Origin of the sequence: Reinekea marina (genome assembly GCF_030409715.1) — a bacterium.
Classification (GTDB): Bacteria; Pseudomonadota; Gammaproteobacteria; order Pseudomonadales; family Natronospirillaceae; genus Reinekea; species Reinekea marina.
In genome coordinates, this window is the sequence record NZ_JAUFQI010000001.1 from 1822586 (window position 1) to 1878754 (window position 56169).

Consider the following 56169-nt stretch of genomic DNA (forward strand, 5'->3'; position numbering starts at 1 on the left):
CAAGATATATTTTGATCAAACCGTCAAAGAATTATTGGTTATAAATGCAGTCTTCCAAAGATTTGAAGTGAGTATTTCTGATATATATAGCATTAGGGAGTTGGATGCCAAAGACAAACTGAATAAATTAGGTTCTAGAGAATGGGTTATTGAGGCTAGAGGTAATTTGAGATTTTCAATATTACCTGCTTCAAAAGGATTCGAAGAACTATCTAATTTATTGCAAAATACTAACTAGTTTGTTGGCAAATATCCTAACGGACATATCCTAACGGACAGGCACTTTAAAATTCCAAAACCAGCACCAACCGCACCCGCGATGTAAAACTGTACAATGAGCGCGGTGAAGTCATCGCCATCGCCTTCCAACGCCCGCAAACCAGCAAAGGGCTGAAGAAAGGCTACCAATACGGGTTCGACACAGATTACAAACGCGAACAACTAATATGGACACGCACTCTAGCAAGATTTGAATGCCAATTTAGATGTTATAAACTTAATAGGACAGACACTTTAATATTAATAGTCAGCAAGTTAACTGTAATCACTAGTACTATGAAGTGATCCTGTATCTTTTGTTATTCTTGATTGACGCAGGCGTTAAAAGCGAAATAATTTAACAGGACAGGCACTTTAAATTTATCATCAGCATGCCAACAGCAATCATCGTGACTAGTATGGACACGCAATCTAACAGGGTTGGAGTACTAAATTAAAAGAAATAATATGGACATATATAGACGCCCTATTGATGTCAACCAATATCACCTCCGACAGCTAAGACTTCTGAGCTGTAAATTATCTTTTCTCTACTCACTAGCCTCTCTCAATTATGAGCAGTCGTACTGACATATATTCAGCTTCACTTTGGAAGTATTATAAGTTTACTTCCGAGCCTGATGAAAGCCGCACCTGACACTCTAAAACACGCACTCGGTAAATTATTAGGACGGGCACTTTAAAACTCAAAAATTTAAAGTAACCGACAGGCCACAAGGCAAAAAACAGCAAGTATGTGTTAACCAGCCTGTTTGTTGGCCGCCAAGAGCTCGCACAATACGCAACCAGCGCCATCAACCAAACCGATTACCAAGCGTACCGTCAGCTAACAAGTAGCCGGTTTGTATGGTCAACTATTGGCTCAAAACCTCTATCAAGCAGGCAATAAAGAAACCAAAGTCAGCAGTCACCTAAAAGGCTTACAAGCCAAACTGTATTTCCACAGTGATTATCAAAACAGCACACTGCGCGTGAGCGGTGTTGATAGCCAAAACAACTACGGGTTCAGTTACAACGCCTTTGGGGTAGTCTCAAGCCAATACCAGAACGATGATGATGATGATAAAAACGAAGGTTACAGCGCCAGCAGTATTCACACCCGCACCAACAACCTAGTTCCATACCAATACACGGTAAATACCGTGAAAGCATCAGCGGGCTTAACCACATGGACGCGCGTTGGTACAACCCAACAGTAGGGCGGTTCATCCAACCCGATCAATACAACCTCGTTAATTTAATGCTGCCAAACGGCGCACAAAGTGAATTGATGCGGTATATTGGGCGCACGCAAAGTGATTTGTTGAAAGACCCAGCTCAGCAGATGCGTTATGGCTATGTGAGTGGGAATGCGTTGCGTTGGGTGGATCCGTTGGGGTTGTGCGAGCCAGTAGATGCTGGTTATGTAGCAGCAGCAGACCCTAATAAAAAAGAAGATAGATATAAAGCATTACAGGGAAAAATTAAGAATGGAGACTCACTTGATGCGGTTGAGGTAGCGATAGTCCAACAAGACTTACTTAAAGATGGTCACGACCTTGGTAAGTGGGGGGTAAATAAAGATGGAGTCGATGGTAGTGCAGGAAGTCAAACAAAATTGGCAATAGAGAAAGAATTAGCTCCATACCAAGGCCGACTTGTTCCAGTTAAATTACCTGGAGTAGGCGATACCTATCTTGATCGAGACTTTAAGGAAAATGTCGAGGATTTCATTTCCTCTGCTGGAGGAAAGGGTGTTAATGTAAGTGTTAATTCAGCCTATCGAACTCCTGAATATCAAAAAAATGTAATTGGTACCGATCCAAACTCTATTACACCAGCAACTAATAGTTTACATTCAGCAAGGTTGGCGATTGACGTAAATTATTCTTCACTGTCAGACATCGAAGGAGGTTTGACGGGTGATAAACAACGTGAAGCCATCAAACAAGCAGCCAATGATGCAGGAATTAGCTGGGGTGGATATTTCAACAAACCAGATAAACCACATTTTTATGTTGATCCTGGTATAGATAGAAAAGAGTTGATTATGAATGCTTAGGAGAGTTTAAATGATTAAACGAATGATTTGGTTATTCTGCTTTTTGTGCTCTTCTTGTGGATTCACGGAACAAAACATTACGAACTGCGAATTCCCAATCGCTGGCACCTTTAGTTCAATGGAATACAATTCTGAGTCAGGTGATTGGCTTGGTATCGCGTTTCTAATAATCAAAGCTTCGGATGGGAGTTTTAATATAGATTTTCAATCTGCTGAAGGCGAACCTCGAGATATATCTAAAGCAGAATTGATCACTAATGGTTGCATGTTTCAAATGAAAATATCTGAAGTGAACGGATACGTGGGGAGCCTCTTTGGTGAGTTTTCAGCAGAGGGAGTGATAAATGCTCAATTCAGTGATGGCATGTTATCACCACGTGGAAATAAGACTTTTTTTGTTAAAAGAGTCAAGTAATTTGAGTGTCTAAGTCGAAGAGAATCTATCTATAGATTTGTAAACAGAATCATAGTTATACGGGCAGGTACTCTATAAAATAAAGCTGACCAAAACGCCAAGAGCTTGCGCAATACGCAATCAGCGCCATCAACCAAGCCGATTACCAAGCGTATCGTCAGCTAACGTACTTGCCAAACCAAGTAGCGGGTTTGTATGGCCAATTGTTGTCGCAAAACCTCTACCAAGCCGGCAATAAAGAGACCAAAGTCAGCGGGCACCTAAAAGGCTTACAAGCAAAACTCTATTTCCACAGTGATTACCAAAACAGCACACTGCGAGTGAGCGGCATAACTTAATAGGACAGACACTTTAATATTAATAGTCAGCAAGTTAACTGTAATCACTAGTACTATGAAGTGATCCTGTATCCTTTGTTATTCTTGATTGACGCAGGCGTTAAAAGCGCGAAATTCAGGATGCACAAAGCCTTCAGCTCCCTGAATTATTGGGATCTGAATATGAAGTTGGAATTAGGTAAGAATAGGGCTAGTAGCAGGCACTCTCTGATAACCCAAATGGGTACATTTAAACTTCACGGAACTTAATGAGCCTGCCATGACTTTAAAACTGGTTTCAAAATACTTCACATTCTGAAGCCAGTTTTTAGGGTCTATTTTTAACCGCTCAAGAATAGGCGGAAGTGATTGGTCAATAGCGCCGCGCTTGTCGTTTCTTAAAATGCGACCCGTCCAATCTAATAACTCTAAATAGTCGGTGAGTTTAAAAGGAAGGCCGGTAGGCATGGGTTCACGCGGGTTCCCGATGAACATCAATAAAACGTTAGGCTGGGTTAGATTTAAGGCGTCTGGTTTGGTACGTTTCGCTGCGTCGATCCGTTTTTTAGCTGAGGTGTGTTCAGAGGTTTCTGGGCTTTCAGCCATTTTCGCTCGAATAGGGTTAAGATCAACATAAGCCAAGCAGGCCGCTAGGGCTTTGTCGTCCAATAGCGCTTGCGATTTGAATCGTCCTTCCCAGAATTTGCCAGTACAAACATCTTCGCGGTTGGCTTCACGGGCAATGTGTTCATTCAGCACTTTCATGAACCAGCTGATGTTCCCCAATCGTTCACGCCATAGCTCAGCCACTTGGTTCACCACGTAAAGCTCCGCCTCACAAAGATCGTCACCGCGAACATAGCGATTAACTATGAGATTGCCCCTAAACAACTGAGACCAACGCTCAAGCACCTTAAAATCAGTTAGTTGCGCCTGCTCAGAACTGTTGATGAACAAAACCACATGATAATGATTAGACATAACCGCATAAGCACACACATCAATGCAAATCACTTGGCCGAGCGCTAAGATCTTCTGCTCAACCCAGCTTCGACGGTGCTCATAGCTTACTTGCGTGTAGGGGTCGAACCCACACAGAAAGGCTCGACGAACACAGCGAGACGCGCAGTGATAATAGGGTGTAGCGTCAACGGCGATCTGACACTTCCTTGGTTTTGGCATAATCGAATCCTTGAATATGCAATGTAAGCTGTATATGTAACCAGTTGTCGGTGTGGGCGTCAAGGGTTAGAGTGTGTGTCCTGTTAAGTTCCTCGTTAATTCTATTGCTGCTCTAACCAACTTGCTAATGGCTCCCAGTACATTTTATGCCAGCCTCCGTTTAGGTGTTCAGCTGAACCTTCTGGGCACCCTGTATGATTCAATGTAATGGTGCATTCTCCGTTAGCTTCAGAAAACTCTAGCTTAACAATTGAATATGTATTTTCAGGCCAATTTGCTGGGCGCCATGCTTGTACGATGAGTGCGTTAGGCTGTATGTCGATAAATCGTCCTTCAATTTTGCCGCCATGCACACTGAAGGGTTCTCCGGCTTTAGGCGTTATCTTTGCGCCGTCATTGGTAAAGGCTGCATGTTTTTCTGGGTTTATGTAGGCATCAAATACGTCGCTTAGCGATGCTTTAAAAGTGACTTCTTGAGTGAATGCTGTTGTCATGTGGGGCTCCTAGTGATTAATACAGTTAACCAAATGGTTAAGTATTGTCAGGATAGTCGATGCAATCAGTATTTGCAATACTAAACTAAATGGTTAATCATTGAGGAATGCAAAAAAATACCGTATTACCCAAAAATGATGACCTCGATCTAGTGTTCAAAGCGCTGGCAGACCCAACACGTAGGCACTTTATTGAAGTGCTGAAGCAAGCAGACGCAACCGTTGGCGAGCTAGCCGAGCCTTTGGCTATGTCACTTCCGGCAGCCTCAAAGCACATTAGTGTATTAACGTCAGCAGGGCTGGTCTCTAAAACTAAGGTTGGCCGAGTATATCGTTGCCACTTCCAGCCAGAAGCGATGCTGACGGCAAATGAATGGCTTGAGCAGAATAGAGAGGCTTGGAATGATCGCTTAGACGCGCTTTCGGATTTTCTTGAATCAAACACTAATGAGGCCACATGACAAACACCAGTTTAGCATTAGTCGTTAAGAAAACCTTGGCGGCATCACCAGAACGGGTTTTTAATGCCTGGACTCATAAAGAAGCGCTGAAAAAGTGGTGGGGCCCTAAAGGGGTGACATGCCATGAAGCCGATATAGACTTACGCGTAGGTGGCAAATACCAAATAGGTAATACACTGCCAGATGGGAATGTTGTATGGATACGTGGGCAGTTCGTGGCGATTGAAACCAACAAAAAGCTCGTTTATACCTGGGGAACTGACGCTGAAAACTCAGACCTAGAGCGGGTAACCGTGAAGTTTAAGCCAATGGGCGAAACCACAGAAGTTACCGTTATTCATGAAAAAATCGCCACACAAGCTTTGTTGGAGCAGCACACCCAAGGTTGGGAGGGTTGTTTGGCTGGGTTGGCAGGTTATGAGTTTGAGAGTGCTTAGATTTGTGATGTAGAGACGAACCTTTTCGCCTACTTTTCTTGGCGAATTTTTGTTTTTTAAGTTGAAATGGCTTTTCCCTTAAAAGTGAATTTTGTAGGTAGATATTACTCGGCTTTCACTGCTCGTTGTATTCAATATAACCGAGATGGCTAAGGTTTCAGTAATGCATTGAATTGAACAAGTTCCTTTTTGGTGATATGGTCAAAAAATTGTTGAAAAAAATAATTAAACAGTAATAAGCGCTAAAACAAAACGATATTACCTCTCTATTAGGAGTAATGAAGTCCGTGAAAAGAATATTATTAGTTGTTGGTTTAATCGTACTTATAGGTTGTGCACCCGAAACAGACAAGTCAAATAAAAATACCTCGATTGATTGCACAAATCCTTCTGATACAAATGGCTATGTGTTAGGCGTAGATACCATTATTAATAGCCACTCAGCTGGTCTAAACGCCAGTCATCCACTTGATATGGGTTTATATGTTGGAGTTTCATTTCAGGGTTTTGAGGAAAGTGAAATTGAAACAGCAAAATTATACTATCCAAACAATTTAGAATCTTCTGCTCCTTATTTAGTTACTTCTCATTCTTATGGAACTCAAATTCATTTCTATAACGCATTCTTCGAATCATATTCTAAAACTAACGGTCTTCGTATAGCCCCAATGACTGGATATTGTGTTCAAATAGTGCTGACTAATGGTATTACTTTTGCTAAAAAGTTTGACCTTGAACGTCCAGATGGATCTACTCCAATTATCGGTGAAATGCTTGTGCATTTTGATGATTTCGATTCAATTACTTCTGGTGGCGATTATACTCGTGGATTGGCACTTCCAAGTCTAAGCTCAGCGAGTATAACGGAAACTGAGTTAACTTTTTCGATGAATATTAACGACAGTCGAACGACGGAATACGCAATTAATATCCGTGACTCTGATGGATATCTAATCGCTGAGTACTTCACAGATGATGCATTAAATATAAAAAATGATGGGCAAAAGAATTATGTCATTAATTTTGGAAATATAGATACCGATTTATCGCCGGCTGAATTGGTTCTTAGATCAAACTATATGTTTGTAATGACATACGATACAGGAAACATAGGCGACAGCTACAACCCATCTTGGTCTGAAATAAAGGCTACTTCAAAAGCAATATTTTTCAAATGAATAGAGAGGTTGTAAAAATCAACACCGAATAGACTTTCAAATTGAATGTAAAAAACGCCTAGCTTGGCATTTTTTGTAGCCCGAGAAAATTTACAGACCTATTTCCTCTTTGAATTAGAACATTCTCCAAAGTCGTTGAGTATTATGATGAACATGCGGTTAAACCGCCCTAGCTAAATTAAATTGGCCGCTAGGGCTTAATCGTCTAATAAAGCTTGGGATTTGAATCCCTGGTTAGCATCCAGTTTCCAGAACATACCAATATAAGCATTTTCACGATTCGCCTCACGAGCAATATGTTCATTCAGCACCTTCATGAACCAGCTGATGTTGCCTAGCCATGACGGTGTTCGTTGTTTATGTTCGAAAAGCCACTTTCTCTATATCGTATTCATTTCAGCCAATTAACGGGACAATTCTTATGTAGCTGCCCCATGTTGGCTTTACCGAATTTTTTGACCCCGATTTTATTTCAGGGTCTGAGCTAATGGGTTAGTTCAGCTGTCCTGATTATTTACCAACCACTCGCGTGATTTGCGTAAGTATTGCAGGCTCTAGTATCAATGACTTTGCGGTAGCTAATGTTTTCAATGAAACAGATCTTACATCAGCCGTAACGGGCGTTGAAGTCGCTCCACCTTGTTCCATAACCTTGAATATCAATTCATCGTCAGCCGTCCAAATGATATCCGTACTTACCCATTTTAAAGCGGAATTATCAAACCCAGGTTTAGCAGAGAAAACTCCTTCACTTATTGGAGCATCGTACGAATCATAAAGTTTACTTAAGTTGTGATTATCTGCTGTTTCAATGTTGTATGCCCACAAGTCTGTGTGATCACTATTTTCTATATCAAGCGCCCAGTACAACTGCCATTGCCCTGTTGGAGAACGCTCTATATTTGTTTCAAGGTTGGTTGGAATGTTCGTCCCGGTCGTGTCTCTATTTACGATGTTTTGGACTACAGACGCGGCGATTGCTTCTTCGTTCGTTTGGTTTGTATTTGCAGTATTTACATGAAGTAAATTATCTTTCGAATCGGCTGCGGAGTCAGAGCTTAACACCGATATGGAACTGTTGTTTGTATTCCAGTTCCAATTGTCGATGTCATAATTTACAGTGCCTTCTAACCATTCAATATTAGTGGTTACAACGTTATTGGGCGACCATGTTGCAAATCGCCAATAGCCTGATGAAGCGTTGTCAGGAACGTTCGAATGAGTAGAGCTTAGTCCCAGTAACCGACCATCAGGTGACCATTCATATTTAGACGTTGATGTACTAGCTGTATTAATCGGTAAATCCAATATAGATTGATCAACGCCATTAAAGTAATACATAACAGAAGAGTCTGTAAAAACTATCTGAGTGGCAACATAGGGTGAAAAGGAGGTTATGCCGGGGGCTGCAATCGGGCTGTTTATTTTTTGAGTAGTATCAGAACTCGGGCGCCAGTTAAATAGGTCATAAGTGTAGGGGGTTGAAGATGGGTCTGATGTGACTGTTGTTGAGCCGATAAAAAACAATTGGTTAGTGGCCCATTTCGCACTTCCTACTTTTATCGAAGTGAGCGCATTGTCTGCGGAGCTATTGTCCACTAATGTTGAAATAGCCGAGTCTGCAGTCGGGTCAAAAATAGAGGCAGATGTGGTTGTTAAAAGTGACGCAAATGGTTTCTCCTCTAAAAATGTATTGTTGTCACTCCAAGTCAATGTGTCAAAAAATACTGATGTTTCGTTTGGGGTAATATCAACGTTCGTTAAACTGTTTGTATCAACCCAATACAGCTTATCTAGCGAAGTATCGCTACTATGAGGCGCTTCAATGGCCAATACTGTACTATCGTTACTCCAGTAACTCGCCACGGCATTTTGATCTCTGTTTTCAAAGCCCATCTTAACCTTATGATTGATGCCCGTTTCAGAATCATATAAGTTTGCTTGCCAGACTGAGTTATTAAATTGTTGTGTATAGAATACAAAACGACCATTAGGCGAAATGTCGATTATGTGGTTAGAACTTGCACGAGAGTCCGCACTTTTTAGGTTAATCTGCTTTGCACTATAAGTTCCGGTTAAATAGAGGGGGCTCGTATTCGGCGTTTGTATTTCAGCGGTTCCACCATCAATAATTACAAAAGGCTCGGCTTTAATCTCGACGGTAATAGACTTTGTTGTAGTGTTGCCAACTTCATCAGTGACTGTAGAGGTTAGCTTCGTTGTTTGGTTGGGTGCAACGTCTAGGTTAAAGTTAAATAGGGCATGCTCATTGCTACTTTCAGATAGTGTTACGCCAGCCATATCACTCTTCCAAGTGACTTCTAAATCATCTAACTGGGTAATGTCATCATCAATAATAGAGTTTACTCGGAAAGTTGATCCTGGGAATGCCGTAATTGCAGGTGTTTGCAGTAGTAGGCTCGGTGCGTTTTTATCAGCACTCTGGTCTGGCAGCTTTACGCATGCCGATAACGTAAGTGCAGCAACCGCACTCCATAGCAGTTTATTCATCCTAATCTCCTTGGATGTAGTAGATTTATATCTTATAACTTGAATTAATATTGAATGGAAAGTTGGCCCGATATAGCCGAAAAAGAATCAGAAAGTGGCGCAAGTTGGCCGGCCACCACAAATGACATACGTTGGTTTATTGGAACTTCTATCTTTGCTAAGAATTCTGCTGAAAGGGCTAGTGTACTCGGAGTCGCTATCGCTTTGAGGACAGAGCCATTTTTTTGCCATTGAAACTGGTTCGATACAAAACTCATAGACCCTTGAATGCCTGCCCCAAGCCATATTTTTTTGTCACCCATGATTAAATCGTGCTCTAAAACACCAGAAACACCAGCAGACATGAAGTTGCCACCAAACATACCTTCTTCTGCGGTTGGTACCGTTGGAATATAATTAAGTTGCAAGGCAGTCGTTGCGCGTAAGTGTTGTTCGACCAGAAGTGGCACACTGAAACCGCCAGCAAGAGATAATAAAGGGCCTGTTTCAAATGAGTCTGTACTGATCGAAGCGTAACCAACTCCAGCAGTCACGAACGTCTGTTTTGCATCCCATTCTGCTGCATAGCAAACGTGAGTGAAAAGCAGTGCGCAAAGACAGATTAAATTAGAAGTTTTCATAATTTCCTTTAGGTGCATCAAAAGTCCATTTATATCGAAGAATCCTGCCTTTATTTCGGGCAACTAGCAATGTTGTGTGGCTGAAAATGAGAACGAGTGCAATAAATTATTGAATTGAGAGTAAGCTTAAAGTTGACTGAGAAATATTCTTTGCCATAGGAGTTTAGTTAAATCAAAGGTGTTTATGACCTACTTAGGCTTTGGTTTTATCGGCTCGGTGGTATTTGGCGTGTCATTTTCGTGGGTTGTCCAATACATTAGCCTTTGATAGCTCTACCTTCGCTCTCTGATTTCCTGTAAAATGCGCTCCCTTTGATTTTTTCGCTAAACCGATGTTTGTTGTGAGCGGTTTAGCCTGTAGCGGGAGCTAACGTGGAAGTAAACCCAATTCGAGAGCTGATTAAAGACCTAGACGCACGTACCGATGTGCTTCGGGGGTACCTTTGACTACGCCATTAAGAAAGAGCGCCTAGACGAAGTAGAACGCGAACTCGCCCAACCTGAAGTGTGGAACAAGCCTGAACGTGCGCAAGCACTGGGGCAAGAGCGATCTTCATTAGAGCATGTTGTGCAGACCATTGATAATCTAGATTCTGGCTTAGCCGATGCTTCCGATTTATTGGAAATGGCGGTTGAAGAAGAAGATGTCGATTCTGTTGCTGAGGTCGAAGCTGAATTAGCCGATTTAAAGCAGCAGCTTGAAGTGCTTGAGTTCCGCCGTATGTTCAGTGGCGAAATGGACGAAAACAACGCTTACCTAGATATTCAGGCAGGCTCGGGCGGAACAGAAGCGCAAGATTGGGCGGAAATGCTGCTGCGTATGTATTTGCGTTGGGGTGAAGAAAAGGGCTTTAAAACCGAGTTGATGGAAGCATCGGCCGGTGATGTAGCGGGTATTAAATCGGCTACGATTCGCTTTGAAGGCGAATACGCCTTTGGTTGGTTACGTACTGAAACCGGGGTTCACCGTTTGGTGCGCAAGTCTCCATTCGATTCAGGTAACCGTCGCCATACTTCATTCAGCTCAGTGTTCGTTTCTCCTGAGATAGACGATAACGTTGAAATTGAGATAAACCCGGCCGATTTACGCATCGATGTTTACCGTGCCTCAGGGGCAGGTGGTCAGCACGTTAACCGAACAGAGTCGGCGGTGCGTATTACCCATAACCCAACGGGTATTGTTACTCAGTGTCAAAATGATCGATCTCAGCACAAGAACAAAGACCAAGCGATGAAGCAGCTTAAAGCCAAGCTGTATGAGCATGAAATGAGCATTCGTAACGAAGCCGCTCAACTAGTAGAAGACAATAAGTCTGATATTGGTTGGGGGAGCCAAATTCGTTCTTACGTGCTAGATGATTCGCGCATTAAAGATTTAAGAACCGGCGTAGAGAACCGCAATACCCAGAGTGTATTAGACGGTAACTTAGACGCTTTTATCGAAGCCTCATTAAAAAAAGGGCTATAAAGCTAAATTCATTTTTAGCGCGGTGGATGAGTTTAACGAACTGGCTACTTGAGTAAGAAGGACGCTGTAAACCCGTCCGTGGGCGCTCAAAGACGACGTCCATGTCGTCAAATGCCTTCTAACTCAAGCATCCAATCCGTTTTTAATACGGTGGCAATTGGCTACTTGAGTAAGAAGGACGCTGTGAACCCGTCCGTGGGCGCTCAAAGACGACATCCATGTCGTCTCATGCCTTCTAACTCAAGCACCCAATCCGTTTCAGAATGTGGCACAATTGACTGTGTTATAGAAAAATTAAAGCAGTTAAGTAAGTTTTAAAAGTAATACTGAATTAAGAAGGGTGGTGGGTTGTTTTAAAAAGACGTGAGATCACATGGATGTGATCTTCGAGCGCCCATGGATGGGTTTACAGCGTTCTTTTTAAAACAACCCACCACCTTTCGAACAGAACAACCGAATAACCGAACAACCAAAGAAACAAACCAACCAATAACGTGGAAATGAACTATGAGCGATAACCCAGTAGACAACAATTTGCCAAATGCTTCAGAAGATAATCATATTATTACTGAACGAAAACAGAAGTTGGCAGAATTGCAGGAAAAACGGGGTATTGCGTTTCCTAATGACTTCCGAGTTGAGCACAAAGCGGGTGACTTACAAGCCGCTTATGGCGAGTTGGAAAAAGAAGAAATTGAGAGCAAAGAGCTTAATATTGCAATTGCGGGCCGTGTTATGCGCCGCGGTGGGCCATTTGTAGGCATTCGTGATGTTACTGGCAGCATTCAGTTTTATTTAGGCAAGCCACTGCAAAAAGAAAGTGACGACTGGAAGTTGTTAGACATAGGCGATGTTGTTGGTGTTAAAGGTAAGTTGTGTAAATCGGGTAAAGGCGAGTTGTACGTTAACGTTGAAAGCCTTGACGATGTGCGCATTCTGACTAAATCATTGCGCCCATTGCCTGATAAATTCCATGGCTTGGCCGATCAAGAAGCTAAGTACCGTCAGCGCTATGTTGATCTAATCGTCAGCCAAGAAACGCGTAACGTGTTTGAAGTGCGTTCTAAAGTGATTAGTGGTATTCGTAACTACCTAACAGAACGTTCGTTCATGGAAGTTGAAACGCCCATGTTGCAGGTGATTCCGGGCGGGGCAACGGCACGTCCATTCATTACTCACCACAATGCTATGGATCGTGACTTATATTTGCGTATTGCACCTGAGCTTTACTTAAAGCGTTTGGTTGTGGGTGGCTTTGAGCGCGTATTCGAAATTAACCGTTCTTACCGTAATGAAGGTGTTTCTACGCGTCATAACCCAGAGTTCACTATGCTTGAGTGGTACCAAGCTTACGCTAACTACCACGACTTAATGGACACCACCGAAGAAATGTTACGTGAAGTAGCCACTAATGTACTGGGCACTACTGAAATACATTACCAAGGCCGCGATTACGATTTTGCTAAGCCGTTTGAGCGTTTATCGATGTTTGATTCAATATTGAAGTACAACAGCGATTTAACCGCAGACAACATTAATACCCTAGAAGCTGCAACAGCGACCGCTCAAAAGCTAGGCATTCATGTTAAAGATTCTTGGGGCTTAGGTAAGGTTCAAACTGAAATCTTTGAAGAAACAGTAGAAGAGAAGTTGTTTGACCCTGTGTTCATTACTGATTACCCAGCCGAAATCTCTCCATTGGCGCGTCGTAACGATGAAAACCCTGAAATCACCGATCGATTCGAGTTTTTCTTAGGTGGCCGTGAAATCGCTAATGGTTTCTCAGAGCTTAACGACCCAATCGACCAAGCTGAGCGTTTCCAAGCGCAAGTGGCCGAAAAAGAGTCGGGCGATGACGAAGCCATGTTCTATGATGCCGACTACATCAATGCATTAGAGTACGGTATGCCGCCTACGGCCGGTGAAGGTATCGGTATTGACCGTTTAGTTATGTTCTTAACCGACTCACCTTCGATTAAAGATGTCATTTTGTTCCCGCACATGAAGCCAAAAGCCGATTAATTGGGCGAAAGGTTTTATATTAGCCAAGCGATTGCTTGGCTTTTTTATGGATGTTCAAAAATGCCGCGAAGGTATGGCGTAGCAGATGTTTTTGTTTTTGCACAATTTTGAACGTTCAGAAGCTGAAAAGCACTCAGACTGTGCAGTAATTTTCCAAATTTGGTCAAGAAATTACAATCTGTAACAATATTGTTATTAGAAAATATTGCCTAGAAAAATTAAACACTGTAGGCGAAATATCCCCAGCGATAATTCTAAGTCAAATAGTAGGTCGATTTGATAGGATTTTCTGAAGGCATGTTAAAAAGCACTATAAAAATCCTTTAAGTTATTGAATTCATAGGGTTTTTATTTGCTGGTTAAAAATTGATCAGTTTGTAACGTTGCGTCTATTATGCACCCTAGATGACAATTCTAATTGATTACTAACAGACTTATCCACAGAAATTGTGGACACTGTTTGCAAAGTCAAGCGCCGTGCGGTTTGCAAACCTATTGACCTAAAGTGACAATTTATCGGCGTAAAAATAATTATAAAAATTGTCGCTTCTGCGTAGGATTTGGCACGGAAAAAAACCTCTAAGCCCCCTTGAGTTGATCAAAATACAGTCACTTTCGACCTTAGTCTTAAAGACTAAATGCGTATAGCTTAAGCCGATGTTTCGCTTTTAAATCATTGTTTAAAACGCCCGAAACAATAAAAGCAACAATTAGGAGCGAACGCATGAGTTATAAAAATGTGCATTTGGCCGCGACATCAAACCCTGATCAGTTTTGGTTAGAACAAGCCAAGCAAATTGCTTGGTTTAAGAAGCCCAGTCTTGGTTATCAACAAAACAGCGATGGAAGTGACAGTTGGTTTGCCGATGGTGAGCTGAATACGGCCTATTTAGCTTTAGATGCTCACGTTGAAGCCGGACGCGGTCAACAAACGGCATTGATTTATGATTCACCTTTAACGAAAACAAAGAAACAATACAGTTACCAGCAGCTATTAGATGAAGTGGCACAGTGTGCCGGTATGCTAACAAACTACGGTGTGCAAAAAGGCGATCGGGTGTTGGTGTACCTGCCTATGATTCCACAAGCGGTGATTGCCATGTTGGCTTGTGCTCGCATAGGGGCTATACACTCAGTCGTATTTGGTGGTTTTGCGGCTAAAGAGTTGGCGGTGCGGTTAGATGACGCAACGCCGAAGTTATTGTTAACCGCCACCGGAGGCCTTGAGCCGAATAAAACAATCGATTATCAGCCACTCATTCAAGAAGCACTTGATCTTGCTCAGCATCAGCCAAGCGCGGTACTTATTTGGTCGCGACCAGAAATCCCACTCACCGCTGCATTTGATCTTTGGCAAGATGCCTTGCAGCAAGCCTCACCGGCAAGTTTTGTCAGGCTAAAATCTACGGATCCACTTTATATACTTTATACATCGGGTACGACCGGTACTCCTAAAGGCGTAGTGAGAGATAACGGCGGGCATGCCGTTGCAATGGCATATTCAATGAGCGCTTTGTATAACTGCCATGTAGGTGATGTTTATTGGGCCGCTTCAGATGTTGGTTGGGTGGTAGGTCATTCGTATATTGTGTACGCGCCGTTAATTAAAGGGTGTACTACGGTTTTGTATGAAGGCAAACCTGTTGGCACGCCCGATGCTGGCGCGTTCTGGCGTGTGTGTGAAGAGTATAACGTTAAGCTGCTGTTTGCCGCACCCACCGCCTTTAGAGCTATTAAAAAAGCCGATCCAGAGGGCCAGTTGGTATCGAAATTTAACTTAGCATCTCTAAATACCATTTTTATGGCGGGCGAACGGTTAGACCCGGCCACCTTAGCCTGGACTCAACAACATACGAACAAGCTTGTGGTTGATCATTGGTGGCAAACAGAAACCGGTTGGGCTATTGCTGGCAATCCATTAGGGATAGAGCCGTTTCCGGTAAAGCCTGGCAGTTCAAGCTTGCCTTTGCCTGGCTATAAAGTAGAGATACTCAATCATGTCGGGCAGCCATGCCAGGCCATGGAGCAAGGTTTTATTGCCTTAAAGCGCCCATTACCCCCAGGTTGCTTGCAAACAATCTGGAAAAACTCCGCACGTTTTGAATCTTCTTATTTAACCCAATTTCCAGGCTACTATGCCTCGGGCGATGGGGGTTATTTAGATGAAGAAGGCTATTTGTTTGTAATGGGTCGCATAGATGATGTGATAAATGTGGCTGGGCATCGATTGTCGACTGGTGAAATGGAAGCCGTTTTAAGTGAGCATCCTTCAGTGGCTGAGTGCGCTGTGATAGGGGTTCAAGATGAACTCAAAGGGCAAGTGCCATTAGCGCTGGTGGTGTTAAAAGACGGAGTCTATACCTGCGCTCAAACGCTAGAGCATGAGCTCATTGCACAAATTCGGGCCGAAATTGGCGCCATTGCTTGTTTAAAACAAGCCCATATTGTTGACCGGCTTCCCAAAACGCGTTCCGGGAAAATACTGCGCGCAACGTTGAGAAAAGTGGCCAATAAGGAAGCTTATTCAGTGCCCTCTACCATTGATGATCCTGCCATTCTTGAGGAAATCAAACATCAGCTAACTGACGCAAGCGCGTAAACCTTATAAACACCGTTTGGCACTCAATTGGTGACATTTGATTCAGCTAGAGTTCATGCTACTAGGGTTAATCTTTCTGCAATGTTACGAAGGAGACCAGCCATGAGTGTCAAACATACCCTTGCAGCGATTGCGATGAGCGCAATAGCAGCTGCAACTTTTGCCGATTCTGATCGCTATGACGATGATTATAAAAAGGCTAAAAAGCTACGCTATAACAACAGCCATACTATTTATGTAGAAGGGCGAGTGATCAGTGCAACCCCAATATATGATACCTACTGGTACTACCGCTCACGTGGTGACAGTCATCGCTCCGATCGTTACGATGAAGTGTGTCGTATTCGCGATGTAGAAGTGTATCGAGAATCACGAAGTACAGGTGGCAACCCAGCCGCGGGGGCCATTATTGGTGGCGCTATTGGCGCACACGTGGGTAATTCCGCTGGACATAGCCGAGACTCTGCCGTAATTGGTGCAATTGCCGGTGGGGTTATAGGCAGCGTCATTGGCAGTGAGGCCAGCCGAGGTCGAGAAACAACGGTTCACTACCGAGTAGAACGCGATTGCGATACTCGCTATCGACAAGAGTATCGTGAACTAATAGGCTATGACGTTCGCTACCGATATAATGGTCGTGAATTTACCATGCAAACGCAGCAGCATCCTGGCCGATACGTTCAATTGAAAGTGGAGGTGCAGCCTACTGCGCGTTAGTTTTCGTATTTAGGGGCTGCAATGAAAAAAATGATTCTAGGGGTGTTTTTATCGATGTGGGTGTCTTGGGTCGCGGCTAGCGACGACTGGCCCGATACACACCCCTGTACCCACGAACCCATTCCGCTCACCTCAGAAAACCAAGTGGTGGCTGCGGTTGAATGTATTTATCAGGGGCGTGTGGCTAAAGTGACTAAAAAAACAGGGTCTAACCCAAGCTGGTATTACCAGTTGCGGGTGTTAGATTCCGGTGGGCGTATCAAGGAAGTAGATATTCATCCCCAAACAGGGTTACCTATAAATAAAGCAGAAAGGGAGGCCGTGTATGAGGCTCTTAATCGTCGAGGATGAAACAGGCTTACGCGAGCATTTGCACGCAGGATTTAAAAAGGAAGGCTTTGCCGTAGATGCCAGCGGCGATGGCAAAGAAGGGTTGTTCTTTGGTTTAGAAACTGATTACGACGCAGCGATCATAGACATTGGTTTGCCCAGTTTAGATGGTTTAGAGCTGATTAAAAAACTTCGTGAAAATGATAAAAATTACCCAGTAATTGTGCTCACCGCGCGAGGGCACTGGAAAGATAAAGTAGAAGGCTTAGAGTCTGGAGCCGATGATTACCTGGCTAAGCCCTTTGTTTTTGATGAGTTATTGGCCCGAGTAAAAGCTCTAGTTCGCCGCAGCGTCGGTATGTCGAGCGCGACATTACAATTAGGTGATTATCAGTTAGATACTTCTGCAAAAGCCGTGTCGGTAGCTGGGCAGCAAGTAGAGTTAACGAGCTATGAATACAATACACTTGAGTACTTGATGACCCACAAAGACAAGGTGGTGTCTAAAACTGAGCTAACTGCACATTTATATGAACAAGATTATGATCGAGACAGCAATGTCATTGAAGTGTTTGTAAGAAGGTTGCGTAAAAAGCTCGATCCTAAAGGTGATCGTAATCCCATTGTTACTCAGCGTGGGCAAGGTTATCGTTTTAATCAAGGCGAAAACGCTTAGCGCCTATGTCTGCAAAACAACCGTTATCGTTAACAAAGCGCCTGATCGGCTCGGCGGCGTTTTTTATCCTCTTTTTTCTAGGTATAACCGGCTTTGCGCTCGATCGTGCTTTTGTGCAGAGCCAAACTGCAGCACAAGCCGAGCGTTTGTTTATTAGAACGTTTAGCCTGTTGTCTTTGGCTGAATTAGAAGATCAAACACTCAGATTACCAAGAATGCTCCGCGAAGAGCGTTTTAACAGCCCAGAATCAGGGTTAATCGGTTTGGTATTAAATGCTCAGCGCCAATCAGTATGGGAAAGCCTTTCTAGCGAATGGTTTACCGAGGGCGATTGGGTGCGTAGCCAACCCAACCTTAATCCTGGTGATGAGCAGTTTGGGCAACACCGTGGGTTTGTTTATCAGCGCAACGGCTTTGTTTGGGAAGATTCTAATAATCAAGATCGTTATTTTGAGTTTTGGGTATTAGAAGATGCCACGCCTTTAAACGAATCAATCGCAACATACCGCCAACAATTATGGGGTGGATTAGTGGCTGCTTCTGTTGCTTTACTTTTGGTGCTGTCACTAATAACAAAATGGGGCTTAGCGCCGCTGCATTTGTTGGCTGCGCAGCTAACCAAAATAAGACAAGGCGATGCGGATGAATTAACCGGGCGGTACCCAAGTGAATTGACCCCGCTAACCGATAGCTTGAATCAGTTGCTGAGCGCCGAGCAAGGCCAGCGTGAACGGTATCGCAAAGCCATGGGCGATTTAGCGCACAGTTTAAAAACACCCTTGGCCGTGATGAAAACAGTGCAATGCGATGATCAAACAACCTTGAACGAGCAAGTAGATCGAATGAGTCAAATAGTGCGTTACCAATTACAACGCTCTGTGACCGACGCGCGGCAAGGCCCAGTGTTGGGGCAAACGTGCGATTTAATGGCCGCATTAGAACGCTTAGGCCGTGCACTTGATAAAGCCTTTTTAGAAGAAGATAAAGTGCTCGATTTACCGCAAACGGATCGACCATTGCTCTTGTCAATGGACAATAATGATGTCTTAGAAATTTTGGGGAACTTGATTGAAAATGCCTTTAAATATGGCCGTTCGGTTATAAGTGTCGACATTGACGACGATGAAAAATCAGAGCAAGTATGGGTGCATATCGATGACGATGGTAAAGGCGTCGCGCCTGAAGCCACAGCCCATATCATGCAACGGGGAAAACGTTTAGATACCTTACAGCCTGGGCAAGGCATAGGTTTAGCCATGACTCTGGACATTCTGCAAAGCTACAACGCAGCCATTGAAATAACCACTAGCCCGTTTGGTGGCGCTCGGTTTTCAGTGCAGTTGCCAAAGGCGCATCATTAAACCGCTAAATTAGTGGCGATTTTTGCCCAGTAAAACCAAAAACCAAAGAGTGTGATAGCCAATAAAAATAACAAGTGAATGCGTTTAGGGTCGCTTTTACGACGAGATCGGAAAGGTGAGCAAAACAACGCCGCTAATGTAAATAACGTACAAACGCCCAAAGCCCAAGGTAACCTATTTACCCATTTTTCTAGCCAGTATTCACGCAATTCTAATTCATGATAGCGGGCAATAATGGTGCTTTGTTCCGGAGCGGCCAGCCAAATGATGACTTGCCATGCAATTAAGCTGAGCCACGCTAAAGAAGCCAATACTCGGATGGTTAAAACCAGTTTGTCTTGATGGTACCGCCGTTCTTTCAAAAAATATCTCGCTTACAGTATTAAAGTATGGCCATTATCCGAGAGCCATTGTTTATCTTTTTTATAAGTTGGGTGAATGGCTTCTACTTGCTGCCAAAATAAAGCCGAGTGGTTTAAATGCTTTAAATGACTCACCTCATGAGCAATAAGATAATCGATTACTGACTCAGGTGCCATGAGAATTAACCAGTTATATTGGATACGGCCTTGTGCTGTGCAATGCCCCCATTTGGTTTTGGTTCGCCGAAATCGAATGTCAGTGAGCTTATGTTGCCAACCTTGCTGGGTGACAAGATCGATGGTTTTATTGTGTAAAACAGACTTAGCCTTGGTGAGATAAAAATCGGCTAAAATGGCGTGGGTTGAAGCTTTATCTGAGTTCTGGTTGAAAATCTGAATCGCTTCGGGGGTGTCACGCCAGCCCGTTTTCGTACTTTGAATGATATGCAGGGGTTTTTGAACACCCATAAAGGGTAAATAGTTCAGTTGACTGAAATCTGGCTGCTCAAGCTTAAGTTGGGCCTGTTCGTTGAGAGTTTTTGTCAGCCAAGCCTGTTTGGAATGAACAAAATCCGTTAATTCGTTAATAGATACATGCTTGGGCGCTCTTAGCTCAATACTCTGCTCTTTAACGTACAAGCCAATGGTTTTGCGTTTAGAGCGAACCAGTTTAATTGGGTGCTGTTGCCAGTTTAAAGCGGTCATTGAATAAGCGAGCTGGGTGGCATAGTCTGTTTGGTGATCGGGTCGAGTAGGTGTTCAAGCCCTTCGCTTCTTAACAATAAAGCTAAGGCAAGCAGTTCGCCTAATCGACCATTAGGGAAACCCTTGGTTTGGAACCACAGCAAGTACTCTTCAGGCAGTTTGATTAACTTGCGCCCTTGATATTTGCCAAAGGGCATTGAGGTGTGGGCCAGTTCAATTAAATCGTTAGGTTCGAGGTTCATGAAATCGTAGTCTTATGTCTAAAGGTAATGAAATACCGCCGCTTCTAAAAAAGCAGGCAGAGCAATCACTCGCTAAATTTGTGGATCAAGCGCCAAAGGGTAAGGTATTCATTGCCACTTTTAAAGGTGCGCGTGTGCTTATTCAAGAACAGGTGCCACACCCTAAAAATGCCAAGCCATTAAACCTGCCTTATGCACTATTAGATTACACCGATCAGGGCTGGCAGTTATTGTTTCGAGGCACTAGCGGCCAGTGGCAGTTAATGCCAGGCGATCTACCCAGTGCTCATATTGAAGAAAAGCTTGAGCAGATACGGGTAGACGCGCTTGGGGTGTTTTAACGTTAAGCTTTTTGCTGCCAATACGAACTAATCATGGCTAAGCCGTGGTCTAGTGATTCCACATCGGTTCCAAAATTTAACCGCACATTTAATGGGTTGCCAAAAAACACGCCTTCGCTCGGCATTACACCGGCTTTAATAAAATGAGGCGCTAACGGTGTTTTTAGATCTGTACTTTCAATCCAAGCTAAAAAGGTTGCTGCTTGAGGCTTAAATGACAGCCCCTCAAGGTTATTGATAACGTCTGCGACTCGTTTCTGATTGTTTTTTAAATGCGTTAATAGGGCTTTATGCCAATCGTGGCACTCAGTAAAAGCCACTTCGGCCGCTAGCATGCCGGCAAAATTAGGATCAGGCATGATTCCGTTAGCTCGTGCTTGCCATGCGCGGCGCATACTGGCATTCGGAATAATAGCAAATGAGCAACCAAACCCAGCAACATTAAATGTTTTGCTGGCCGCCATCAGTGTAACGCTTTGGTCTTTTATGGCCTTTATAGAACTGACCGGTACATGAAGTGTGCCATCTAGAATTAGATCGCAATGAATCTCATCGCTACACAAAACTACCTCGTATTGCTGACACAATTGCGCCAATTTATGAATGTCTTCAGCGCTTAATACAGCGCCATGGGGGTTCATTGGGTTGCACAACAAAAACAAATGACAATCAGGGTGGCTGAGTTCTGTTTCGAGTGTTTGCCAATCCCATTGCCATTGAGCGTTTTGCCAAGTAACTGGGAGTTCTACCGATTCGCAGCCCTGTAGCTTAGCGGCTTGCAACATTGGTGGATAATTTGGTGTTTGTACAATGACGCGTCCTTTTTTGCCATATACCTCGCAGGCTAAATTAAAGCTTGGCACTACGCCAGGCATCCAAACGATCCACTCTGGGTCTATGCTCCAGTTGTATTGCTTTGCACACCAGTTCACTACCGATTCATTGAGCGAAGCCCAAGGATGAGCATAACCATAAACTGGGTGATTCATCCGTTCTACTAAGGCATTTTGTATCGGCTCTGGGGAAGCAAGGTCCATGTCGGCCACCCACATGGGGAATAAGCTTTGATGTTTGTACTTTTCCCATTTTATCGCGTGAGTATTTTCGCGATTTACCTTAGAAAACATGAATCACCTCTCTATTCAGCGGCTTAGGCTGTTATAATATGTCGTTTTTAAATTGTGCGGATTATAAAAATGGACAGTGTGACAGAACGTTTCGGTGGAACGCAACGTTTGTTTGGCATAGAGCCGACCTTATGGCTTACCCAAGGTAAATTTGTGGTAGTCGGTATTGGTGGTGTTGGCAGTTGGGCTGCAGAAGCGCTTGCTCGTACGGCTGTAGGGCATATTGTTTTGATCGATCTCGATGATATCTGTGTGAGCAATACGAATCGCCAAATTCACGCGCTTTCTGGTAATGTCGGCAAAATGAAAGTCGATGCTATGGCCGACCGTATTCGGTTAATTAACCCTGAGTGCCAAGTCGATGCTATACACAGCTTTATTACGCCAGAGAATATTTCCGATTTGATTACAAGTGATGTAAATGGCGTCATTGATGCCATCGACAGTTTAAAGCCAAAAGCGGCATTAATTGCGCATTGTCGGCGTCAAAAAATTAATTTAGTCATGACCGGCGGAGCCGGTGGGCAAACAGACCCGACCCGCATTCAGGTCGATGATTTAAGCCGCACCTATCAAGACCCATTAGCGGCCAAAACGCGTAACTATTTGAGAAGAAATTACGGCTTTCCAAAAGCAGACAAAGGTAAATTCGGGGTCGATTGTGTGTATTCTACCGAAGCACTCGTTTATCCTCAGGCTAATGGCACTGTGTGTGCTGCAAAGCCAGGTGCAGGTAACAGCACTCGGTTAGATTGCGCTACCGGATTTGGCGCATCTATGATGGTAACAGCCACATTCGGCATGACAGCCGCCGCACGTGTGATTGATAAATATATAGCAAAGCAACAACGTAACAAGGAGGCTTAATGTGATTGACCCCATTTTAAAGGTTTTTAAAGCACTGAATTCAGATGTTGGCCCTTGGCAGCTTTCATTTGCTGTCGCATTAGGTTTGGTTATTGGCTTAACGCCACTTTGGTCTGTTCATAATATTATTGTATTACTCTTGGCTTTTATTTTACGCGTTCATATATCTACCTTTTTTGTGTTTTGGGCCGTATTTTCTGGCTTAGCCTATTTACTCGACCCTTGGTTCCACCAATTAGGGAGCGCTTGGTTAACCGCACCCAATTTAACGCCAATGTGGACTCAACTGTATCAATCACAGTGGTGGCAAGTGGCTCACTTTAATCACACCATTACGCTCGGTAGCCTAGCGGTTTCTTTAGCTGCGTTTTTCCCGGTAGCGGTACTGTTTCGCCTAAGTGTGGTCAAATATCGAGCATCCATGATGCCTTGGGTGAACAAGTTGAAGGTAGTCCAGGTACTCAAAGGCAGTAAATTGTACGAACTTTATAGTCGCGCAGGGTAAGAGGGTAAAATGAAATTATTTCGAATAAGTGGCTTAATTGGTTTTGTCGTTTTTTCAGCGTTGCTATTGGTCGTTGGATTTTTGTTTATCGATGTCTGGGCTAAAAAGGGCATCGAATTGTCGGCAACCAACATCAACGGTGCCGAAGTGAATGTCGATGACGTTGACCTAACCTTATCACCCATCGGTTTTAGAATTGAGAAGATTCAAGTTACCGATAAAGCCAAGCCAAGCCATAATCGGTTGGTTATTGAGCAGGCAGTTTTAGACATTAATTTAGCCCAGCTATTTCTAGGGCGAGTACGCATAAATGATATGCATGTAGTCGGCCTAGCTACCAATGTAGAAAGAAGCCAACCTGGTAAGTTAGTAGAAAAACCGGCAGAGGAATCTTCGGCATTTAGTGAAGCAAGCGAAGCTTTAGTGGAAGATCGAAAAGAATCACTAGGGAGTGCATTTCCCTCGCCGAGCGAAGTTGTAGCGGATTCTACAGCTGAAACAAAGGCCGCCATTGCCAATGCCCAACTTGTTATAAACAATGCTAAATCTACTGTAGAAGCATCGGCCGCTAAGTTACCAGGCGAAGACGATTTAGCCGAATATCAGCGTAAAATTTCTGCGTTGAAAGCTCAAAAAATAGATTCTTTGGAGTCTGTTAAGCAAATGCAAACAGGCATACAAGGTTTAACAAAGCAGGTTGCAACCGATAAGTTGGCCATAGAAAAGTTAAAGTTATCGATCGATCTTTCGGTTAAACAAGCTAAAGAGGCTGTGAGTAACATTAAAGATGCACCCGCTAAAGATTGGCAAACCTTGTTATCTAAAAACCCTATAAATGCTGAAACGGCTATTGAAGTTTCTAAAATATTACTAGGGGAAGAGTTGGTTAATAAGTTTGAACAGTATCAGGGGTATTACGAAACAGCGCAGCCTTGGCTAAAGCGATTATCGAAACTGCGCGGAGAAAAAGAAGCAGAAGACCCTAGCAAAGCTCGGCTAGATGGGACCTATATTCGCTTCGAACATCCAGATCCAACGCCTAACTTTTTAATTGATCGTGGCGGCATCAGTTTCGACGCCGATGGTTGGCCTTGGCAAGTTGAAATGACTAGCGTGACGGGAGAGCAAACTATTACCGGTAAACCTGCTGAGTTTTCAATAAAGCGTGGAGAAGGTGATAACACAGCCATGCAAGTCGGTATTACGATTGACCGCCGCGAGCCTACCGCGGTTGATACCATCAACATGATAGGTCGCGGTATTGCATTTTCAAAACAAACCGCATCTGTATCGGGTGCCGATTTAACTTGGTCGCCTGCCCCTGCGAATTTAGATGGCAATATTGTGGTGACCGATGGTGAGTTAAATGGCCAAATCACATTAAGTTTTGATGAAAATACGTTTGACTATTCAGGGGCCAGCAAAGCCGACGAGTTTATAAAAAAGGCTTTAGCTCAAGTGACAGAATTTAAAGTATTTATCGATGTAACTGGCAAAGCCTTAAAACCCAGTATTGCCGTCAGTTCTACGCTCGATAACCAAGTCGGCGAGGCATTCAGTGCTATTGCAAAAGCTGAATATGAAAAATGGCTCGACAGTGTGCGAGCTCAATTAGAAGCCGAAGTGGCCAAGCTTCGCGCACCTGTAGATGAAAAGCTAGGTTCTGTGGTCGATTTACAACAGCAGGCTAAACAGAAGGCTGATGAGTTTGAACAAAAAGTTGTTGCTCAGTTAAAAGAGCTTGAAGATAAACTAACTGCTGAGATGAAGCGGTTAGAAGAGCAAGCCAGTGCCGCTGTCGCTGCCGAGTTAAAAGCCGCGCAAGAAAAAATTGCCGCCGAAAAAGCGCGTTTAGAAGCTGAGCGCAAAGCCGCCGAAGCCGCGGCAAAAAAAGCAGCAGAAGAAAAAGCCAAAGAAGAGTTAGAAAAGCTCAAAGGCAAATTAAAATTTTAAGGGTTTAACCAAAATGAAGATTGATGCCGTATTAGAAGTAGAAGCGGGTGATCCCCAGATTTTAATCGACTTCCTGTTAAGTAATGTCAATTTGTCAAAGTCGCGCTTAAAAGATGTCATGAGTAAAGGCGGTATTTGGCGTGTTGATAACAATGGCGAGCGTAACCGCGTGCGACGCGCCATGACTGACATCTTTGTGGGTGAACAAATTGAAATTTTTTACGATGAAGCGCTGATGTCTGCCAAACCTATTCGGCCAGAGTTGATCGAGGATTACGGCCAATACAGTGTATGGCAAAAACCATTCGGCATGCCATTTCAGGGCGACGATTGGGGCGATTACAACTCTTTTTTGCGTAACCTTTCATTTGCTTTCGACGAACCACGCGATACTGTGCTGCTTTCAAGCTTAGATTACAGCGCTTCAGGATTAGTGCTCGTGCCTCATACGCGAAAAGCCGCTGCAGCGATCAGTGAATCTATTGGTGTTGATTATATTGAAGACTCGGCCGTGCATTACCGAGTGGATGTGGAAGGTGATATCGGTCAGTTAGACAGTATTGAAGTTGACATCGAAGGCGAGAAGGCCATCACCAACATTGAAAAAGTGAAATACGACGAACGTCCAAATAGATCGGTTGTCGATGTATGGCCCCAAACAGGTCGACTAAACCAAGTTAGAACACATTTCAGAGCCATAGGGCACCCGATCATTGGTGATATTGATCCGAGCCGTGAAATAGACGATACCGTCCGACCCGATCCAGTCAGGCTAAAGTTAGTGGAGTTGACGTTTCTTTGCCCCGTGACCAAAGTTTTGAAATCTTATTCAACTATTGGCGCAAATGCATAAGTTAATTGCCAAATTTGCCACTGCCAAAGGCAAACTAGGCCATGTATACTTACTATTCTCATTCTAGACAGTCAGAAGGACTCCTCCATGTTCGAACGTGTTGTTGCCGCGCCCGCAGATCCAATTCTAGGGCTGAATGATTCATTTAATAAAGATGACCGCGCTACTAAAGTAAATTTAGGTGTGGGCGTATTTAAAGATGAAAATGGAAACACACCCATATTGGCTACCGTTAAAGAAGCGGAACGCAGATTGGTTGAGCAAGAAACGTCTAAAAGCTATTTAGCCATTGGCGGAGACCTCGAATATGGCAAGCAAGTACAGGCATTGCTTTTTGGAAACGATCACACCATTGTGACTAACCAATTAGCCCGTACAGCTCAAACACCTGGCGGAACGGGTGCATTGCGTATAGCGGCCGATTTTATGGCGAGCCAACTTAACGTAGATAAAATTTGGATCAGTAATCCAACCTGGGCTAACCACAACAGCGTGTTCAAAAGCGCGGGCTTACAAACAGCCGCATACAGTTACTATGATCCTCAGACACATGGTCTAGATTTCGATGGCATGAAAGCCGATTTAAACCGCGCCGAAGCAGGCGATGCTGTTTTATTGCACGGTTGTTGCCATAACCCAACGGGAATTGACCCAACACTTGAGCAATGGAAAGAATTAGCGACTATCGCCAAAGATCGTGGCCTAATTGTACTGTTCGATTTTGCCTATCAAGGTTTTGCCCAAGGTATTGAAGAAGATGCTGCAGGCTTGCGTGCATTTACAGAAGAGGTTCCTGAATTATTAGTGGCAAGTTCTTTCAGTAAAAACTTTGGTTTGTATAATGAACGTGTCGGTGCTTTTACATTGGTTGGCAGTAATAGTGAAGTTGCCGATAACGCATTCAGCCAAGTAAAAACCATTATTCGCTCTAATTACTCAAACCCGCCTGCCCATGGTGCAAAAGTTGTGGCGACCGTATTGGGAGACGCTTCACTTAAAGCACAGTGGATAGAAGAAGTGGCTTATATGCGTCAGCACATTCATCAGTTGCGTGGTAAGTTTGTAACCGCACTGGCCAAGCTGGGTGTCGCGCAAGATTTCAGTTTTATTGAGCAACAAAATGGCATGTTTTCGTTTTCAGGGCTAACACCTGAGCAAGTCGAAACGCTTAAAACTGACTATGGCATTTACATTGTCGGCAGCGGGCGCATTAACGTTGCTGGGTTGTCCGATAAAAATATTGAGTATGTGTGCGAATCAATCGCCAAGGTTTTATAAACCGAATTTACACACCATTAAAGGTCAGCTTGCTGGCCTTTATGCTATTCGCATGCTGCAATTTGTAAGTAATAGGAGAGGGCATGAAGCCGTTCAAGGTTGTATCTGATTATGAACCAGCTGGTGATCAACCCGCGGCCATTAAAGCATTGGTCGATGGCTTAAACTCTGGGCTTGCCGCCCAAACTTTATTGGGAGTCACGGGCTCTGGTAAAACCTTTACCATGGCCAAAGTGGTGGAAGCCGTAAACAGACCCACCATAGTCATGGTGCACAATAAAACCTTAGCTGCACAGCTTTACTCTGAGTTCCGAGAGTTCTTCCCTAACAACGCAGTAGAGTACTTTGTATCCTATTACGACTACTACCAGCCTGAAGCTTATGTACCTTCCTCTGATACTTTTATTGATAAAGACTCATCGGTAAACGAACACATTGAACAAATGCGTCTGTCGGCCACTAAGGCATTGTTAGAGCGAAAAGATGTTTTAATTGTTGCCACGGTGTCGGCTATTTACGGTTTAGGCTCACCCGAAGGTTATTTAAAAATGGTTTTGCATTTGCGAAAGGGCGACACCATTAATCAACGTGAAGTGCTCAGACGATTAGCCGAGCTGCAATACACCCGCAACGATATAGACTTTGCACGAGGCAGTTATCGGGTGCGCGGTGATATCATAGATATATTCCCCGCCGAATCAGAACTAGAAGCAGTTCGCTTAGAATTGTTTGATGAAGAAGTCGAAAAACTCAGTTTGTTTGACCCATTAACGGGTGAAGTATTGCAAAAGCTGAACCGATTCACCATTTACCCGAAAACGCACTACGTCACGCCACGAGAGACTATTTTAGAAGCCGTTGAACAAATAGAAGTAGAATTAAAAGAACGCCTAACCATTTTAGAGCAGAATAATCGCTTAGTTGAGGCGCAACGCTTAGAGCAGCGCACTAAATACGATTTAGAAATGATGCGTGAGCTTGGCTACTGCAACGGTATTGAAAACTATTCCCGATTTCTATCAGGCTCAGCACCGGGAGCACCACCGCCAACCCTGTTCCAGTACTTTCCTAAAGAAACCCTAATGCTGATCGATGAATCGCATGTGACCATTCCACAAATTGGTGCTATGTACAAAGGTGACCGATCTCGTAAAGAAACCTTAGTGGAGTATGGCTTCCGGTTGCCATCAGCGCTTGATAATCGGCCTCTTAAGTTTGAAGAATGGGAGCGGTTTGCACCTCAAGCCATTTATGTTTCAGCAACCCCAAGCAAATACGAAGCCGCTAATGCTCAACAAATAGTTGAGCAGGTCGTTAGGCCGACAGGCTTAATTGATCCTGTAATAGAAATTCGTCCGGCCCAATCTCAAGTAGACGATGTCTTAGAAGAAATTCGTTTACGTACGGCTGTAAACGAACGAGTATTGATAACGACGCTCACAAAACGCATGGCTGAAGATTTAACCGATTACCTGCAAGACAATGGCGTGAGAGTGCGTTATTTGCATTCCGATATCGACACCGTAGAACGGGTTGAAATTATTCGTGATTTGCGAAAGGGCGAGTTTGACGTGCTGGTGGGTATTAACCTATTGAGAGAAGGGTTAGATATGCCTGAGGTATCGTTAGTCGCCATTTTAGATGCAGATAAAGAAGGCTTTTTACGCAGTGATCGATCCTTAATTCAGACCATTGGTCGTGCCGCGCGTAACTTAAACGGTAAAGCCATTTTATACGCCGACAGAATGACGGGCTCTATGGAGCGTGCCATTGCAGAGACGGAACGTAGACGTAAAACCCAGGTTGCGCACAATGAAAAAATGGGCATTACGCCTCAAGCATTGAATAAAACCATTAACGATATAATCGACGGTGCGCAAAAAGCTCCTGGTCGTTCAGGGGCTATGGCTAAGAAGCGCCAAAAAGTAGAAAAAATTGGCGAAGAAGCCAAAACAACCAGTTACTTGCAAATGAGTGTTGCTGAACTGTCGAAAGAAATGATCAAAATAGAAGACAACATGCACAAGGCGGCGAAAGATATGAAGTTTGAACAAGCTGCAGCGCTGCGAGATCAGCTAATGGATTTAAAAGACATACTAAGGGCCCGATAACATGACTGAACAGCTAACTCTCATTGCACCCGATGATTGGCATTTGCATTTCCGAGATGGCGATATGCTAAAGGAAACGGTGCCTGCCACGGCTCGCTGCTTTAAACGAGCTGTTGTAATGCCCAACTTAGTGCCACCCGTTACCAACGCCAAATTGGCAATGGAGTACCGAGACCGTATAAGCAACGCAACCCCTGCGAGTGTTGACTTCACCCCCATTATGACGATCTATCTAACAAATCAGACAACCGCTGAAGATATTAAAGAAGCGAAAGCGGCCGGAGTGTTAGCCGCAAAGCTTTACCCTGCCGGCGCGACAACAAATTCTAGTGCAGCCGTAAGCTCTTTGAACAGTTTACAGCCAGTTTTTGAAGTCATGGCAGAACAGGGTATGCTGCTTTTGATTCATGGTGAAGTGACGGAATCGCATATTGATATATTTGATCGAGAAAAAGTCTTTATTGATCAGCATCTTAAGCCCATTGTGGCCAATAACCCTGATTTAAAAGTCGTACTTGAGCACATTACAACAAAAGACGCCGTTGATTTCGTTCTTCAAGCCTCAAGCAATGTTGCCGCGACGGTAACGCCACAGCACCTTATGCTTAATCGCAACGACCTACTCGTTGGTGGTGTTCGGCCCCATAATTTTTGCTTGCCCGTGCTAAAGCGTAATACACACCAGCAGGCATTAAGGGAGGCCGTAGCCTCAGGAACGCCTAAAATATTTTTAGGAACCGATTCGGCACCGCATGAAAAGCGCAATAAAGAAAACGCCTGCGGTTGTGCAGGGTGTTATTCGGCCTGGAGTGCCATTGAATTGTACGCGCAAGTGTTCGAGGAACTCGGTTGTTTAGATAAACTTGAGAATTTTGCCAGTGTCTTTGGTGCTGATTTTTATGGGCTACCCGTAAATACATCAACGATCACGTTGGTCAAGCAACCATGGCAAATCCCCAGTGAAATTGAATTGCCAAATGGCGAACCAATTGTACCTTTCTTTGCTAATGAAACCGTTGCCTGGCGCCTTAAATTGTAATGAGCAGTGTACCCACCTTACCCGCTCAACGCGTGGGCATAGTAGCCCGCGCGATGCTGAACGGTACCCTACATTATTTGCTGGGTGCTCTTGAATTGGAGCAGTTGCGTCATGAGGTGGGTGCCTACGAAAACGACCCAGATTTTTTGCCGTTCATAGCCATAAAAATGGACATCGAACAGATGTCCATTTCACCTCAAATGCTTAAAAAAACAAATAATCAATCAGCACAAGACGTTCAAAAAATAACTGAATCTACTCAGTGGGCGAAAGCAATTTCTTTACAGCAATGTGCAACACTTGCCGAACGATTTTCTAACTGATACCTCAGTTTTTTTCGATCTACCTAAACCAAGATGCTCAGTTCTAAAGTCACTGGCAGGTTTCCTCCCTGCTGAAGCGCTTTAAGCGAAGTTTTTAAATTTACCCTAAGCTAGCCGCCCGTAGCCCAATGCATTCCTTCACTAACCGCTTTGCCGCCAAATTCCGCCTTTGTTAAACCAAAAATACCGTAACCCATTGATTTTAAACAAAAAATAAACTTGGCATTGTGTTTGCAATATTCCATATAAATACGCAAAAAGCGGAAATAGGGGAAAGGTATGTCGGCATTAGGTTTTAATAATTCACTAGGTATTCACGATAATGCGTTGCTGATTCGTTCTGAGCGGTCGTCAATTCTGGCGAATAACCTTGCGAATGCCGATACCCCTGGATACAAGGCCCGCGATATTGATTTTAAAGCAATTTTAGCCGGTGAGGTAAAACAAACCTCTAGTTTAAAAGTGGCTAAAACAGATTCGGCACACATTCAGGGGCGCGAATCGGATGGGTGGGAAAAACTTTACCGCAATCCGCTTCAGCCTTCCATCGATGGCAATACAGTTGAAGAGCATGTTGAAAATACAGAATTTACTGGCAATGCCATGCAATACAACTCCAGTTTTGAGTTTTTGAATCGTAAGTTCACTGGCTTAACCGGCGCAATTAGAGGCGAATAATTATGAGCTTAGGAAATATTTTCGACATTTCAGGGTCGGGCATGAATGCCCAGTCGATTCGCTTAAATACGACGGCCAGTAACCTTGCAAACGCTCAATCGGTGAGCTCTAGTATTGAAGACACGTACCGCGCACGTAAGCCCGTATTTCAGCAACTTCACGCTTCCTATGTCGACCGTGATCTAGTGCCGGTAGATTTAGCTCACGATGTTGGCAGCGGAGTCAAAGTGCAAGCCATTGTGGAAAAACAAGATCCACTGGATATTCGATTTGATCCAACGCACCCAATGGCCGATGAAGACGGTTATGTGTATTACCCAAACGTCAACGTAGTTGAGGAAATGGCCGATATGATGTCTGCCTCACGCTCTTTTACTGTCAACGTTGAAGTGTTTAATACGGCTAAAACCTTGATGCAAAAAACCTTAACGTTGGGCAAATAGGAGTAGGCGACCATGACCGACATTAACAACAACGTTACCAATGTGTTGGGCAGTAATTACAGTAAAGATCGTAATGCCACAGAAACGCCAGACAACGGCGAGTTAGGTAAGAGTGAATTCTTAGAATTAATGATTGCTCAGCTTAACAATCAAAACCCGCTTGAGCCTCAAGATAACGGCCAGTTTATTGCCGAGCTCGCTCAATTTTCAACCGTGGAAGGCATTCAAAATATGTCCTCTGGTTTTGAAGATTTAGCGGTGTCCTATAAATCATCGCAAGCTTTGCAAGCAAGCGCCCTTGTGGGAGGTGCTGTAACCATTGATGGAAATCAATCCAGTACCTTGCGGCACGGTGAATTGGTGTTTGGTATGGCTGAGATCCCTGCGGCATCAGAAGGTTTAACGTTACAAATTACCAACGAGACTGGGCAAATAGTAGAAAGCGTTGCGTTAGGTTATCAGCCAAATGGTCAGTTAACGTTTAAATGGGATGGTGCGAATTTAGAAGTGAACGGTGAAATTGCAGACATCGATTACGATAAATTCCAGACCGATGAAAACGGCAACATTATTCCGCATCCCGCCGGTAACTATGATTTTCAAGTGAGCGGAAGCGTGCTTGGACAACAGCAAGTATTTGATACCAGTTTATCGCAGCGTGTCGATTCGGTCACGATTGGTGATAACAACGATATTCAATTGAATTTAGCCGGTGGTGGCTCTGCAACCATGGCGCAAGTTAAGCAAATTAATGCAGTTTATTAAGTGACAGTATCGTCATTCCCAATGACTGGGAATTAAACCCCGCACAGCGGGAATGACATAGAAGAGGGTCAGTTTATGAGTTTCGGTTCAGGATTAAGCGGTGTAGCCGCAGCCAACAAAGACTTAAATATCACCGGTAATAACATCGCCAACGCAAGCACGACCGGCTTTAAAGCCAGTCGAGCCGAATTTGGTGATGCCTATACCACTTCCATCATGGGCATGGGTCAAGACCCGATTGGTTCCGGTGTTAATGTAACCAATGTCGGGCAAAAATTTGAGCAAGGTAATATTTCGCAAACCAATTCTGTGCTCGATTTAGCGATCGACGGAAACGGTTTTTTTGTGACCGAGTACCCTAATAATTCAGTGACTTATACACGATCAGGTATCTTTCACGTTAATAAGCAAGGCTTTATTGAAAGTAATCAAGGCGCCGTGTTGCAGGGCTATGGTGTAGATCAAAATGGAATTGTAACGGGTATTTTGCAAGACTTACGTGTAGATGCTGGTAACCAACCACCCCGTGGTACCCATACTATTGATGCGCGTTTAAATGTACCCGCGGGTGCTCAAGTGTTGCAACAAATTGGCTCTACCACTCGCACCAATGGTTTAGCTGTTGGGGTTGCTCAAGTTGGGCCTTCGGATGATGTGACCACCACACTAGATTCAATCAGTTACCCAACCACTGCCGGTACGCCTGCGCAAATCGTGGGTGGTGCCATTGGCTTTACAGGAACAACACCGGGTATAAACTTTCCTTGGCAGCCCAATGCTTCAGAAGCGTCATCTACGTTAGATTTTACACTGCAGGGGCCCAACATAAATGGTGGGTTAAATCCTTTAACCGTTACCATTCAGCCATTCACCGATACCGTAATATATGACGATGTCGATGATTTAGTCTCATCGATCAATGCGAATATCAATGGCGACCCTGATTTAGCGGGCAAAGTTCAAGCGGTAGCGAATAGCTTCGGTGGTATCACCTTTGAAACTGCAGGTCCTTATGCTACAGATGGCACTGCGATCATTGGCATTGTGAATAACGTGAATAGTTTATCTGATCGTAACTATTTAAACTTCGGTTCCCATGGTATTACTTTGGCGGGTGATGCTGCTTCGGGATTAAACATTACAGCAGTCAATACAGGAACCACGCTTACAAGTCGCATTGATTTAGATTCTCTCGATTCCACAAGCCCATTTTACGATGATCCAACAGTTGCCGGCTCTAATATGGTGTTTAATGCCAATGTCGGTGGCACCGTATACTCGAATCAATCTTTTACATATAACCCTGCAGGTTATGCTTCACAAGCGGCGTTTGTTGCAGATTTAAACGCACAAGTAGCGGGTGGTATAGGGACTGAAGGTTCATTCCAGTTGAACGCTAACCGATTGGAGTTTGTAGTAACGGCTGGGGGCAGTTTAGGCCCTACCAATGTCTCATTTACGAGCGTCAGTTCAACCACCACCAGCTCAGTTGGCATGAATGAACTAGGTATGACAGCTAACTCTTCATTCGCGCCGATTCAAACCTTAGGTCAAGTGCAAAACAACCAACTAGATTTCTCGGTTGATGGTGCTCCTGCAGTGACCGTAACTTTGACAGGGACTAATCACTTAGATGCGGATTCGCTCGTTGCCGATATTAATGCTCAGATTGCTGCCACTTCGGCAGCGCTTGACGCCGCGGTAACGGCCTATCATGTCGGTGGAGTCCTACATTTTGCAAGAATCGATACTACAACGGCTGGTGATACTTTAAGTGTAACGTCGAATTCTGCCACATCGGATACTTACTTAGGAATCAGCTCGACTACGTCCTTGATTACACCTGAGCCTTTCTCTCCGATAGCCGGTACTGACTTATTCGCAAATAATGGCTTTATAGATTTATCAAGCGATCCAGGCAGTAATGCAACTGTACAGGGTAATAATACCTCTGGACTCACCTTTACTGATTTTGTTCCAGGGACAGCAACCGAGCTTACAGGTGCTCCAATACCAGCAGGCGCAATTGCAAATGGCGATGATGGTTTGTCGATCAACTTTACTGTAAACCTTGGAGGTGATTCGCAACCCGGAACGCTCATTGTACCTGCCGGTGGATGGGCCAACATAGCCGCGCTTGCGACCGATCTTGAAAATGAAATCAACGCACAATATGTGGGGACTTATGGACCTAATGCGGTAACGATTACCACCAATGCAAGCCGTTTGGTGATTACGTCCAATGATATGGGCATTGGACCACAAACAATTTCGTTTACGCCATCGACCTCTACGGCATCTACTTCAGTCGTAAACTTTGGTATTGCTACAACATCGGTGCCTGCACCAACCACGGTGTTAGGTAGTCCAGACGTTCCGTTTGATAATCAAATTGAAATTTCTTTAGATGGCGGTACTGCACAACGCATTACTATCCCTCAAGGTACCTATACAACGAATAACGAGTTGGTCGACCAGATCAATAGCCTGATTGCCTCTAACCCAACGCTTTCGGGTGAAGTCAATGTGTCGCATGTTAACGGTCGCCTTATTTTCGAACGTGCCGATACAGGTGCCTTCCCATTAGACATTGATGTTTCGGGTACAACGGCTTCTCAGGCTAACTTTGGTTTAACCAGTACAACTAAAACCTTAGGTGAAGAGCCAATTGATCGCACCCATTCATTCCGTGTGAACTTAGCCGTTCCATTGCCGGATGAAGAAGGGCGCTCGGGTTCAGTGGCCATTTCGTTAGAAGAAAAAATATACTCTGTCGATCAACTTGCCGCGGCCATTAACCGTGAATTAGCGGCGGTACCAGAAGACGAATACATTGGCGTTAGGGCGGTCGTTGGGCGTGATGCAGACGACAACGAAGTCCTGCAGTTTATGGCAACAGAAGGCGGCGAAGCGTCACAAATTTCCATTACCAATGTGCAAGCGCCGGGCGATGATTTAGATGTCAACGCGCTGCATGCTTTGCTGCAAGCCGACCAATATGAAGCTGAGTTGTTGACTATAGGTGAGCCGGCTATAACCAACGGTTATCCGGAGCAGAGTTTTGTCATTTATGATGAAGCAAATGACGAGCGTACAAATGTTACTATCCCAGAAGGAACGCAAGCATCCGAGATTGCCAGTCAATTAAGTTCCTATGCAGGAGTGACCGCAACCGCTGAAACTAACCTTACCCTACGCGCCGAAGATTACGTTAACGGTGGCGATATGAATTTATACATAAATGGGCAAGTGATTACTGCAAACGATTTCCAAGGCATCGTGGATGAGATTAATTCATACTCTGGAACTTCGCTCAATAGTATCAGTGCCGATCTAAATGCAGATACTGGAAATATTGAAATCACCTCAAGTATCGGTATTGATATCTCAGTTTCTATTGAAACAACCAACGATTTAGATGGTTTGACAATTCAAGGCTACACCAGCACGGCACCGGTGACTCTAGGCCGAGGCGTGGACGCAGAAACTAACGCACGCGTGGGCGGCTATGTTGATATCGTATTGAACGAAGGCATTACCATGATCGAGCCAGACCCACGTGTGGCAGGCTTGTTCAATGGTTTAAACGATGCCAGCTTTGAACCGTTTGTGATTAATGAGTTTGATCCTGATGATCCTGAATCCTACAACGAAACTGCATCGTTAACGGTTTACGATTCGTTAGGTAACCAGCATCAATTACAAATGTACTACGTGAAAGACCCTGATGACCCGGTGCGCCCACAAGCGTTAAACAGTTGGACGGTTTATGCGTTAATTGATGGTGAGCCAATTGGTGATCCGGATGCGTCATTGCCGTTCCCTCAAAACATTGAGCCAACGCATGCATCATTTAAACTGCACTTTAATGCCGATGGCACCATCGATGAAGAAAACACGGGTGAGTTCTTAATCTCGAATTGGGACCCTGTGGATTCTGAAGGAAATGGAAACGGTGCTTACACATCACTTAATGTGGCAGAAGGGGGTGTTTCACCCGTACCCGATCCGAACACGAACTCGAACTTTTCGATTTCATTTGGTGGAACGACACAATACGGTGGTCCTTTTGCTCGTTACGATTTTCAGCAAGATGGCTATTCAAGTGGCCGACTCAAAGACTTAGAGATCAATGACGACGGAACCATATTCGCACGTTACACCAATGGTGAAGCACAAGTACTTGGGCAAGTCGCATTGGCCTCTTTTGCCAACATGGAAGGGTTAACACCTGTTGGCCAAACGGAGTGGCAAGAAAGCTTTGAATCGGGCGATGCCACCATTGGTGAAGCCGGAACAGGCTTGCTTGGCACACTTCGATCGGCCGCACTCGAAGACTCGACTGTCGACTTATCGGAACAACTGGTTCATTTGATCATCGCACAACGGAACTACCAGGCCAGTGCGAAGACGATTGAGACAGCGAATGCCGTAACGCAAACGATTATTAATTTGAGGTAGTAAAAAGATAGCTGCAAGTTTTTAACTGCAAGCTGCTAGTAAGGGCAAGGTTAAAAGATAGTTATTGGCTGCGGGCTGCGGGTTTTAGGAAAAACCCATAAACCAAAGCGTTACCGTTGGTGGTTTAGCCATACTTGTAGGAGCCTTCGGAACGCAGTGGAGAGGCGATGGAGTAGCACAAAGCAATCGCGTCTTCGCAAGCTTCGAACACTCCTACCAGGTGTGTGGCCGGTTTATGATGTTGAACAAACTCGCAGCACGCAGCTCGCAGCCCAAAACGACCTTAGCCTCTTCACATGCACCTGAAATCGGGTGGTGATGCGGTTGCTCTATGGCAACCGTTCACCGCTTTTTACTGCTAATCCTTACCGCCAAAACCGTCTGCTTTCTTATATTTGAAATTCAATAAAAACAGTCACTTATCCAGTGATTTTCATAAAACTCCATATAAATCAGTAGCTTGCAGCTTATAGCTTGCAGCTAGTCGCTCTAAAAACCTCCTTCAGAGGTTGTTGGCACACCTTTCGCATTACCAAACCTAAAGCAACACTATTAGGATTAAGAAAATGGATCGTGCGATATATATTGCGATGACCGGTGCGAAGAACAACATGCTTTCGCAAACCTCTCATTCGAACAACATGGCGAATGCTCGTACCTATGGTTTTAAAGCCGACTGGGCGCAAGCGCGTGCTATTCCTGTTTGGGGTGAGCACCATCCTTCACGCGCCTTTGCTTTAACCGAACGTCCTGCTTCCGATTTTAACGATGGTGCATTGATAGAAACCGGCAACGAGCTAGATACCGCTATCACTGGCGATGGTTTCTTTGCCACTCTCGATGCCAACGGGCAAGAAGCTTATTCGCGTCGAGGTGATTTTTCCGTCACACCATTGGGTGAACTGATCAATGGCAGTGGTCAGCCTATTTTAGGCGAGGGCGGTCCTATTGTTTTACCTCCTTATCAAAAAGTAGAAATAGGGACCGATGGTGTTATTTCTATTCGCCCGCCAGGTGCAGGGCCTCAAGGCATGATTGCGGTTGATACCTTAAAAATAGTAAACCCTGATTTTCAAAATTTTGAAAAAGGCACAGACGGTTTATTCCGCCCTGTGCAAGGGCCAGCCGTCTTACCAGCCGATCCATTGATGACCGTGATCACGGGGTTTGTTGAAGGCAGTAACGTGAACTCCGTTGCTGAGCTGACCAATTTATTATCGCTCAATCGTCAATACGAAACACAAGTGAAGATGATGAAAACCGCCGACGACATGTCACGTTCATCTGAACGTGTGTTGCAAATGAGTTAATCACCAACCAATTAAGAGGATAACATTATGCATAAGGCACTTTGGGTTGGTAAAACCGGCTTAGAAGCACAAGATATTTCACTCGCTACTATTTCAAATAATATGGCGAACGCTTCCACAACAGGCTTTAAAAAAGAGCGTGCGGTATTTGAAGATTTAATCTACCAGGTGCAGCGTCAGCCGGGTGCGCAAAGCTCGCAAAATACTCAGCTTCCTTCAGGCCTACAATTAGGTACGGGTGTGCGAACGGTTGGTACGCAAAAAGTATTTATGCAAGGTGATTTAAATATGACCGAGCAACCACTCGATATGGCAATAAATGGGCGGGGATTTTTTCAAATATTAATGCCAGATGGCACCATCAGCTACACCCGAGATGGTACTTTCCATTTAGATTCTGAAGGCAATGTGGTGACGGCAAACGGCTACCCACTAGAGCCAAACATTCAAGTACCCGAGCAAACCAAAACCATCACAGTAGGTACCGATGGCATCGTATCTGCAGTTTCAGAAGGCGATAACTTACCCGTAGAAATTGGCAACGTAGAAGTGGTCGATTTTGTAAACTCGGCTGGTTTGCAAGCTATTGGGAATAACCTTTATTTAGAAACGGCTGCCAGCGGTGCGCCAGCGGTTGGTGTACCAAGTTTGGATGGCTTTGGCTCTATTGTTCAAGGCGCATTGGAAAATTCGAACGTGACCATTGTAGAAGAAATGGTTGATATGATCGCAACGCAGCGCGCCTATGAAATGAACTCGAAAGTAGTGAGTACCGCCGACCAAATGCTCGGTTTCATTACGTCGAATTTGTAATAAATTAAAGTTAGAAGAGGCAATCGTGATGACTCATCTTAAAATTGTAATGGTAGTGATCGCCGCTTTGTTGGTATCGGCTTGTGGCGGGATGCAAATTTCTTCACTGCCGCAAGCGCCAAAGCCGGGTGATCCAGAATTCGCGCCGGTACCGTCTGAATCTTTACGACCACCTCCGAATTCTGGCGGCTCTTTATTCGTCGATAATTATGGTATAAGCCTATACGGCGATAAAAAAGCTCGCCGAGTCGGTGACATTATTACGGTTGTTTTATCTGAAAGTACGCAAGGTAAAAAGTCATCGCAATCTAAAACCAGTAAGTCATCAAACGCTACTTTGACAGCGCCTGTATTAGGCGGAGGCGATCCAATAGAGGCGCTCAGTGGCACCATTGGAGGCGATCGTAGTTTTTCAGGTAAAGGCGATGCCGATCAATCGAACTCTTTAAGCGGTAACATCACTGTGACCGTATCAGAAGTGTTACCCAACGGCGTCTTGCGAGTTAGGGGCGAGAAGTGGATCACCCTAAATACCGGTGCTGAGTTTATTCGTATTCAAGGCATGTTGCGCCCTGACGACATTAACTTAGACAACACCGTAGAAAGCCAAAAGTTAGCCGACGCTCGCATTACCTACAGTGGCGCAGGCGCTGTGGCCAGTGCAGCCAAACAAGGTTGGCTAACGGCCTTTGTTAATTCATCTTGGTTTCCATTTTAGGCCAGGGGCTGTAAGTATTAATTCGTAGGAGCCTTCGGAACAAAGTGGAGAGGCGATTGACCGGCACCATGCTATCGCGTCTCCGCGTTGCTTCGGGCGCTCCTACCATTGAGGTTTTTACAACGGCAGTTGTGCGGCATAAAGTTTGCAGAACAGAAGTATTAATTTAATTATCGTCAACGAGATGACACATATGAAACCAATCATTGCACTTGCATTAATACTGTTTACCAGCAGTGTTTGGGCTGACCGAATAAAAGATTTATCGGCTGTTCAAGGCGTTCGAAATAACCAGTTGGTGGGTTATGGTCTTGTTGTGGGGCTGGATGGTACCGGCGATAAAGCGCCGTTTACCAATCAAACGTTCACTAACATGATGGAGCAATTTGGCATTACCATTCCAGAAGGTGAAGACCCAAAATTAAAGAACGTAGCCGCCGTGAGTATTCATGCAACCTTGCCTGCCTTTGCTAAGCCAGGGCAAGAAATTGACATTACAGTGTCGAGTTTGGGCAACGCTAAGAGCTTACGCGGGGGTAGCTTACTGCTTGCCCCATTAAGAGGGGCAGACGGTAATGTGTATGCGGTAGCCCAAGGTAATTTGGTGGTTGGCGGCTTTGGTGCCGAAGGTGAAGATGGCTCTTCCATTAAAGTGAACATCCAATCGGCTGGGCGTATTCCTAATGGAGCTATCGTCGAAAGAGCGGTGCCAAATACTTTTTCACAAGGTGATTATCTAACCTTTAACTTGCACCGCCCCGATTTCACCACCGCTAAAAGAATGTCTGAAACAATTAATACCTTGCTTGGCCCAGACGCGGCTTATGCGGTAGATGCGGCCTCAGTTAGAGTTACCGCACCGCGCGATGCAAACCAGCGAGTGAGTTTTTTAAGTGTGCTCGAAAACCTAGAAGTTGATCCAGGTGAAGGCGCTGCAAAAGTAATCATCAATAGCCGCACTGGTACTATCGTGGTTGGCAAGCATGTAAAAATTGAATCCGTAGCCATCACGCATGGTGACCTAACCGTAACCGTACAGAATGATATGGTGATCGATCAGCCAGAAGGATTATCGGCAGGTGAAACCGTAGTGGTACCGGACGCCAACTTAAATGTAGAAGAAGAAAAAGGACCCATGTTCCTATTCGGACCAACTGTAACATTGAACGATCTGGTCAATGCCGTAAACGAAGTAGGCGCAGCCCCAGGTGATTTAATGGCGATTTTAGAAGCGCTGAAAAGTGCCGGAGCGTTAAAAGCGGAATTGATAGTTATTTAGAAAAGCTACAAGTTTTGAGCTGCAAGCTTCAAGCAAGTACAAAAGAAAAGACTTGACGCCTGCCATTAGCCCACGCAAATTTTTTTGCTTGCAGCTTGCAGCTTGCAGCTTGCAGCTTGCAGCTTGCAGCTTGCAGCCCAAAACCCACCATTCTGGCACACTTCTCGCATTAACTTTAACAATGACAACAAATTGATTAAAGCGGCAATTCCTTGCCGATGAGGCGATTATGACAGCGCAACTTGATGCAGCGTTTAACTACAACGATTTACAAGGTTTAAACACCTTAAAACGTGGTGCGCAGAAGGATGATCCTGAAGCGTTAAAGGCGGTTGCGCAGCAGTTTGAATCTATGTTTATGAACCTCATTATGAAAAGCATGCGCGATGCGACGGATGTGTTAGCTTCCGATCTAGAAAGTAGCTATCAAACCAAATTTTACCGAGACATGAGTGATCAACAAATGGCGTTGTCTATGTCGCGTGATGGTGGCTTTGGCTTAGCGGAAGTGCTTTACGAGCAATTGTTAAGTGATAAAAACCCACAGCGTGAAAATTATTTTGACAACAACATAAAGCCATTAAATGAATCTATTCGCCCAATTTTAAATGCCTCGCCTTGGTCATTTGGTGAAGCTTCAATTCAATCAGTGCCAGAATCAAACCCAGAAAATCTTAAAAGTACAGAAGGCGACATTGAAGAGGTTTATAGCTCGCCTTCATACAAATCACTCGATAAAGATTCCTTTTCGTCACCTGAAAGTTTTATTAAACAGATTATGCCCATTGCTGAACAAACTGCAAAACTCTTGGGCGTTCAGCCTCAGGTATTAGTTGCTCAGGCCGCGCTAGAAACAGGCTGGGGTAAAAAGTTAATTACAAACGAAAGCGGTGAAGTCGCTAATAATTTCTTTGGCATAAAAGCCGATCAACGCTGGAATGGGCAAGTGGCTATGACGACGACCCATGAATATATTGATGGCAACAAACTAACCGTTAAAGCACCATTTAGAGCGTATGGAAGCATTGAAGAATCATTTAACGATTACGCACAGTTTTTAAAAAGCTCTTCTCGCTATCAGACTGCTTTAGAACAGGCGAAAGACCCAGAAGTCTACCTCAATGAATTGCAAACGGCCGGTTACGCAACCGACCCGCAGTATGCAGAAAAAATTATTCGAATCGTTAACAGCGATTGGTTTAAACAGGCGTAAGGCAGCAATATTATGAGCATACTAGGCACAGCGATTACAGGTTTAAAAGCGCATCAAGAAGCTTTGAAAACGACAGGCCATAACATCAGTAATGCCAATACTCCTGGTTATTCACGCCAAGAAGTGGTGATGAGCAGTGCAACACCTTTATATAGAGGTTTTGGTTACGTTGGCCAAGGCGTTAATGTGGACACCGTTCGCCGCATTGAAAACCAGTTTTTACAAGGGCAATTAAACTCCGATACTTCTGCTTTTAATCACCTACAAACTTACCGTGAGCAGATAGAACAGGTTGACCGAATTCTTGCCGACGATAGAACCGGACTACAGCCTCAGTTAGATAGATACTTTGCCGCCTTACAAGGCGCTGCCGATAATCCTGCGTATGTGCCTTCGCGTGATGTTGTATTAGGGGAAGCGCAAGGATTAGTTGATAGATTCGAAACCATTAGCCGCTATTTAGCCGATCAAGAAAGTGTCGTTAACAGTCAAATTGAAGCCGCCGTCGCGCAAGTAAACGCTATAGCGAATGGTATTGCTCAGTTGAATGAAAAAATAGTAACCGCGCAAGGCTCAGCAACATCGGCACCACCAAATGATTTGTACGATAAGCGAGAAGAGTTAGTTCGACAGTTAGCCGAATTTGTAGACATAGATGTAATCGACGTGGGTGCAACCGTTAACATTGCCATCGGCAATGGCAACCCATTGGTCATGAAGTATGAGGCGGCGAAATTAGAAGCAGCGCCTGGGTTGCAAGACCCTTTTCGCGTGGGTATTAAATTTGTCAGTAAAGTGGAAAACGTTGAAATTACGGATTCTTTGAATAAGGGCTCTATCGCTGGCTTCTTAGACTTTAGAGAAGAGGGGTTATCAACGGCGATTAACAGCTTAGGCAGGCTTGCCGTTGCCTTTACTCAAGAAACCAATAAAACCCATAAATTGGGTGTTGATTTAGAAGGGCGATTTGGAAATGATTTTTTCCAAGACCTTAATGACCCTTCTTTAACAACGCGTCGAGTATTTGCGTTTGGTGATAATGCCTTACCCAACGACAACCTATTTAACGTTTACTTTAAAGACAGCGAACAGCTAACGACTTCCGACTACACCTTTCATGTGCCGGGCCCTGAAAACAGCCGCTATGAAATTACCCGAAACGATACGGGAGAGGTTATAAAGGAAGGCGGGTTAAGCAATGAGTATCCACAATCGTTTGAGTTTGATGGACTAGAACTTGTATTAGAAGCCGGAACCTTTTCAGAAGGAGACAGCTTTACCATCGCGCCTCTACGTGATGTTGCGCAACAAATGGAGCTGCTCATTCGTCAACCTTCGGAACTGGCATTAGCTTACCCAATTAAAGCCAATACAAGCCTCAGCAATCAAGGCAGTGGATTAATTAATCAAGGCGCAATGTTGAGCCGAGATTCCAATGCATTCGCAGTAGATGGCAAGTTAAGCCCGCCATTATTAGTGCAGTTTGAAAGTGAAAATCGATATTCTGTTTTAGATAATTCTGACCCAGGTAACCCAAGACCACTTAGACCGCCAATGGAAAATCTGATGTTCGTTCCTGGCGCTGTCAATACGATTTTTACTGATGACCCTGGCCAAACCATGGTAAATAGCTGGCGCGCAAGGCTACCTTACCAGCCAACCATTGGTTATGGTGGCCCATCAACAGCATCACTTAATAATGGTATTAACCCAGAGCGTTTTACTTTTTATCAAACAGACCCTGTGACCGGCAAAGAAACGGCTTTACCAACCATATCGACACCCGGCAGTGCGAGCGCAAAAGATATTGTGCAGGAATTAAATTTGGTTGAGGGGGTAGAGGCGCGCGCCTATACCGAAGTGCAGTTGGCTAATTTCACCAATTCAGGTACACCCTACGACCCCGACAACCCTTTTGAAATTTGGGTCAACGGCAAAGAGATCACACAAACGCTCACTAGTTTGAATCAAACAACATATATGGAAGGCTACCCTGAAGAAGTGCCTGAAGAAATGGGTCCTAACTTTTTAGCCGACCGTATTAATCATCATTACGAGCTGCAGCAAATGGGTATTCGTGCAAAAAGTGATGGTGAAACGCTGACCATTATTGATGAAAGCGGAAACGATATTTTAGTTGAGATGCGTGGTGACAAACCTCAGCCGGTGATCACCGGTGCGCCGATATTGCCGCCCGGCATTCCAGCCAATGTAAATGCCTACATAGACCCTGGTGATACCTTCATGTTGTCTACGGGTGAGCAATGGTCCGTGGATGTTGTTCAAGGAGACACTCAAGGGAAAATAAGTAATTTAACGGGTTATGATTTTTCGAGTGATGGTCCTTATGAATTTAAAATGTACTTACCCGATGGCCGTACAGGCTATGTCGAGCTAACCGGTAATCACGAAACGGGTGAAGATGTAAAAGCTGAATTAGCCGCAAAAATTCAAGCGCAGTTAGATAGCCCGGGTTACGTTAAAGCTGAAATTGATGAGCGTGGAAATCTTAGTTATCAAATTTTTATGAGTGTTGAAGGTACTGGTAATAACGATGTATCTCGGGTGAATGTTGGTGGGCAAGTTGATATCACCATGGCCGATGGCATTCGATTAAAAACCGACCCAACCGTAGGTGGCATTTTTAATGGAACTCCAGAAGCTAAATCAACCTACATGGGGTTTCAATTTGAAATCAGTGGACGACCCGTCGCTGGAGATGAATTCGCCATAGGCTGGAATGAAAACGGCGTGTCTGATAACCGAAACGCCCTAGACCTAGTTGCCATTGAAACAACCGATACTGTTAATGTAGAAGATGGCGGAATGACACTGACGGAAAGTTACAGTCAAACCGTAGAGCAAATAGGGACGCTGACCAGCCAAGCGCAAATTCGAAGCGATTCAGCAAAAGCCGTTTTAGACAAAACCACCGAAGAGCTTACCGATATTAAAGGCGTAAACCTAGATGAAGAAGCCGCAAGATTAATAGAGTTTCAAGCCGCCTATAACGCTAATGCGAAAGTAATTTCGATAGCGCAGGAATTGTTTGATTCATTGTTAGCGGCGTTTTAGGTGGGGCGGTTTTGGGTTTTAGGCTGCGGGCTACGGGTTAAGAGATTAAAGGCCTAAGTGCGTTGGCCGAATAGTATTTGTAGGAGCGTACGAAACGCAGTGGAGACGCGAAAAGGGTGGCAACAAAGGTTCGCGTCTCCGCAAGCTCCGAGCGCTCCTACAAGAATGTTTAATGTAATGTATCAATTTGAAAAAATTGTTTTTTGCGTAAGGGCAACCATCGCGGTTTTAAATCATTCAAACCCGCAGCTCGAAGCCCGCAGCTTAAAACCAATCAAAACCATAAGGGTGACATAAAATGGCCGATAGAGTTTCCAGTTACTGGATCTACCAACGCCCTGTAAACGATATGATGACGCTGCAAGCGAATTTGAATCGTACACAGGAGCAGTTGAGCACAGGCAAAAAACTTTTATCGCCGTCGGATGATCCAGTTGGTGCTGCCCGTGTACTGCAACTCGATCAAGAAATAGCGTTGCTTAATCAGTACGAACGTAACATTACCCTGCTCGATTCTCGTTTAGAAGCCGAAGAAAGTGTGTTAAACGGCATTACCAGCACCATTCAACGCGTGCGCGAGCTAACGGTGCAAGCCGGTAACGCTGCTGTTTACAGTACCTCTGAACGTATCGCCATTGGCGAAGAAATTAGTCAACGCGTCAAAGAGATGTACGATCTCATGAATAGTAAAGATGGCGGTGGCGAATACATTTTCTCTGGCTTTGCGGGTGATCAACAGCCGTTTGTGAAAAACCCTGGGGGCGGATACAGCTATCAGGGCGATGAAGGCGTTCGGTTCTTACAAATCAGCCGCTCTATTACCATAGCATCGAGCGACAGCGGTAAAGACGCTTTTTTAGACGTCGATGCCAATGTGCCTTCTTTTTTTACGTCGGCCAGTTCTGAAAACCGAGGCAACCCGCCCGCTGTTATTTCTGCCGGTATCACCGTAGATCAAGAAGCATTAAACGACTTCTTCCCAGAAAACGCGGTCATTACTTTTAACAATGAACTCGACGTAGATCCACCCGGCCCTAATTACACCATTCGGCAAAAATCGGATGGTCGGCCAGTCGATACTTTCGAAAACGTCCCCTATACACCTGGTGCGGCCATTCAATTTAAAGGTATGAATGTCAATGTAACTGGAAAGCCTTACCCTGGTGATAAATTCGTAATTGAAACATCACCGAAACAAGGCTTGTTAGTCACCACTGAAAAATTAGAATACGCACTGAATAACTTCAGCGATGCACCAGAATTCAGTGATGCCTATGACGAGGCCATATTCAATACACTCGAAAACTTAGACGCCGCCTTAGAAAAAGTAGCGCTTGTGCGCGCAAGAATTGGTTCAAGGCTGAATACCACCGAAACCACCATGAACCAGCACGCCGATAACAAATTGGCCGCACAAGATATTCGTTCAAGCATTCGAGATTTAGATTACGCAGAAGCCATCAGCCGACTACAGCTGGAAGAATTTGTATTACAAGCCTCACAACAAACCTTCGCCAAAGTCACCTCGCAGAGTTTGTTTGACTTCATCCGCTAACCGAAGGTTAGTGGATAGAACTTTTGCCCGAAGGGCAACAGCTGGCTGCAAGCTGCAAGTAAGGTCAAATCCCCAATACCTTGCTATACTTTGTCTCAATAACTTTTTACTTACTTGCAGCTTGCAGCTATATACTTGCAGCTCAAAACGAGGTTCCAATGCCCACCCTCAAACAACTCGACACCGCCTTTAACGACCTTTGGCTCAACACCGAACAACTTCCAACATTATTAGATAAATGGCAAGAAATGGTCAGTGAACACCTTTCAACCCTGGGCGACAATAAAGAAGATTTAGACGCTTTCGAAGAACGCATGATTTTTTGGCACGCCGTACTAGAAGAAAACCGCAGCCTAATCCAAGCCCATCAAGCCACTTTGAAAGAAACCATCAAAACGGGAGAGCCAAGCCCTAAGAAAGATGAGCAGACGCGGGCTTATAGGAAGAATTAGAGAAAGCTGGAAGTTTTGAGCTGCAAGCTGCAAGTAAGTTCAAAAACCAATATACCCTGCTTCGTAACTCTTTTTGTAGGATTCTTCGGAATGCAGTGGAGAGGCGACAAGAGAGAAGATAGCTGCAAGTTTTGAGCTGCAAGCTGCGAGTAAGTTCGAAAACCAAAAAAACCTGCTTCGTAACTCTTTTTGTAGGAGTCATCGGAATGCAGTGGAGAGGCGACAAGAGAGAAGATAGCTGCAAGTTTTAAGCTGCAAGAAAAGTTTAAAGGAGGTTTTAGCAGCAAGTTGCAAGAAAAAGGAGTAAAACAAACCCAATTCAAAGGCTTACACTTAAACCATTACATCTAACCCGCTGTTTGCCTTTTTACCTTTCACGAAGCATAAAACCCGTACCCACTCAAAATCCTTGACCCAACTTGCAGCTGTTTTTTTATAGTAATAAAAAACAACCCGATTATTCCAAAAAACTATAAAAGATTCTCAAAACTCGGCCGCTATAGTAATTGTGAATGAGCAACGTCGCTAAACCATGTCGCAATAGGGCGGTACGGAAGAAAGCGAAGGAGAATTACTTATGCCTCAAATTATTAATACTAACATCGCTTCGTTAACGGCTCAGCGTAACTTAAACAGTTCGCAGAGCGCTAACTCTACTGCCTTAGAGCGTTTGTCATCTGGTCTTCGTATTAACAGTGCGAAAGACGATGCGGCGGGCTTGGCAATTTCTACTAACTTCGAGTCTCAAGTTAAAGGCTTGAACGTCGCTATCCGTAACGCGGGTGACGGTATCTCTTTAGCGCAAACTGCTGAAGGTGCCCTAGGCGCAATGACTGAAAACCTACAGCGTATTCGTGAGCTAGCGGTTCAGTCTTCTAACGCAACTAACTCAGACGATGACCGAGTTAAGCTACAAGCGGAAGTTAAGCAGTTGATGGCGGAAGTCACACGTACTGCCGATGAAACAAACTTCAACGGCCGTAACCTACTAGACGGTTCTTTCGAAGGTACCTTCCAGATTGGTGCGGATGCGGGTCAAACCGTTGATGTGAAAATTTCAGAATTGACTGCAGAGAAGTTGGGTACCAGTTCTCAAGCGGGTGTGAGTTCTTATTCCACAGGTACTGCGATTGGTAACGGTGACTTAGTAATCAATGGCGAAACGATTCGTGCTTCGGTAGCTGGTGATGATCAGTTGTCTTTCGGAACTAAACGTTCGGCTAGTGCTATTGCAAAGGCAGCAGCAATTAATGAATCTAGTGATCAAACTAATGTTGTAGCTACCGCAAATGAAAACGTAATGTCAGGTAGTCAAATGGTTGCTGGTACTACTGCTACTGCTACAGCTGCTTCAGCAATCGTACTGAATGGTGTATCCATTTCACTCGAAGGTACAGCAAATGCCACTGAAGCAGACTTAGCCGCCACACGAGGCTCGGTTATTGAATCAATTAACGCTCAATCAGGAAAGACCGGCGTTATAGCAAGTGATGGTGGGAATAATGGTGGCGTTACATTAACCGCAGAAGATGGGCGAAATATTACCATTACATCAACAGTAAACGATCTGGCTGCGTTTGGGTTGAAAGATAGTGATACAACGGCTGCTAGTGCAGAGGAGTCTTTTGCCTCGGTAACTCTTACAGCACAAGACTCTCAAACCAATATTGTCATAGACGGAGGAAATGGTACCGGAAATGGAGATATTTCAAACACCGGTTTTGCTGCCGGTGAGTACGGTGGTCAAATTAGTTCGACAACAACACAAGAAAGTAGTCAAGCATGGGATACAGATGCTGCTACTACCTTGGCGGCATCAACGACCAAGGCGTTACAGGATGGTGATTTAGTAATAAATAATGTTGCCATAAGAGCCTCTTCGAGCCTTGACGATACCTCATCCTATGCTGATGCAGCTAATGCTGCCAGTTCATATACTGCTGCATCAGGTATTGCTATCGCTGCAGCGATTAATGACTCCACAGATCAAACTGGCGTTACTGCTACAGTAAATGCAACAACATACACTGGTGTAACAACCGGTGCTGCGACCACTGGTGGTACTGCAGGTGATACTCTAGACTTAAGACTAAATGGAGTATCAATTACATTGACTGAAACAGGTGATTACGAAAAGAATAAAGCGAATGCAATCACTGCAATTAATGAAAAGTCTGGTCAGACGGGAGTTGTGGCAGAAGATAACGGTAAGTCACTAACTTTAACGGCCGCTGATGGTCGTAACATAACAATGTTTGCTGTTACGCCTGCTGCAAATGCTGGTGATGAAAACGAATTTGGTCTCGAAGGAGTTGCATCTGGAGTTGTGGCAAACGTCGCGCAAACTTCTACCTACTACTCTACTGTATCGCTATCATCCGCTAGCGCGTTCGAAGTGAGTGTTGGGTCAAATGGTATTGCTGGATTGACAGACTCTGGATTCCAAGCAGGTTCATTTGGTGGCGGTGAAGATGGTCAGTACTTAGCTGACGTCGATATCTCTACTTTTGAAGGTGCGCAGTCTGCTATAACCGCAATTGATAATGCTTTAAGCACCGTTGCTAGCCAACGTGCAGAACTCGGTGCATTGCAAAACCGATTCGAGTCTACCAGCTCAAACCTTCAGATTACGTCTGAAAACTTGTCAGCGGCAAACTCTCGAATCCGTGATGCGGACTTCGCGGCCGAAACAGCCGAACTGTCTCGTACCCAGGTACTACAGCAGGCCGGTATTTCGATCTTAGCTCAGGCTAACCAGCGTCCACAGCAGGTATTATCACTACTCGGTTAATAGCGAAACCATTGGGGAGGGTCGCTTAGCGGCCTAACCCAGCGCTAAAGCTCTTGAATAAAGTAGTTTTAAGAGTAATCGACAGGTGAACGGAGGTGTTAAAGTATGAATGAAATTAGTATGCAGCCATCGCTAAATGCTAAGCCTTCCGCACCAACGCGCGACACTGGAAAGTCGGGGTTTAATGGAATAAAGCCCACGGTAGAGCAAGCGGAAGCACGCCAGGCCGAGAAAAGTGACTCAGTAACTTCATATGCATCACAGCAAAAAGAAGCCGCCGAGAAACCTAAAGAAGAAAGCGTTGAGCAAGCTGTAGCGAAACTTAACGATTATGTTCAAAACACAGAGCGCAAGCTTGAGTTTCAGCTAGATGAAGATTCTGGCAAAACAGTGATAAGAGTTTACGATAAAGTATCAGATGAGTTGATTCGTCAGATGCCGAATGAAGAAGCCTTAGAACTGGCTCAACGCTTAAGTCAAGAAGAGCCGCTGATGTTGTTTAGTGCGCAGGTCTGATAAAAAAACCGCCTTTGGCGGTTTTTTTTGTTTTGGGCTTCGGGCTTCGAGCTTCGGGTTTGAACCTAAAACTTAAAACCTACAAGCTAATTATGTGCTCTCGGTGAGCGATCTTGAAAGGCCTGTTAACATTCTTGATATAATATCTAATTGATTGATCCATTTCGTACCTAATTCTTTGTCTAAATAATTTACCTTCTGACCAATCCATATTTGTGTTTTAAGTTCAGCTGCTGAACTATAGGTAATGTTTAAAAATCGTTTCTTTTCTGAAGCACTCGTTCGGGACATGCCTTCGGCGATATTCGAAGGGATAGACAGGCCGGATCGGGTTGCTTGGTCTTTAAAGCCCCAGTCCCTTAAATCCTTTAATTCAATGTATAATTCGGCACTCAATTGAGCAGAAGCTTTCCAAACGTCTAGCTTTTCAAAATTCATATAATCATCCTTGATTAGTTTTTCAGAATCTAAACGTTACAGGAGTTTTGAAACCTTGAACGTAAACTGAGTCACAGGGTGGGGATAGTTTTGAGCGGCGGGCTATGGGCTGCGGGTATCAATCTTTAAACCAGAAGCTCGCAGCCCGCAGCCAAAAACTGCTCTCCAAAACCCCTAAAGTTTTAACCAAATCGGCCGATACAATAATCAACCCATGGTCTATCCTAAAATCATGGTTTGGTTTTTGCATTAAGACACTGTTCAACGTTTAAAGGTTATCGGTTATGGCGGGCATACAATCACTGGGTATCGGTTCTGGGTTGCTAACTTCAGACTTAGTCGATCAATTAGTGGCTGCGGAAAGGGCGGCAAGTGATCTCCGTTTGGACGGTAAGACTGCTCGTGTAGAGGCGAAGATTTCCGCTTATGCCGAAGTCCGTAAGGTGATGGATGGTTTGCAATCGAGTATTGGCAGTCTTGCTCAAGCCAGTACTATTCAAAGCAGCTCAGCCAGCTCTTCTGATGAATCTGTGCTTACTGCAACCACTACTAGCCTAGCTGAACCGGGTTCTTATCGTATCGAAGTAGATGAAATCGCTAAAGCGCACTCTTTGGCGAGTATGCAATTCAGTTCCGTGGATGACACTGTGGGTACGGGCACGTTAACTTTTAAGTTTGGTACCACTACCTATGACGGTTCTGATGAATATTTAGCGTTTGAGCAAGATGCCGACAGTGCAGTAACCTCTATTGATATTACTTCTGAAAATAACACCTTAGGCGGCATACGAGATGCCATCAATAATGAAGATTTTGGTGTGTCGGCTTCAGTGGTGTACGACGGTACGGGATACCGTCTATTGCTCACCAGTGAGGAAACGGGTGAAGAAACCAGTATGGAGATTGAAGTCTCGGGTGATGCTGGCTTGCAATCTTTAGCATATAACAGCGCTCAGCATGATCCTGCCAGTAACATGACCGAAACACAATCGGGTTCGGATGCGCTGATACGAATCAACGGGCTAACCGTTACAAGTGCAACGAATAAATTGGATCAGGTTGTGCGCGGCGTGACCATTAACCTAAATGAAAGCAGTTTAACGGGTGTCATGCTAAACGTAACCCGTGATACCGATGAAATTGCCGATAAGCTTGAAGCGTTCGTCGAAAAATATAATGAGTACAAAACTATTTACGATGAACTAACCAAATACAACCCAGATGATGAAATTGGCGGTATTTTGTTAGGTGATAACGTATTGCGTACCGTGCAATCACAATTGCGTGCGGGTATCACTGAAATTATTTCTGGTGTTACAGGCTCTACCTATAAATCACTTATTGAAATTGGCATCAGTACCGACCAAACCGATAATTTTAATTTAAAATTTGATCGAGCTGAATTCAAAAAAGCGATGGAAACCGACGCTCAAAGTTTGGTGGGGTTACTCGCTACCGATAACCAAACATCAGATGCTCAAGTTAAAGTAGTCAACGTGGGTCCAAATACCAAGCCTGGCACCTATGATGTTAATGTTACTCAAGTTGCCACACAGGGCACTTTTAAAGGTCTAACAACACCGGCGTTAAGTTTTGCAAGCGATGTTGTGGTATCGGATGTAAACGATGAGTTCTCTATGACGGTAGACGGAAAAACGCAATCCGTAACGTTAGAGCAGGGAACTTACAGCACCGGTGAAGATTTAGCCTTGATGCTGCAAAACAGTATTAACAGTGCATTTAGTGGTCAAAGCGTGACGGTTACTTTTGATGATGCTAACGATCGCTTTGATATAACTTCAAGCAAGTTTGGCAGCAGTTCAGAAGTTACCATTGGCTCGGGTGATGCGCTTGTAGCAAATACTTTTGGCTTTGCCAGTTCCGGCACCGGCCAATTTGCAGGTAGCTTTTTTAATACCTTAAATGATGCGGCTTTTGCAGCGTCTACCAACCCAGGTACGCAAGCCTTTACCGGTGAATCGGGAGCCGATTTTTCGGCTAGTCCTGTAACGTTTGATTTAACACTGGCGGGTACAACGGCTGATGGAACCTATACAATATCATTGGATGAGAACTGGGCCGACGTAGTCGATACCGATGGAAACATTACTACCGATAGAGATCGTTCTGATGTGTTAACTTACATTCAAAGCGAACTTAACAATGCTGGTTTAGCGGGAGTCGTGACCGCCGAATTTAATAGCAGTGATCGTTTGGTCATGCGTACTGAGCCAACCGCAGGTATTAGTCAAACGATCACCGTTGCGAATACCAATGTGACCGGTTTTGATTACTTAGGCATCACCGATGGGGCAAACAACTCAGGGTTTGCTATGTCTGGCGCCGACTTTGAATTGGCTTATTCCAATCGTCAGGGCAGTGTCAGTGGCGCAGCGCCGATTAGTGTACCTGCAGGTACCTATGAAACCGCAGAAGAATTAGCTACGGCAATAGAAACCGCTATTAATGCCGATGCAAACATTAGCGCTGGAGCAAAAGGTGCGGCTACAGAAGCAGGGTCTAGAAGCTTGGCCAGCGCAGTAGATTTTACCAGCGATCCTGCCCAGTTTGAATTTGATCTAAACGGGACTAACTTCGTTGTAGATGTTAACGCCAACGGCGCCAATAACCTTGCCAGCATTCAAAGTGCACTGGATACCGCATTGGCCGCCGGTGGAGCGAGTGCAGGTGATGTTGTTGCGAGTTTAGACAGCAATGGGCTGGTACTCACAACCAATGCAACTGGGTCTGCACAAACGCTTGAAATTAAACGAGATGGCATTGGCGCAACCACCAATGCGGGTACGGCCGATTTATCTACAGGTGTCGATTTTTCATTGACACCTTCGGCCTTTACCTTGGCTGTTGATGGCATCGATATAGAAGTAACCGTTGATGGTGATGGTACCGCTAACAGCAACGATGGTGAATCTAACCTTGCGGTGATACAAAGTGCCTTAGATACCGCCTTAACAGCGGCTGGCGGAGGCGGTGAATTCCAAGCTGGCGATGTAGTGGCTAAGCTCAATGCCAGTAATCAAGTGTACTTCGAAACCGTGTCAAAAAACGGTGTGCAAACTGAAGCGACATTTGGCGCGGATGCGACTATTCAAATCACAGCGGCAGATGCCAACGCAAACTCGACATTGGGTATTACTAACGGCGCACTCAATATTAATGGCTTAGACGGCTTTGGTTTAGATAAAGGTGTGTATAACGGTTTTGATTCGCAAAGTACCGTCAGCTACGAAAAAGATGAAGACGGCAAAGGCCGTTTTGTTATTGCATTCGATAACAGCACTAATATCACTATCAGCAACCCATCGGTTTCTGCTATTGCTCAATTAGGCCTTTCTGCTACCAACCAAAGCACGGCCGACACAGCAACCGGAGTTGATGTTGAAGGTACAATTAACGGCGTAGCAGCCACTGGTCGCGGCCAATACTTAACCGCCTCTGAAGGCAACTCGGCTGCAACAAACGGCTATTTGCTGGGAGGAACAGGTTCCGATTTTTCAAGCGCTGAAATTATAGACGGTACTAATAACACCTTAAAGGTTGTGATTGATGGTACAGAATCGGGCACCATTACATTAACCTCAGGTGCTTATGCCTTAGGTAATGAATTAGCCGCTGAGCTTAAAGCACAAATTAACGCCGATGCAACGCTTAAAGGCGCAAATAAAGCTGTAGATGTGCAATATGATGCTGACACCAATACCTTTGGTATTTTTTCAGTGTCTAAGGGTTCCGAGTCGACCGTAAAAGTTAGTGAAATCGCTTCGGGTGCAATTGATATTTTTGGTTTTACTACAACGACACAAGGTGTCAAAGGTAAAGACACCCAAGGCTCAGTAGATGATGCCGCGGGACTCATGCTTAAAATCGGCGGCACACGAACAGGCGACAGAGGCACCGTAACCTATGTGCAAGGGGTCATGTCAAAGTTAGATGAATTGTTTGACAGCATGTTGTCATCAAAAGGATTGTTAACTGAAAAAGAAAGTAACCTAGTCGATGATCAGGAAGCAATAGAAGCCGAACGCAAAGAGATTGATGAAAAAACATCAGTGTTTGAAGCCAGGTTAAGAGCAAAGTTTTTATTTAACGATAAATTAATCAGCTCACTTAAAGTGACCGAGGATTTCTTGAAAAGCCAATTTGAAGCGATGAATGCTTCGAAAGAATAAAAGAAGCTGCAAGTATTTAGCTGCAAGCTGCCAGTAAAAACCGAAGAAAACCCAAGTACTTTAAGTATTAGGTTGCTTCGGTTTTTTTATTGGAACTTACTTGCAGCTATTAACTTGCAGCCCGCGGTTGCCCAGCGGGCAACCGTTCCGTTTTGTTACCTAAAACTCTCCGTCACGCTTACTTGAGCCCCTTCATCATCTTCTACGGTTAGAGAGATTGAATCTAGGTGATTTTTATGGACGTAGCGTTTTGCTATGAAGAACCACGGCTTGGTGATTTCTAAGTTACCGAGTGTCCACGTATGCGATGCAATGTAGCCATCGTTATCATGGCTATCGCTAACAAAGATATACCAAAATAGAAATCGGTAGGCTCTTATGTTTGCGTTAGGCGCTTCGTTTAGGGCGACATCAATAATAACAGGGTCGTGATCTGATGAGCGATAAGCATCAGGAGCATAGAGGCTGAGTACTTGAGCATCCGATTTATACTCAGTGTTGTAATCCAAAATGAGTGGCTCATCGGTATTTATGTGCCAATCTTGAGTGTGAATTACTTTTTCGGCTAATGCATTTGAAGCCAACGCTTGATCAAGGCTGCCGGTTTCACCATCGAACACATAAGAATAATCGCCATCTTGTTTCAGTTGGTTAAAGC

67 protein-coding genes (2 of these 67 only partly in view) are annotated in these 56169 nt (G+C 44.5%); 48 read left to right on the forward strand and 19 right to left on the reverse strand.

Annotated features, from left to right (window positions below; translation table 11 throughout):
* A protein-coding gene (locus QWZ13_RS09635; RefSeq protein ID WP_215999273.1) for a hypothetical protein crosses the window boundary here: on the forward strand, nucleotides 1-238 show its 3' portion. The gene continues 212 nt to the left of window position 1, outside the view; only the last 238 of its 450 coding nucleotides appear in the window; the start codon falls outside the window, past its left edge; it ends in the stop codon at nucleotides 236-238.
* Here QWZ13_RS09635 and QWZ13_RS09640 read toward each other — a convergent pair.
* On the reverse strand, nucleotides 235-441 hold the full coding sequence (locus QWZ13_RS09640; RefSeq protein WP_290281589.1) for a hypothetical protein: 207 nt from the start codon (nucleotides 439-441) through the stop codon (nucleotides 235-237). The genes QWZ13_RS09635 and QWZ13_RS09640 overlap by 4 nt on opposite strands.
* Nucleotides 442-726: 285 nt before the next feature.
* Between QWZ13_RS09640 and QWZ13_RS09645 the strand changes: the two genes are divergently transcribed.
* Entirely contained in the window at nucleotides 727-849 is a 123-nt protein-coding gene (locus QWZ13_RS09645) for a hypothetical protein (RefSeq protein ID WP_290281590.1), read from the forward strand.
* Between the two features lie 27 nt (nucleotides 850-876).
* Here QWZ13_RS09645 and QWZ13_RS09650 read toward each other — a convergent pair whose 3' ends face one another.
* Nucleotides 877-1011 (reverse strand): hypothetical protein, encoded by a 135-nt coding sequence (locus QWZ13_RS09650; protein ID WP_290281591.1) that lies wholly within the window; start codon nucleotides 1009-1011, stop codon nucleotides 877-879.
* Between the two features lie 4 nt (nucleotides 1012-1015).
* Here QWZ13_RS09650 and QWZ13_RS09655 point away from each other — a divergent pair, with 4 nt between their 5' ends.
* The 3 genes from QWZ13_RS09655 to QWZ13_RS09665 are packed head-to-tail and all read left to right on the forward strand — an operon-like array spanning nucleotide 1016 to nucleotide 2320.
* A complete protein-coding gene (locus QWZ13_RS09655) occupies nucleotides 1016-1168 on the forward strand; it encodes a hypothetical protein (RefSeq protein WP_290281592.1) in 153 nt (50 codons plus the stop codon).
* On the forward strand, nucleotides 1122-1478 hold the full coding sequence (locus QWZ13_RS09660; protein ID WP_290281593.1) for a hypothetical protein: 357 nt from the start codon (nucleotides 1122-1124) through the stop codon (nucleotides 1476-1478). Before QWZ13_RS09655 ends, QWZ13_RS09660 begins: the two co-directional genes overlap by 47 nt.
* Nucleotides 1448-2320, forward strand: a complete 873-nt coding sequence (locus QWZ13_RS09665; protein WP_290281594.1) for a M15 family metallopeptidase — start codon at nucleotides 1448-1450, stop codon at nucleotides 2318-2320. Before QWZ13_RS09660 ends, QWZ13_RS09665 begins: the two co-directional genes overlap by 31 nt.
* A 6-nt stretch (nucleotides 2321-2326) precedes the next feature.
* Here QWZ13_RS09665 and QWZ13_RS09670 read toward each other — a convergent pair whose 3' ends face one another.
* Entirely contained in the window at nucleotides 2327-2494 is a 168-nt protein-coding gene (locus tag QWZ13_RS09670) for a hypothetical protein (protein ID WP_290281595.1), read from the reverse strand.
* Between the two features lie 115 nt (nucleotides 2495-2609).
* Between QWZ13_RS09670 and QWZ13_RS09675 the strand changes: the two genes are divergently transcribed.
* Both QWZ13_RS09675 and QWZ13_RS09680 read left to right on the forward strand, forming a co-directional pair.
* Nucleotides 2610-2735: a hypothetical protein gene (locus QWZ13_RS09675; protein WP_290281596.1), complete on the forward strand. Its 126-nt coding sequence runs from the start codon at nucleotides 2610-2612 to the stop codon at nucleotides 2733-2735.
* Between the two features lie 170 nt (nucleotides 2736-2905).
* Entirely contained in the window at nucleotides 2906-3073 is a 168-nt protein-coding gene (locus QWZ13_RS09680) for a hypothetical protein (protein WP_290281597.1), read from the forward strand.
* Between the two features lie 174 nt (nucleotides 3074-3247).
* Here QWZ13_RS09680 and QWZ13_RS09685 read toward each other — a convergent pair whose 3' ends face one another.
* Together QWZ13_RS09685 and QWZ13_RS09690 are read right to left on the reverse strand one after the other, a co-directional pair.
* Nucleotides 3248-4297: a transposase gene (locus QWZ13_RS09685; protein WP_290281598.1), complete on the reverse strand. Its 1050-nt coding sequence runs from the start codon at nucleotides 4295-4297 to the stop codon at nucleotides 3248-3250.
* Nucleotides 4298-4335: 38 nt separating this feature from the next.
* Entirely contained in the window at nucleotides 4336-4728 is a 393-nt protein-coding gene (locus QWZ13_RS09690) for an SRPBCC family protein (RefSeq protein WP_290281599.1), read from the reverse strand.
* A gap of 107 nt (nucleotides 4729-4835) precedes the next feature.
* Between QWZ13_RS09690 and QWZ13_RS09695 the strand changes: the two genes are divergently transcribed.
* From QWZ13_RS09695 to QWZ13_RS09710, 4 genes are all read left to right on the forward strand, one after another.
* Nucleotides 4836-5189, forward strand: coding sequence for an ArsR/SmtB family transcription factor (locus tag QWZ13_RS09695; RefSeq protein WP_290281600.1), 354 nt, complete (start codon nucleotides 4836-4838; stop codon nucleotides 5187-5189).
* Nucleotides 5186-5626, forward strand: coding sequence for an SRPBCC family protein (locus tag QWZ13_RS09700; RefSeq protein ID WP_290281601.1), 441 nt, complete (start codon nucleotides 5186-5188; stop codon nucleotides 5624-5626). Before QWZ13_RS09695 ends, QWZ13_RS09700 begins: the two co-directional genes overlap by 4 nt.
* Nucleotides 5627-6328: 702 nt before the next feature.
* Entirely contained in the window at nucleotides 6329-6475 is a 147-nt protein-coding gene (locus QWZ13_RS09705; RefSeq protein ID WP_290281602.1) for a hypothetical protein, read from the forward strand.
* Nucleotides 6457-6804, forward strand: coding sequence for a hypothetical protein (locus QWZ13_RS09710; protein ID WP_290281603.1), 348 nt, complete (start codon nucleotides 6457-6459; stop codon nucleotides 6802-6804). The genes QWZ13_RS09705 and QWZ13_RS09710 overlap by 19 nt, the downstream gene beginning before the upstream one ends.
* A 510-nt stretch (nucleotides 6805-7314) precedes the next feature.
* On the opposite strand, the gene QWZ13_RS09715 is transcribed toward QWZ13_RS09710, so the two are convergent.
* On the reverse strand, nucleotides 7315-9315 hold the full coding sequence (locus QWZ13_RS09715; RefSeq protein ID WP_290281604.1) for a hypothetical protein: 2001 nt from the start codon (nucleotides 9313-9315) through the stop codon (nucleotides 7315-7317).
* Nucleotides 9316-9359: 44 nt separating this feature from the next.
* Entirely contained in the window at nucleotides 9360-9998 is a 639-nt protein-coding gene (locus tag QWZ13_RS09720; protein WP_290281605.1) for a hypothetical protein, read from the reverse strand.
* Nucleotides 9999-10307: 309 nt separating this feature from the next.
* Here QWZ13_RS09720 and prfB point away from each other — a divergent pair.
* Both prfB and QWZ13_RS09730 read left to right on the forward strand, forming a co-directional pair.
* Nucleotides 10308-11403 (forward strand): peptide chain release factor 2 gene (prfB, locus tag QWZ13_RS09725; RefSeq protein ID WP_215999281.1). Its coding sequence is split into 2 segments (ribosomal slippage): nucleotides 10308-10379 and nucleotides 10381-11403, totalling 1095 coding nucleotides; the frame shifts between segments, so codons are not numbered across the junction.
* Nucleotides 11404-11451: 48 nt separating this feature from the next.
* On the forward strand, nucleotides 11452-11721 hold the full coding sequence (locus QWZ13_RS09730; RefSeq protein WP_290281606.1) for a hypothetical protein: 270 nt from the start codon (nucleotides 11452-11454) through the stop codon (nucleotides 11719-11721).
* 35 nt (nucleotides 11722-11756) lie between these two features.
* Here the strand turns inward: QWZ13_RS09730 and QWZ13_RS09735 are convergent, their stop codons facing one another.
* Nucleotides 11757-11933, reverse strand: a complete 177-nt coding sequence (locus tag QWZ13_RS09735) for a hypothetical protein (RefSeq protein ID WP_290281607.1) — start codon at nucleotides 11931-11933, stop codon at nucleotides 11757-11759.
* On the opposite strand from QWZ13_RS09735, the gene lysS reads away from it, so the two are divergent.
* Nucleotides 11911-13425 carry a lysine--tRNA ligase gene (lysS, locus tag QWZ13_RS09740; RefSeq protein WP_215999282.1) on the forward strand — a complete coding sequence of 505 codons (1515 nt, stop codon included), beginning with the start codon at nucleotides 11911-11913 and terminating at the stop codon, nucleotides 13423-13425. The two genes, QWZ13_RS09735 and lysS, sit on opposite strands and share 23 nt — an antisense overlap.
* A 44-nt stretch (nucleotides 13426-13469) precedes the next feature.
* Here the strand turns inward: lysS and QWZ13_RS09745 are convergent, their stop codons facing one another.
* Complete coding sequence (locus QWZ13_RS09745; RefSeq protein WP_290281608.1) at nucleotides 13470-13592, reverse strand: hypothetical protein; 123 nt, start codon at nucleotides 13590-13592, stop codon at nucleotides 13470-13472.
* A 557-nt stretch (nucleotides 13593-14149) separates the two neighbouring features.
* Between QWZ13_RS09745 and QWZ13_RS09750 the strand changes: the two genes are divergently transcribed.
* The 5 genes from QWZ13_RS09750 to QWZ13_RS09770 are packed head-to-tail and all read left to right on the forward strand — an operon-like array spanning nucleotide 14150 to nucleotide 19108.
* Nucleotides 14150-16024: an AMP-binding protein gene (locus QWZ13_RS09750; protein WP_290281609.1), complete on the forward strand. Its 1875-nt coding sequence runs from the start codon at nucleotides 14150-14152 to the stop codon at nucleotides 16022-16024.
* Between the two features lie 30 nt (nucleotides 16025-16054).
* Nucleotides 16055-16741, forward strand: a complete 687-nt coding sequence (locus QWZ13_RS09755) for a glycine zipper 2TM domain-containing protein (RefSeq protein WP_290281610.1) — start codon at nucleotides 16055-16057, stop codon at nucleotides 16739-16741.
* 21 nt (nucleotides 16742-16762) lie between these two features.
* A complete protein-coding gene (locus QWZ13_RS09760; RefSeq protein WP_215999285.1) occupies nucleotides 16763-17092 on the forward strand; it encodes a PepSY domain-containing protein in 330 nt (109 codons plus the stop codon).
* Nucleotides 17067-17747 (forward strand): response regulator transcription factor, encoded by a 681-nt coding sequence (locus QWZ13_RS09765; RefSeq protein WP_290281611.1) that lies wholly within the window; start codon nucleotides 17067-17069, stop codon nucleotides 17745-17747. The genes QWZ13_RS09760 and QWZ13_RS09765 overlap by 26 nt, the downstream gene beginning before the upstream one ends.
* A gap of 5 nt (nucleotides 17748-17752) precedes the next feature.
* Nucleotides 17753-19108, forward strand: a complete 1356-nt coding sequence (locus QWZ13_RS09770; protein ID WP_290281612.1) for an ATP-binding protein — start codon at nucleotides 17753-17755, stop codon at nucleotides 19106-19108.
* Here QWZ13_RS09770 and QWZ13_RS09775 read toward each other — a convergent pair.
* Genes QWZ13_RS09775 through QWZ13_RS09785 form a run of 3 tightly spaced genes read right to left on the reverse strand, consistent with a single transcriptional unit; the run spans nucleotide 19105 to nucleotide 20417 of the window.
* Nucleotides 19105-19470 (reverse strand): hypothetical protein, encoded by a 366-nt coding sequence (locus QWZ13_RS09775; RefSeq protein WP_215999288.1) that lies wholly within the window; start codon nucleotides 19468-19470, stop codon nucleotides 19105-19107. The genes QWZ13_RS09770 and QWZ13_RS09775 overlap by 4 nt on opposite strands.
* Before the next feature lie 12 nt (nucleotides 19471-19482).
* A complete protein-coding gene (locus QWZ13_RS09780; protein WP_290281613.1) occupies nucleotides 19483-20175 on the reverse strand; it encodes a M48 family metallopeptidase in 693 nt (230 codons plus the stop codon).
* Entirely contained in the window at nucleotides 20172-20417 is a 246-nt protein-coding gene (locus QWZ13_RS09785; protein WP_215999290.1) for a DUF3820 family protein, read from the reverse strand. Before QWZ13_RS09785 ends, QWZ13_RS09780 begins: the two co-directional genes overlap by 4 nt.
* Before the next feature lie 14 nt (nucleotides 20418-20431).
* Here QWZ13_RS09785 and QWZ13_RS09790 point away from each other — a divergent pair, with 14 nt between their 5' ends.
* Nucleotides 20432-20758: a DUF3024 domain-containing protein gene (locus tag QWZ13_RS09790; protein WP_290281614.1), complete on the forward strand. Its 327-nt coding sequence runs from the start codon at nucleotides 20432-20434 to the stop codon at nucleotides 20756-20758.
* Nucleotides 20759-20760: 2 nt separating this feature from the next.
* On the opposite strand, the gene QWZ13_RS09795 is transcribed toward QWZ13_RS09790, so the two are convergent.
* The gene (locus QWZ13_RS09795) at nucleotides 20761-21885 is read right to left on the reverse strand and encodes a MalY/PatB family protein (protein WP_290281615.1); all 1125 of its coding nucleotides are present in this window, start codon (nucleotides 21883-21885) and stop codon (nucleotides 20761-20763) included.
* Between the two features lie 108 nt (nucleotides 21886-21993).
* On the opposite strand from QWZ13_RS09795, the gene tcdA reads away from it, so the two are divergent.
* The 10 genes from tcdA to QWZ13_RS09845 all read left to right on the forward strand — a co-directional run bounded on the left by tcdA (nucleotide 21994) and on the right by QWZ13_RS09845 (nucleotide 30814).
* Complete coding sequence (gene tcdA, locus QWZ13_RS09800) at nucleotides 21994-22752, forward strand: tRNA cyclic N6-threonylcarbamoyladenosine(37) synthase TcdA (protein ID WP_290283328.1); 759 nt, start codon at nucleotides 21994-21996, stop codon at nucleotides 22750-22752.
* A gap of 1 nt (nucleotide 22753) precedes the next feature.
* Nucleotides 22754-23257, forward strand: a complete 504-nt coding sequence (locus tag QWZ13_RS09805) for a DUF2062 domain-containing protein (protein ID WP_290281616.1) — start codon at nucleotides 22754-22756, stop codon at nucleotides 23255-23257.
* 9 nt (nucleotides 23258-23266) lie between these two features.
* Nucleotides 23267-25210, forward strand: coding sequence for a TIGR03545 family protein (locus QWZ13_RS09810; RefSeq protein WP_290281617.1), 1944 nt, complete (start codon nucleotides 23267-23269; stop codon nucleotides 25208-25210).
* Between the two features lie 13 nt (nucleotides 25211-25223).
* A complete protein-coding gene (locus QWZ13_RS09815; protein WP_290281618.1) occupies nucleotides 25224-26063 on the forward strand; it encodes a pseudouridine synthase in 840 nt (279 codons plus the stop codon).
* A gap of 87 nt (nucleotides 26064-26150) precedes the next feature.
* Complete coding sequence (locus QWZ13_RS09820; RefSeq protein WP_290281619.1) at nucleotides 26151-27341, forward strand: amino acid aminotransferase; 1191 nt, start codon at nucleotides 26151-26153, stop codon at nucleotides 27339-27341.
* Nucleotides 27310-27450, forward strand: a complete 141-nt coding sequence (locus QWZ13_RS09825; RefSeq protein ID WP_290281620.1) for a hypothetical protein — start codon at nucleotides 27310-27312, stop codon at nucleotides 27448-27450. Before QWZ13_RS09820 ends, QWZ13_RS09825 begins: the two co-directional genes overlap by 32 nt.
* Complete coding sequence (uvrB, locus tag QWZ13_RS09830) at nucleotides 27425-29452, forward strand: excinuclease ABC subunit UvrB (protein ID WP_290281621.1); 2028 nt, start codon at nucleotides 27425-27427, stop codon at nucleotides 29450-29452. Before QWZ13_RS09825 ends, uvrB begins: the two co-directional genes overlap by 26 nt.
* Nucleotide 29453: 1 nt before the next feature.
* A complete protein-coding gene (gene pyrC / locus QWZ13_RS09835) occupies nucleotides 29454-30491 on the forward strand; it encodes a dihydroorotase (protein WP_290281622.1) in 1038 nt (345 codons plus the stop codon).
* A complete protein-coding gene (locus QWZ13_RS09840; RefSeq protein WP_290281623.1) occupies nucleotides 30430-30585 on the forward strand; it encodes a hypothetical protein in 156 nt (51 codons plus the stop codon). Before pyrC ends, QWZ13_RS09840 begins: the two co-directional genes overlap by 62 nt.
* Nucleotides 30545-30814 (forward strand): hypothetical protein, encoded by a 270-nt coding sequence (locus QWZ13_RS09845; protein ID WP_290281624.1) that lies wholly within the window; start codon nucleotides 30545-30547, stop codon nucleotides 30812-30814. Before QWZ13_RS09840 ends, QWZ13_RS09845 begins: the two co-directional genes overlap by 41 nt.
* A 110-nt stretch (nucleotides 30815-30924) precedes the next feature.
* Here QWZ13_RS09845 and QWZ13_RS09850 read toward each other — a convergent pair whose 3' ends face one another.
* Nucleotides 30925-31059, reverse strand: a complete 135-nt coding sequence (locus QWZ13_RS09850) for a hypothetical protein (protein ID WP_290281625.1) — start codon at nucleotides 31057-31059, stop codon at nucleotides 30925-30927.
* A gap of 34 nt (nucleotides 31060-31093) precedes the next feature.
* Between QWZ13_RS09850 and flgB the strand changes: the two genes are divergently transcribed.
* The 8 genes from flgB to flgH all read left to right on the forward strand — a co-directional run bounded on the left by flgB (nucleotide 31094) and on the right by flgH (nucleotide 40002).
* Entirely contained in the window at nucleotides 31094-31492 is a 399-nt protein-coding gene (gene flgB, locus QWZ13_RS09855) for a flagellar basal body rod protein FlgB (RefSeq protein WP_215999301.1), read from the forward strand.
* A 2-nt stretch (nucleotides 31493-31494) separates the two neighbouring features.
* On the forward strand, nucleotides 31495-31935 hold the full coding sequence (gene flgC, locus QWZ13_RS09860; RefSeq protein WP_215999302.1) for a flagellar basal body rod protein FlgC: 441 nt from the start codon (nucleotides 31495-31497) through the stop codon (nucleotides 31933-31935).
* Between the two features lie 12 nt (nucleotides 31936-31947).
* On the forward strand, nucleotides 31948-32700 hold the full coding sequence (locus QWZ13_RS09865) for a flagellar hook assembly protein FlgD (protein WP_215999303.1): 753 nt from the start codon (nucleotides 31948-31950) through the stop codon (nucleotides 32698-32700).
* Between the two features lie 75 nt (nucleotides 32701-32775).
* Complete coding sequence (locus QWZ13_RS09870; RefSeq protein ID WP_290281626.1) at nucleotides 32776-37161, forward strand: flagellar hook-basal body complex protein; 4386 nt, start codon at nucleotides 32776-32778, stop codon at nucleotides 37159-37161.
* Between the two features lie 156 nt (nucleotides 37162-37317).
* Nucleotides 37318-37467, forward strand: coding sequence for a hypothetical protein (locus QWZ13_RS09875; RefSeq protein WP_290281627.1), 150 nt, complete (start codon nucleotides 37318-37320; stop codon nucleotides 37465-37467).
* 260 nt (nucleotides 37468-37727) lie between these two features.
* Nucleotides 37728-38471 carry a flagellar basal body rod protein FlgF gene (locus QWZ13_RS09880; RefSeq protein ID WP_215999305.1) on the forward strand — a complete coding sequence of 248 codons (744 nt, stop codon included), beginning with the start codon at nucleotides 37728-37730 and terminating at the stop codon, nucleotides 38469-38471.
* 27 nt (nucleotides 38472-38498) lie between these two features.
* Nucleotides 38499-39284 (forward strand): flagellar basal-body rod protein FlgG, encoded by a 786-nt coding sequence (gene flgG, locus QWZ13_RS09885; protein ID WP_215999306.1) that lies wholly within the window; start codon nucleotides 38499-38501, stop codon nucleotides 39282-39284.
* Nucleotides 39285-39312: 28 nt separating this feature from the next.
* Complete coding sequence (gene flgH, locus QWZ13_RS09890) at nucleotides 39313-40002, forward strand: flagellar basal body L-ring protein FlgH (protein WP_215999307.1); 690 nt, start codon at nucleotides 39313-39315, stop codon at nucleotides 40000-40002.
* Here flgH and QWZ13_RS09895 read toward each other — a convergent pair.
* On the reverse strand, nucleotides 39977-40111 hold the full coding sequence (locus tag QWZ13_RS09895; protein ID WP_290281628.1) for a hypothetical protein: 135 nt from the start codon (nucleotides 40109-40111) through the stop codon (nucleotides 39977-39979). The two genes, flgH and QWZ13_RS09895, sit on opposite strands and share 26 nt — an antisense overlap.
* Before the next feature lie 84 nt (nucleotides 40112-40195).
* On the opposite strand from QWZ13_RS09895, the gene QWZ13_RS09900 reads away from it, so the two are divergent.
* Complete coding sequence (locus QWZ13_RS09900) at nucleotides 40196-41281, forward strand: flagellar basal body P-ring protein FlgI (RefSeq protein WP_215999308.1); 1086 nt, start codon at nucleotides 40196-40198, stop codon at nucleotides 41279-41281.
* Here the strand turns inward: QWZ13_RS09900 and QWZ13_RS09905 are convergent.
* Complete coding sequence (locus QWZ13_RS09905) at nucleotides 41255-41422, reverse strand: hypothetical protein (RefSeq protein ID WP_290281629.1); 168 nt, start codon at nucleotides 41420-41422, stop codon at nucleotides 41255-41257. The genes QWZ13_RS09900 and QWZ13_RS09905 overlap by 27 nt on opposite strands.
* Before the next feature lie 88 nt (nucleotides 41423-41510).
* Between QWZ13_RS09905 and flgJ the strand changes: the two genes are divergently transcribed.
* From flgJ to flgL, 4 genes are read left to right on the forward strand one after another with little or no spacing between them, the layout of a single operon-like run.
* Nucleotides 41511-42494 (forward strand): flagellar assembly peptidoglycan hydrolase FlgJ, encoded by a 984-nt coding sequence (gene flgJ / locus QWZ13_RS09910; RefSeq protein ID WP_290281630.1) that lies wholly within the window; start codon nucleotides 41511-41513, stop codon nucleotides 42492-42494.
* A gap of 12 nt (nucleotides 42495-42506) precedes the next feature.
* On the forward strand, nucleotides 42507-45569 hold the full coding sequence (gene flgK, locus QWZ13_RS09915) for a flagellar hook-associated protein FlgK (RefSeq protein ID WP_290281631.1): 3063 nt from the start codon (nucleotides 42507-42509) through the stop codon (nucleotides 45567-45569).
* Nucleotides 45570-45626: 57 nt separating this feature from the next.
* Nucleotides 45627-45866, forward strand: coding sequence for a hypothetical protein (locus tag QWZ13_RS09920; protein WP_290281632.1), 240 nt, complete (start codon nucleotides 45627-45629; stop codon nucleotides 45864-45866).
* Nucleotide 45867: 1 nt separating this feature from the next.
* On the forward strand, nucleotides 45868-47124 hold the full coding sequence (gene flgL / locus QWZ13_RS09925; protein ID WP_290281633.1) for a flagellar hook-associated protein FlgL: 1257 nt from the start codon (nucleotides 45868-45870) through the stop codon (nucleotides 47122-47124).
* On the opposite strand, the gene QWZ13_RS09930 is transcribed toward flgL, so the two are convergent.
* Nucleotides 47068-47283 (reverse strand): hypothetical protein, encoded by a 216-nt coding sequence (locus QWZ13_RS09930; RefSeq protein ID WP_290281634.1) that lies wholly within the window; start codon nucleotides 47281-47283, stop codon nucleotides 47068-47070. The genes flgL and QWZ13_RS09930 overlap by 57 nt on opposite strands.
* On the opposite strand from QWZ13_RS09930, the gene QWZ13_RS09935 reads away from it, so the two are divergent.
* The 3 genes from QWZ13_RS09935 to QWZ13_RS09945 all read left to right on the forward strand — a co-directional run bounded on the left by QWZ13_RS09935 (nucleotide 47283) and on the right by QWZ13_RS09945 (nucleotide 50883).
* Nucleotides 47283-47576, forward strand: coding sequence for a hypothetical protein (locus QWZ13_RS09935; protein WP_290281635.1), 294 nt, complete (start codon nucleotides 47283-47285; stop codon nucleotides 47574-47576). The genes QWZ13_RS09930 and QWZ13_RS09935 overlap by 1 nt on opposite strands.
* A 577-nt stretch (nucleotides 47577-48153) precedes the next feature.
* On the forward strand, nucleotides 48154-50367 hold the full coding sequence (locus QWZ13_RS09940) for a flagellin N-terminal helical domain-containing protein (protein WP_290281636.1): 2214 nt from the start codon (nucleotides 48154-48156) through the stop codon (nucleotides 50365-50367).
* 105 nt (nucleotides 50368-50472) lie between these two features.
* Entirely contained in the window at nucleotides 50473-50883 is a 411-nt protein-coding gene (locus QWZ13_RS09945) for a flagellar protein FlaG (RefSeq protein ID WP_290281637.1), read from the forward strand.
* Between the two features lie 90 nt (nucleotides 50884-50973).
* Here the strand turns inward: QWZ13_RS09945 and QWZ13_RS09950 are convergent, their stop codons facing one another.
* Nucleotides 50974-51321, reverse strand: coding sequence for a four helix bundle protein (locus QWZ13_RS09950; protein ID WP_290281638.1), 348 nt, complete (start codon nucleotides 51319-51321; stop codon nucleotides 50974-50976).
* Between the two features lie 104 nt (nucleotides 51322-51425).
* On the opposite strand from QWZ13_RS09950, the gene QWZ13_RS09955 reads away from it, so the two are divergent.
* Nucleotides 51426-51593: a hypothetical protein gene (locus QWZ13_RS09955; RefSeq protein ID WP_290281639.1), complete on the forward strand. Its 168-nt coding sequence runs from the start codon at nucleotides 51426-51428 to the stop codon at nucleotides 51591-51593.
* 12 nt (nucleotides 51594-51605) lie between these two features.
* Nucleotides 51606-55511, forward strand: coding sequence for a flagellar filament capping protein FliD (gene fliD, locus QWZ13_RS09960; protein ID WP_290281640.1), 3906 nt, complete (start codon nucleotides 51606-51608; stop codon nucleotides 55509-55511).
* Nucleotides 55512-55666: 155 nt separating this feature from the next.
* Here fliD and QWZ13_RS09965 read toward each other — a convergent pair whose 3' ends face one another.
* A protein-coding gene (locus QWZ13_RS09965; protein WP_290281641.1) for an ExeM/NucH family extracellular endonuclease crosses the window boundary here: on the reverse strand, nucleotides 55667-56169 show its 3' portion. The gene runs 2032 nt beyond the window's last position; 503 of the gene's 2535 nt are visible here — the last part of the coding sequence; the start codon falls outside the window, past its right edge; its stop codon occupies nucleotides 55667-55669.

Excerpts from the sequence above, each read along its gene's own strand:
- QWZ13_RS09820 (WP_290281619.1), top strand. The coding sequence starts at position 26,151 with ATGTTCGAACGTGTTGTTGCCGCGCCCGCAGATCCAATTCTAGGGCTG.
- QWZ13_RS09940 (WP_290281636.1), top strand. The coding sequence starts at position 48,154 with ATGCCTCAAATTATTAATACTAACATCGCTTCGTTAACGGCTCAGCGT.
- QWZ13_RS09815 (WP_290281618.1), top strand. The coding sequence starts at position 25,224 with ATGAAGATTGATGCCGTATTAGAAGTAGAAGCGGGTGATCCCCAGATT.
- QWZ13_RS09950 (WP_290281638.1), bottom strand. The coding sequence starts at position 51,321 with ATGAATTTTGAAAAGCTAGACGTTTGGAAAGCTTCTGCTCAATTGAGT.
- QWZ13_RS09760 (WP_215999285.1), top strand. The coding sequence starts at position 16,763 with ATGAAAAAAATGATTCTAGGGGTGTTTTTATCGATGTGGGTGTCTTGG.
- QWZ13_RS09870 (WP_290281626.1), top strand. The coding sequence starts at position 32,776 with ATGAGTTTCGGTTCAGGATTAAGCGGTGTAGCCGCAGCCAACAAAGAC.
- QWZ13_RS09795 (WP_290281615.1), bottom strand. The coding sequence starts at position 21,885 with ATGTTTTCTAAGGTAAATCGCGAAAATACTCACGCGATAAAATGGGAA.
- pyrC (WP_290281622.1), top strand. The coding sequence starts at position 29,454 with ATGACTGAACAGCTAACTCTCATTGCACCCGATGATTGGCATTTGCAT.
- QWZ13_RS09810 (WP_290281617.1), top strand. The coding sequence starts at position 23,267 with ATGAAATTATTTCGAATAAGTGGCTTAATTGGTTTTGTCGTTTTTTCA.
- QWZ13_RS09840 (WP_290281623.1), top strand. The coding sequence starts at position 30,430 with ATGGCGAACCAATTGTACCTTTCTTTGCTAATGAAACCGTTGCCTGGC.
- QWZ13_RS09790 (WP_290281614.1), top strand. The coding sequence starts at position 20,432 with ATGTCTAAAGGTAATGAAATACCGCCGCTTCTAAAAAAGCAGGCAGAG.
- uvrB (WP_290281621.1), top strand. The coding sequence starts at position 27,425 with ATGAAGCCGTTCAAGGTTGTATCTGATTATGAACCAGCTGGTGATCAA.
- QWZ13_RS09665 (WP_290281594.1), top strand. The coding sequence starts at position 1,448 with ATGGACGCGCGTTGGTACAACCCAACAGTAGGGCGGTTCATCCAACCC.
- QWZ13_RS09750 (WP_290281609.1), top strand. The coding sequence starts at position 14,150 with ATGAGTTATAAAAATGTGCATTTGGCCGCGACATCAAACCCTGATCAG.
- QWZ13_RS09955 (WP_290281639.1), top strand. The coding sequence starts at position 51,426 with ATGGGCTGCGGGTATCAATCTTTAAACCAGAAGCTCGCAGCCCGCAGC.
- QWZ13_RS09785 (WP_215999290.1), bottom strand. The coding sequence starts at position 20,417 with ATGAACCTCGAACCTAACGATTTAATTGAACTGGCCCACACCTCAATG.
- QWZ13_RS09780 (WP_290281613.1), bottom strand. The coding sequence starts at position 20,175 with ATGACCGCTTTAAACTGGCAACAGCACCCAATTAAACTGGTTCGCTCT.
- fliD (WP_290281640.1), top strand. The coding sequence starts at position 51,606 with ATGGCGGGCATACAATCACTGGGTATCGGTTCTGGGTTGCTAACTTCA.
- QWZ13_RS09705 (WP_290281602.1), top strand. The coding sequence starts at position 6,329 with ATGGTATTACTTTTGCTAAAAAGTTTGACCTTGAACGTCCAGATGGAT.
- flgJ (WP_290281630.1), top strand. The coding sequence starts at position 41,511 with ATGACAGCGCAACTTGATGCAGCGTTTAACTACAACGATTTACAAGGT.
- flgB (WP_215999301.1), top strand. The coding sequence starts at position 31,094 with ATGTCGGCATTAGGTTTTAATAATTCACTAGGTATTCACGATAATGCG.
- flgG (WP_215999306.1), top strand. The coding sequence starts at position 38,499 with ATGCATAAGGCACTTTGGGTTGGTAAAACCGGCTTAGAAGCACAAGAT.
- flgL (WP_290281633.1), top strand. The coding sequence starts at position 45,868 with ATGGCCGATAGAGTTTCCAGTTACTGGATCTACCAACGCCCTGTAAAC.
- QWZ13_RS09845 (WP_290281624.1), top strand. The coding sequence starts at position 30,545 with ATGCTGAACGGTACCCTACATTATTTGCTGGGTGCTCTTGAATTGGAG.
- flgH (WP_215999307.1), top strand. The coding sequence starts at position 39,313 with ATGACTCATCTTAAAATTGTAATGGTAGTGATCGCCGCTTTGTTGGTA.
- QWZ13_RS09900 (WP_215999308.1), top strand. The coding sequence starts at position 40,196 with ATGAAACCAATCATTGCACTTGCATTAATACTGTTTACCAGCAGTGTT.
- QWZ13_RS09700 (WP_290281601.1), top strand. The coding sequence starts at position 5,186 with ATGACAAACACCAGTTTAGCATTAGTCGTTAAGAAAACCTTGGCGGCA.
- flgK (WP_290281631.1), top strand. The coding sequence starts at position 42,507 with ATGAGCATACTAGGCACAGCGATTACAGGTTTAAAAGCGCATCAAGAA.
- QWZ13_RS09645 (WP_290281590.1), top strand. The coding sequence starts at position 727 with ATGGACATATATAGACGCCCTATTGATGTCAACCAATATCACCTCCGA.
- QWZ13_RS09850 (WP_290281625.1), bottom strand. The coding sequence starts at position 31,059 with ATGGAATATTGCAAACACAATGCCAAGTTTATTTTTTGTTTAAAATCA.
- flgC (WP_215999302.1), top strand. The coding sequence starts at position 31,495 with ATGAGCTTAGGAAATATTTTCGACATTTCAGGGTCGGGCATGAATGCC.
- QWZ13_RS09825 (WP_290281620.1), top strand. The coding sequence starts at position 27,310 with ATGTGTGCGAATCAATCGCCAAGGTTTTATAAACCGAATTTACACACC.
- QWZ13_RS09895 (WP_290281628.1), bottom strand. The coding sequence starts at position 40,111 with ATGGTAGGAGCGCCCGAAGCAACGCGGAGACGCGATAGCATGGTGCCG.
- QWZ13_RS09715 (WP_290281604.1), bottom strand. The coding sequence starts at position 9,315 with ATGAATAAACTGCTATGGAGTGCGGTTGCTGCACTTACGTTATCGGCA.
- QWZ13_RS09935 (WP_290281635.1), top strand. The coding sequence starts at position 47,283 with ATGCCCACCCTCAAACAACTCGACACCGCCTTTAACGACCTTTGGCTC.
- QWZ13_RS09695 (WP_290281600.1), top strand. The coding sequence starts at position 4,836 with ATGCAAAAAAATACCGTATTACCCAAAAATGATGACCTCGATCTAGTG.
- QWZ13_RS09690 (WP_290281599.1), bottom strand. The coding sequence starts at position 4,728 with ATGACAACAGCATTCACTCAAGAAGTCACTTTTAAAGCATCGCTAAGC.
- QWZ13_RS09865 (WP_215999303.1), top strand. The coding sequence starts at position 31,948 with ATGACCGACATTAACAACAACGTTACCAATGTGTTGGGCAGTAATTAC.
- QWZ13_RS09770 (WP_290281612.1), top strand. The coding sequence starts at position 17,753 with ATGTCTGCAAAACAACCGTTATCGTTAACAAAGCGCCTGATCGGCTCG.
- QWZ13_RS09765 (WP_290281611.1), top strand. The coding sequence starts at position 17,067 with ATGAGGCTCTTAATCGTCGAGGATGAAACAGGCTTACGCGAGCATTTG.
- QWZ13_RS09880 (WP_215999305.1), top strand. The coding sequence starts at position 37,728 with ATGGATCGTGCGATATATATTGCGATGACCGGTGCGAAGAACAACATG.
- QWZ13_RS09945 (WP_290281637.1), top strand. The coding sequence starts at position 50,473 with ATGAATGAAATTAGTATGCAGCCATCGCTAAATGCTAAGCCTTCCGCA.
- lysS (WP_215999282.1), top strand. The coding sequence starts at position 11,911 with ATGAGCGATAACCCAGTAGACAACAATTTGCCAAATGCTTCAGAAGAT.